This is a genomic window from Paenibacillus sp. yr247, from assembly GCF_900103825.1.
Classification (GTDB): Bacteria; Bacillota; Bacilli; order Paenibacillales; family NBRC-103111; genus Paenibacillus_E.
Map to the genome: position 1 here is coordinate 573,237 of NZ_FNIF01000002.1, position 57,671 is coordinate 630,907.

Annotated in this window: 52 protein-coding genes and 3 pseudogenes (2 of these 55 cut by a window edge); 10 read left to right on the top strand and 45 right to left on the bottom strand. The window is 41.7% G+C overall.

Annotation, left to right across the window (positions count from 1 at the left end; translation table 11 throughout):
- From BLT91_RS07425 to BLT91_RS31365, 13 genes are all read right to left on the bottom strand, one after another.
- Window positions 1-116: the 5' portion of a hypothetical protein gene (locus tag BLT91_RS07425; protein WP_090818832.1), read on the bottom strand. It extends 88 nt beyond the left edge of the window; only the first 116 of its 204 coding nucleotides appear in the window; its start codon is at window positions 114-116; its stop codon lies beyond the left edge, outside the window.
- A gap of 168 nt (window positions 117-284) precedes the next feature.
- Entirely contained in the window at window positions 285-410 is a 126-nt protein-coding gene (locus tag BLT91_RS33485) for a hypothetical protein (RefSeq protein ID WP_302847469.1), read from the bottom strand.
- 82 nt (window positions 411-492) lie between these two features.
- Window positions 493-1,419, bottom strand: coding sequence for an SDR family oxidoreductase (locus BLT91_RS07430; protein WP_090818835.1), 927 nt, complete (start codon window positions 1,417-1,419; stop codon window positions 493-495).
- A gap of 21 nt (window positions 1,420-1,440) precedes the next feature.
- Window positions 1,441-2,847, bottom strand: coding sequence for an undecaprenyl-phosphate glucose phosphotransferase (locus BLT91_RS07435; protein ID WP_090818838.1), 1,407 nt, complete (start codon window positions 2,845-2,847; stop codon window positions 1,441-1,443).
- Between the two features lie 6 nt (window positions 2,848-2,853).
- Window positions 2,854-3,720: a glycosyltransferase family 2 protein gene (locus tag BLT91_RS07440; protein WP_090818841.1), complete on the bottom strand. Its 867-nt coding sequence runs from the start codon at window positions 3,718-3,720 to the stop codon at window positions 2,854-2,856.
- 102 nt (window positions 3,721-3,822) lie between these two features.
- Complete coding sequence (locus BLT91_RS07445) at window positions 3,823-4,773, bottom strand: glycosyltransferase family 2 protein (protein WP_090818844.1); 951 nt, start codon at window positions 4,771-4,773, stop codon at window positions 3,823-3,825.
- Window positions 4,760-5,620: a dTDP-4-dehydrorhamnose reductase gene (gene rfbD / locus BLT91_RS07450; protein WP_090818846.1), complete on the bottom strand. Its 861-nt coding sequence runs from the start codon at window positions 5,618-5,620 to the stop codon at window positions 4,760-4,762. The genes BLT91_RS07445 and rfbD overlap by 14 nt, the downstream gene beginning before the upstream one ends.
- Window positions 5,620-6,639 carry a dTDP-glucose 4,6-dehydratase gene (gene rfbB, locus BLT91_RS07455; protein ID WP_090818849.1) on the bottom strand — a complete coding sequence of 340 codons (1,020 nt, stop codon included), beginning with the start codon at window positions 6,637-6,639 and terminating at the stop codon, window positions 5,620-5,622. Before rfbB ends, rfbD begins: the two co-directional genes overlap by 1 nt.
- Before the next feature lie 18 nt (window positions 6,640-6,657).
- A complete protein-coding gene (gene rfbC / locus BLT91_RS07460; protein WP_090818852.1) occupies window positions 6,658-7,203 on the bottom strand; it encodes a dTDP-4-dehydrorhamnose 3,5-epimerase in 546 nt (181 codons plus the stop codon).
- Window positions 7,204-7,705: 502 nt separating this feature from the next.
- Window positions 7,706-7,789, bottom strand: a complete 84-nt coding sequence (locus BLT91_RS33820; RefSeq protein WP_141224957.1) for an IS3 family transposase — start codon at window positions 7,787-7,789, stop codon at window positions 7,706-7,708.
- On the bottom strand, window positions 7,756-8,247 hold the full coding sequence (locus BLT91_RS07465; protein ID WP_090818855.1) for an IS3 family transposase: 492 nt from the start codon (window positions 8,245-8,247) through the stop codon (window positions 7,756-7,758). Before BLT91_RS07465 ends, BLT91_RS33820 begins: the two co-directional genes overlap by 34 nt.
- A gap of 58 nt (window positions 8,248-8,305) precedes the next feature.
- Entirely contained in the window at window positions 8,306-8,407 is a 102-nt protein-coding gene (locus tag BLT91_RS33825) for an IS3 family transposase (RefSeq protein WP_090819823.1), read from the bottom strand.
- Complete coding sequence (locus BLT91_RS31365) at window positions 8,408-8,584, bottom strand: hypothetical protein (protein WP_175532140.1); 177 nt, start codon at window positions 8,582-8,584, stop codon at window positions 8,408-8,410.
- Window positions 8,585-8,771: 187 nt separating this feature from the next.
- Here BLT91_RS31365 and istA point away from each other — a divergent pair, with 187 nt between their 5' ends.
- From istA to BLT91_RS07485, 3 genes are all read left to right on the top strand, one after another.
- A complete protein-coding gene (istA, locus tag BLT91_RS07475) occupies window positions 8,772-10,325 on the top strand; it encodes an IS21 family transposase (protein ID WP_090818859.1) in 1,554 nt (517 codons plus the stop codon).
- Window positions 10,326-10,327: 2 nt separating this feature from the next.
- On the top strand, window positions 10,328-11,071 hold the full coding sequence (gene istB / locus BLT91_RS07480) for an IS21-like element helper ATPase IstB (protein ID WP_090818862.1): 744 nt from the start codon (window positions 10,328-10,330) through the stop codon (window positions 11,069-11,071).
- Between the two features lie 253 nt (window positions 11,072-11,324).
- A complete protein-coding gene (locus BLT91_RS07485; RefSeq protein ID WP_090818865.1) occupies window positions 11,325-11,969 on the top strand; it encodes a flavin reductase family protein in 645 nt (214 codons plus the stop codon).
- A gap of 1,041 nt (window positions 11,970-13,010) precedes the next feature.
- Here BLT91_RS07485 and BLT91_RS07490 read toward each other — a convergent pair.
- The 11 genes from BLT91_RS07490 to BLT91_RS07540 form a co-directional block, all read right to left on the bottom strand.
- The gene (locus BLT91_RS07490) at window positions 13,011-14,228 is read right to left on the bottom strand and encodes an acyltransferase family protein (RefSeq protein WP_090818868.1); all 1,218 of its coding nucleotides are present in this window, start codon (window positions 14,226-14,228) and stop codon (window positions 13,011-13,013) included.
- Window positions 14,229-14,356: 128 nt separating this feature from the next.
- Window positions 14,357-15,100 (bottom strand): sugar phosphate nucleotidyltransferase, encoded by a 744-nt coding sequence (locus BLT91_RS07495; protein ID WP_090818872.1) that lies wholly within the window; start codon window positions 15,098-15,100, stop codon window positions 14,357-14,359.
- Window positions 15,101-15,132: 32 nt separating this feature from the next.
- On the bottom strand, window positions 15,133-15,486 hold the full coding sequence (locus BLT91_RS07500; RefSeq protein ID WP_090818875.1) for an EamA family transporter: 354 nt from the start codon (window positions 15,484-15,486) through the stop codon (window positions 15,133-15,135).
- Window positions 15,487-15,497: 11 nt separating this feature from the next.
- A complete protein-coding gene (locus tag BLT91_RS07505; RefSeq protein ID WP_090818881.1) occupies window positions 15,498-15,866 on the bottom strand; it encodes a DUF2304 domain-containing protein in 369 nt (122 codons plus the stop codon).
- A 16-nt stretch (window positions 15,867-15,882) separates the two neighbouring features.
- Window positions 15,883-16,605: a glycosyltransferase family 2 protein gene (locus BLT91_RS07510; RefSeq protein ID WP_175532141.1), complete on the bottom strand. Its 723-nt coding sequence runs from the start codon at window positions 16,603-16,605 to the stop codon at window positions 15,883-15,885.
- A 39-nt stretch (window positions 16,606-16,644) separates the two neighbouring features.
- Window positions 16,645-19,089, bottom strand: coding sequence for a DUF6020 family protein (locus BLT91_RS07515; RefSeq protein WP_090818886.1), 2,445 nt, complete (start codon window positions 19,087-19,089; stop codon window positions 16,645-16,647).
- Window positions 19,090-19,147: 58 nt separating this feature from the next.
- Window positions 19,148-20,728, bottom strand: a complete 1,581-nt coding sequence (locus BLT91_RS07520) for a glycosyltransferase family 2 protein (RefSeq protein WP_090818890.1) — start codon at window positions 20,726-20,728, stop codon at window positions 19,148-19,150.
- A 27-nt stretch (window positions 20,729-20,755) separates the two neighbouring features.
- On the bottom strand, window positions 20,756-22,798 hold the full coding sequence (locus BLT91_RS07525; protein WP_090818892.1) for a glycosyltransferase family 4 protein: 2,043 nt from the start codon (window positions 22,796-22,798) through the stop codon (window positions 20,756-20,758).
- A 1-nt stretch (window position 22,799) separates the two neighbouring features.
- Complete coding sequence (locus BLT91_RS07530; protein ID WP_090818895.1) at window positions 22,800-25,007, bottom strand: methyltransferase domain-containing protein; 2,208 nt, start codon at window positions 25,005-25,007, stop codon at window positions 22,800-22,802.
- A gap of 14 nt (window positions 25,008-25,021) precedes the next feature.
- Complete coding sequence (locus tag BLT91_RS07535) at window positions 25,022-26,290, bottom strand: ABC transporter ATP-binding protein (protein ID WP_090818897.1); 1,269 nt, start codon at window positions 26,288-26,290, stop codon at window positions 25,022-25,024.
- Window positions 26,280-27,107: an ABC transporter permease gene (locus BLT91_RS07540; RefSeq protein WP_090818900.1), complete on the bottom strand. Its 828-nt coding sequence runs from the start codon at window positions 27,105-27,107 to the stop codon at window positions 26,280-26,282. The genes BLT91_RS07535 and BLT91_RS07540 overlap by 11 nt, the downstream gene beginning before the upstream one ends.
- Window positions 27,108-27,355: 248 nt before the next feature.
- On the opposite strand from BLT91_RS07540, the gene BLT91_RS07545 reads away from it, so the two are divergent.
- Window positions 27,356-29,875, top strand: a complete 2,520-nt coding sequence (locus BLT91_RS07545) for an O-antigen ligase family protein (protein WP_090818903.1) — start codon at window positions 27,356-27,358, stop codon at window positions 29,873-29,875.
- A gap of 41 nt (window positions 29,876-29,916) precedes the next feature.
- Here the strand turns inward: BLT91_RS07545 and BLT91_RS07550 are convergent, their stop codons facing one another.
- The 4 genes from BLT91_RS07550 to BLT91_RS07565 form a co-directional block, all read right to left on the bottom strand.
- Entirely contained in the window at window positions 29,917-30,675 is a 759-nt protein-coding gene (locus tag BLT91_RS07550) for a C1 family peptidase (protein ID WP_090818906.1), read from the bottom strand.
- A gap of 137 nt (window positions 30,676-30,812) precedes the next feature.
- A complete protein-coding gene (locus tag BLT91_RS07555; protein WP_090818909.1) occupies window positions 30,813-31,034 on the bottom strand; it encodes a hypothetical protein in 222 nt (73 codons plus the stop codon).
- A gap of 42 nt (window positions 31,035-31,076) precedes the next feature.
- A complete protein-coding gene (locus BLT91_RS07560) occupies window positions 31,077-34,331 on the bottom strand; it encodes a DEAD/DEAH box helicase (protein ID WP_090818912.1) in 3,255 nt (1,084 codons plus the stop codon).
- Complete coding sequence (locus BLT91_RS07565) at window positions 34,328-35,902, bottom strand: SWIM zinc finger family protein (RefSeq protein WP_175532143.1); 1,575 nt, start codon at window positions 35,900-35,902, stop codon at window positions 34,328-34,330. The genes BLT91_RS07560 and BLT91_RS07565 overlap by 4 nt, the downstream gene beginning before the upstream one ends.
- A 175-nt stretch (window positions 35,903-36,077) precedes the next feature.
- Here BLT91_RS07565 and BLT91_RS07570 point away from each other — a divergent pair, with 175 nt between their 5' ends.
- The gene (locus tag BLT91_RS07570; RefSeq protein ID WP_090818918.1) at window positions 36,078-36,419 is read left to right on the top strand and encodes a hypothetical protein; all 342 of its coding nucleotides are present in this window, start codon (window positions 36,078-36,080) and stop codon (window positions 36,417-36,419) included.
- A gap of 57 nt (window positions 36,420-36,476) precedes the next feature.
- Here the strand turns inward: BLT91_RS07570 and BLT91_RS30580 are convergent, their stop codons facing one another.
- Complete coding sequence (locus BLT91_RS30580; RefSeq protein ID WP_141224947.1) at window positions 36,477-36,728, bottom strand: hypothetical protein; 252 nt, start codon at window positions 36,726-36,728, stop codon at window positions 36,477-36,479.
- Between the two features lie 29 nt (window positions 36,729-36,757).
- Window positions 36,758-36,898, bottom strand: a complete 141-nt coding sequence (locus BLT91_RS31370; RefSeq protein ID WP_175532144.1) for a hypothetical protein — start codon at window positions 36,896-36,898, stop codon at window positions 36,758-36,760.
- A gap of 109 nt (window positions 36,899-37,007) precedes the next feature.
- Between BLT91_RS31370 and BLT91_RS07575 the strand changes: the two genes are divergently transcribed.
- Complete coding sequence (locus BLT91_RS07575) at window positions 37,008-41,231, top strand: GGDEF domain-containing protein (protein WP_175532145.1); 4,224 nt, start codon at window positions 37,008-37,010, stop codon at window positions 41,229-41,231.
- A gap of 799 nt (window positions 41,232-42,030) precedes the next feature.
- Here the strand turns inward: BLT91_RS07575 and BLT91_RS07580 are convergent.
- From BLT91_RS07580 to BLT91_RS07590, 3 genes are all read right to left on the bottom strand, one after another.
- Window positions 42,031-42,570 (bottom strand): hypothetical protein, encoded by a 540-nt coding sequence (locus BLT91_RS07580; protein WP_090818924.1) that lies wholly within the window; start codon window positions 42,568-42,570, stop codon window positions 42,031-42,033.
- Window positions 42,570-42,941 (bottom strand): DUF6941 family protein, encoded by a 372-nt coding sequence (locus BLT91_RS07585; protein WP_217635188.1) that lies wholly within the window; start codon window positions 42,939-42,941, stop codon window positions 42,570-42,572. The genes BLT91_RS07580 and BLT91_RS07585 overlap by 1 nt, the downstream gene beginning before the upstream one ends.
- Window positions 42,942-43,020: 79 nt before the next feature.
- Entirely contained in the window at window positions 43,021-43,383 is a 363-nt protein-coding gene (locus BLT91_RS07590; protein WP_141224949.1) for a hypothetical protein, read from the bottom strand.
- 249 nt (window positions 43,384-43,632) lie between these two features.
- Here BLT91_RS07590 and BLT91_RS07595 point away from each other — a divergent pair.
- Window positions 43,633-43,815, top strand: a pseudogene (locus tag BLT91_RS07595) (site-specific integrase); the annotation flags it as partial.
- A 78-nt stretch (window positions 43,816-43,893) separates the two neighbouring features.
- Here the strand turns inward: BLT91_RS07595 and groL are convergent.
- The 3 genes from groL to tatC form a co-directional block, all read right to left on the bottom strand.
- Entirely contained in the window at window positions 43,894-45,522 is a 1,629-nt protein-coding gene (gene groL / locus BLT91_RS07600) for a chaperonin GroEL (protein ID WP_090818932.1), read from the bottom strand.
- 93 nt (window positions 45,523-45,615) lie between these two features.
- On the bottom strand, window positions 45,616-45,897 hold the full coding sequence (gene groES, locus BLT91_RS07605) for a co-chaperone GroES (RefSeq protein ID WP_028553854.1): 282 nt from the start codon (window positions 45,895-45,897) through the stop codon (window positions 45,616-45,618).
- Between the two features lie 228 nt (window positions 45,898-46,125).
- Window positions 46,126-46,884 (bottom strand): twin-arginine translocase subunit TatC, encoded by a 759-nt coding sequence (gene tatC, locus BLT91_RS07610; RefSeq protein WP_090818935.1) that lies wholly within the window; start codon window positions 46,882-46,884, stop codon window positions 46,126-46,128.
- A gap of 89 nt (window positions 46,885-46,973) precedes the next feature.
- On the opposite strand from tatC, the gene BLT91_RS32675 reads away from it, so the two are divergent.
- Window positions 46,974-47,189 carry a hypothetical protein gene (locus BLT91_RS32675; RefSeq protein ID WP_254776853.1) on the top strand — a complete coding sequence of 72 codons (216 nt, stop codon included), beginning with the start codon at window positions 46,974-46,976 and terminating at the stop codon, window positions 47,187-47,189.
- A 20-nt stretch (window positions 47,190-47,209) separates the two neighbouring features.
- On the opposite strand, the pseudogene BLT91_RS32680 reads toward BLT91_RS32675, so the two are convergent.
- The 5 genes and pseudogenes from BLT91_RS32680 to BLT91_RS07635 all read right to left on the bottom strand — a co-directional run.
- Window positions 47,210-47,338 (bottom strand): annotated as a pseudogene (locus BLT91_RS32680) (twin-arginine translocase TatA/TatE family subunit); the annotation flags it as partial.
- A gap of 402 nt (window positions 47,339-47,740) precedes the next feature.
- The gene (locus BLT91_RS07620) at window positions 47,741-48,736 is read right to left on the bottom strand and encodes a molybdopterin-binding protein (RefSeq protein ID WP_090819825.1); all 996 of its coding nucleotides are present in this window, start codon (window positions 48,734-48,736) and stop codon (window positions 47,741-47,743) included.
- 14 nt (window positions 48,737-48,750) lie between these two features.
- The gene (locus tag BLT91_RS07625; protein ID WP_029197035.1) at window positions 48,751-49,242 is read right to left on the bottom strand and encodes a MogA/MoaB family molybdenum cofactor biosynthesis protein; all 492 of its coding nucleotides are present in this window, start codon (window positions 49,240-49,242) and stop codon (window positions 48,751-48,753) included.
- Between the two features lie 113 nt (window positions 49,243-49,355).
- Window positions 49,356-49,838, bottom strand: coding sequence for a cyclic pyranopterin monophosphate synthase MoaC (gene moaC, locus BLT91_RS07630; RefSeq protein ID WP_302847470.1), 483 nt, complete (start codon window positions 49,836-49,838; stop codon window positions 49,356-49,358).
- Between the two features lie 16 nt (window positions 49,839-49,854).
- Window positions 49,855-50,535, bottom strand: a complete 681-nt coding sequence (locus tag BLT91_RS07635; protein WP_090818944.1) for a 5-formyltetrahydrofolate cyclo-ligase — start codon at window positions 50,533-50,535, stop codon at window positions 49,855-49,857.
- A 43-nt stretch (window positions 50,536-50,578) separates the two neighbouring features.
- Here BLT91_RS07635 and BLT91_RS30585 point away from each other — a divergent pair, with 43 nt between their 5' ends.
- Window positions 50,579-50,899 carry a hypothetical protein gene (locus BLT91_RS30585; RefSeq protein WP_141224951.1) on the top strand — a complete coding sequence of 107 codons (321 nt, stop codon included), beginning with the start codon at window positions 50,579-50,581 and terminating at the stop codon, window positions 50,897-50,899.
- Between the two features lie 4 nt (window positions 50,900-50,903).
- Here BLT91_RS30585 and BLT91_RS31375 read toward each other — a convergent pair whose 3' ends face one another.
- On the bottom strand, window positions 50,904-51,095 hold the full coding sequence (locus BLT91_RS31375) for a hypothetical protein (protein ID WP_090818950.1): 192 nt from the start codon (window positions 51,093-51,095) through the stop codon (window positions 50,904-50,906).
- Between the two features lie 302 nt (window positions 51,096-51,397).
- Between BLT91_RS31375 and BLT91_RS07650 the strand changes: the two genes are divergently transcribed.
- The gene (locus BLT91_RS07650; RefSeq protein WP_090818953.1) at window positions 51,398-53,344 is read left to right on the top strand and encodes an ABC-F family ATP-binding cassette domain-containing protein; all 1,947 of its coding nucleotides are present in this window, start codon (window positions 51,398-51,400) and stop codon (window positions 53,342-53,344) included.
- Between the two features lie 306 nt (window positions 53,345-53,650).
- Here the strand turns inward: BLT91_RS07650 and BLT91_RS07655 are convergent.
- The 3 genes and pseudogenes from BLT91_RS07655 to BLT91_RS07665 form a co-directional block, all read right to left on the bottom strand.
- A pseudogene (locus BLT91_RS07655) lies at window positions 53,651-54,563 on the bottom strand (fructose-bisphosphatase class II family protein).
- A gap of 65 nt (window positions 54,564-54,628) precedes the next feature.
- Window positions 54,629-55,768 carry a hypothetical protein gene (locus BLT91_RS07660; RefSeq protein WP_090818956.1) on the bottom strand — a complete coding sequence of 380 codons (1,140 nt, stop codon included), beginning with the start codon at window positions 55,766-55,768 and terminating at the stop codon, window positions 54,629-54,631.
- A gap of 366 nt (window positions 55,769-56,134) precedes the next feature.
- Window positions 56,135-57,671 carry the 3' portion of a 2-isopropylmalate synthase gene (locus BLT91_RS07665; protein ID WP_090818959.1) on the bottom strand. The gene runs 29 nt beyond the window's last position, so 1,537 of the gene's 1,566 nt are visible here — the last part of the coding sequence; its start codon lies beyond the right edge, outside the window; the stop codon is at window positions 56,135-56,137.

Genomic DNA, 57,671 nt, shown 5'->3' on the forward strand with positions numbered 1-57,671 from the left:
CCCAATCGCCTGTCTATACTGTCAACCCGATCTTTAATGGCCGTTACATCTGCGCCTATCTCATTCATTCTCCCAAGTATGGCACTTAAAAACTCACGATCTGTCATTTCACCCATCAAATTCAACCTCCTACTCATCAAAAGCTTACTTCCATTCATTATAACTCAGAATCAATTTAAAAAGAATCCTTCCTTTCACATCACCAAAACCATCCACCATCTCATCGACAAAAAGAGACTGCCAAGAGCTATAGCCTCAGCAGCCTCTTCATTTATTAGATACGTCTACCACATGTACATAATACCAGCAATAATGCCAGCCCAAATGAGGGAACCGAACACAACACCAACAATCAAACCTTTGCCAATCGACAAGTTATCATCCTGGTAAGCGTCTTCATGATCGATCATAATAATAACCTCCCCGCATACTAAGTATATGCATAGTATGGGGAAGATGTTGGCGAATCATGCGTTGATGAGAAAAAAATTTTTATGAATTAGTGTTTTGTTTTAAATAATAATTACAAGTCTCTTGCAATCCATCTCTTAGAGTATACTGAGGCTCCCATTTCAAGTCCTTCTTGGCAGCAGAATTATCAAGATAACTATGTAAAATATCCCCTACTCTTATCTCTCTGTAACTTGGATATGTCTCAATATTGCTTAGCCTTGAGATCATTCTTAATAAATCATTGACACTAGTTTGATGATTACAGCTTATGTTATAAATACCCTTACTACCAGAATTTAAAGCAGCAATATTAGCACGTGCTATATCTTTAACATAAATAAAATCTCTTGTTTGTTCACCATCACCATATATTACTGGTTTATGTTCACTTAATAATTTGTCAATAAAAATCGAAATTACTCCTCCTTCTCCTTTTGGGTCTTGCCTAATACCATAAACATTCGCATATCTAAGAATTGTGTAGTCTAGTTTATTTTGTTGCGAAAATACTTCTAAATAATGCTCCGGAGTATGCTTAGAAATACCGTAATACGACAACGGACGAATAGGATGAGTTTCATCAACTGGTAAATATTGCGGATTGCCGTATACGGCAGCTGATGAAGCATAAATAAACTTTCGAATCCCTGAAGATTTACATGCTTCTAACAATTTTATTGTACCAATAACGTTGGTAGAAGCATCAAAAGCTGGATCTTTTATAGAAGATTGAATATCGATTTGGGCAGCATGATGAATAACAATTTCAGGCTTGAATTTCAAAAAGACCTCTAGAGTACGGCTATCTAAAATATCCATTTTAAATACTTCGACTTTTGCATTTACATTCTCTTCACGACCGGTTGAAAAATTATCAAGAATTGCAACTTCATGCCCAAGATCAACAAGTAAATCAACAATATGTGAAGCAATAAAACCGGCCCCACCAGTAACTAATACTTTCATATATCCCCCTGAAACACATAATTAATAAGCATTTTTATTGATAAATCCGTTAATGACTGTTCTCCAAATAATTTTAATATCGAACAAAAAAGTCCAATTTTCAATGTAGAAAATATCGTGCTTGATACGTTCCTCGATCGAAGTATCTCCTCGCAAACCATTGCTTTGCGCCCAGCCCGTAATTCCAGGACGAATATGATGCTTCACCATATACTTCGGCACTTCTTCCTTGAATTGTTCCACGAAATAAGGACGCTCAGGTCGAGGACCGACTACGCTCATATGCCCGAAAAGCACATTAAAAAACTGCGGCAACTCATCTAGACTCGTTTTGCGGAGGAAGGTACCGACTTTCGTTCGCCGCGGATCATTTTCAACCGTCCACTCCGTATTTGAGGCACTCTCTGCCAACACATTCATACTGCGGAACTTATACATCATAAACCTTCTACGGTTAAGACCTACTCGCTCTTGTCTGAAGATGATCGGACCTGGCGATGTTAGCTTAATAGCAATAACGGATGCAATCATAACGGGTAACGTAATAAGAATGGCCACACTGGCGAAAACAATATCAAAAACTCGCTTGAAAAGACGGTTTCGGAACTCATCCAGAGGAATATCCCGCACATTAATCAGCGGCATATCCGCAAAATTGTCGAAATAAGGGCGGGACGGCAAGAAGTCATAAAAGTCCGGTATGATCAGTGTTTTGACGCCAATTTTCTCACAGACATTGATAATACTGCCGAACTTTTGGTGTGCATCTAACGGGAGAGCGATAATAACTTCATCTATGATGAGATCGTTCAAAATAGACTCTAGATCGTCGATCTTCCCTATGATTGGCTTATAGCTCTGATTAGCGAATTCATGTTTCTCCAGATAATCATCAAGGAAGCCGACTACCTCATAACCTAATTCCGGATGCTGTTTCAGCTTTGAATAAAATTGACGTCCCAGCGAGCCGGCACCGAGGATAAGAATGAATTGCTTGTTATAGCCCTTTTGTCTTACGCGTTTCAGCGAAGCTTTGATCATATATCGATAAAAACTGATGAAAAGAATATTATTTACAAGGAATAGTAAAAGATAAGAACGTGAAACATCGACTTCTTTTAAAATAAACAAAACGCTTAACAGCAGCAACAAGCTGATCGAATGGACTTGAATTATTTTCAGAACCTCGTACGAGAACTGCTTCCTTCTCTTAGGTGTATAAAAATTTACCATATAACTAAGTAAAATAGCGATTATCGCATAACTGACACTCCACATCAAGTAATGTTTGAATGGAAGAGGCGCACTGAATGGAATCCAACCGCTTCTAAATTTCAGCCACCATGAGAGTAAGAACACGAGCTGAATACAAATGAAGTCGGCCAGTGCATATAGTTGTGTTAAGAACCCTTGACTCTGTCGAATCAATGTAAATCACCTCGCTTGTCGGAGTTTATTTCTGGCTAAGGAGAGCACAAACTTTAAGCTTACACCTGCATAAACCATCGCATTCGTCAGCCATGAATACTTCTTACGATAATGTTTATTATGAAACAAAATCATAGCCCGGTGGAACTCATATATGATTTTAAAAGGCTTCCTTCTACTGCTTGCGCCTTTGTGATGTACAATTTGAGTGCGAGGGTAATAATAATTTTCCCAACCCGCTTCCTTAATTCTATAGCACCAATCGATATCTTCGCCATACATAAAAAATTCCTCATCAAGCATACCCACTTGCTCAATAGCCTCGCGGCGGATTAACATGAAAGCCCCAACTAGTGAATCAATCGGGTAGGCCTCATCCGGACTTAAATAACCCAATTGATATTGATTGAACCGAGGAATCTTAGGGAATATCTTAGAGAAACCAAACGCATAGTAAAAGGACGCTGAGGGCGTAGGGAAGCCCCTCTTACAGGCTTTGTCTAGTGAGCCGTCTGGAAGTACGATTTTACAACCGCTGGCTCCCACAGTGGGGTTCTCGTCCATGAAACGCAGCAGGACGTCTAAAGTGTCAGGTTGAACGATCGTATCGGAGTTCAAAAGTAGGACATAACGTCCTTTGGCAATGCGGATCCCTTGGTTGTTGGCTCTTGAGAAGCCTACGTTATTCGTGTTTGCGATGCAGATGACTTGCGGGAATTGCTCGTTGACTGTAGGGATTATGCCGTCATTTGAAGCATTGTCGATTAATATGACCTCATAATCGTAATATGTAGCTGACGAAAAAACAGATTCTAAACAAGCTAACGTCAGGTCGCGTGTTTTATAATTTAGTACAATAATACTTAGATCCACTTGAAAACCTCATTTATCATGATTTCATTACACTTATTATAACATGGGTTTATAAATTTTAGATTAAAAAAAGACTAGCATTAGCTAATCCTACTTGGGATATTATTTTATAAACCATCTGTTGATTTCAGAAGGTTTTACTTTTTTCTTACTTCGAATGATGTTTCTCTTTTGGCGAAGATCCGAATAACTATGAAAAAAACTGGACCAAGCTCCTAGCAGCTTTGGTTCTCGCACAAGAGCGTAACCAAGACTAAGAAACTCATACACAAAAAGAGGAATGATATGCTTCAGCACCATTGAGAATTGATCGTTTTTCACCATCATTTTATATCGATTAATGTACGATAATCTCCTTACAAAAAGCGGCTTACTGCTCCTAAGGCCTTCCTTCCAGCCTCGTTCGTGATATGCAATAGCAGACGGCTCATAGTAAGCCTTCCAACCTAGTAACTGCGCTCGCCAAGCAACATCTACATCTTCTTTATAGGCAAAAAAATCCTCATCAAAAAATTCGCCATTTAGGCTAATGTCATTAATCATTTCGCGAGCATACATGGCAGCGGCACCCGACACACCAAAGACCTCTTCAGCATGATTGAACTGATCGCTCGTCTGATGCGCGCCGCGGTCAAAGGCTCTTCGAGCTTTGTTAATGACAAGCCCCGTACTATCAATGTGAGTAGGGTCTGATTTGAATAGCAATTTACCTGTCGCACTGCCCGCTTGAGTATGATTATTTAAGGACTTTACAGTGTTAAGAACATAATCAGGCTCAAGAATCACATCAGGATTCAAGATAAGACAATAATCCGTGTCTGTCATCCGTATAGCCTGATTGTGTCCACCAGCGAACCCGTTGTTTACTTTGTTTTGAATAATTGTACATTGCTCTGACCATTTCGCTAACTTGGTTAACGTATCGTCCTTAGAAGCATTATCAATAACTATTATCCGTTCAATTGAATGGGATTGTTTAAGAACCGCTTCCAAACAGTCATCGATATGTCCAGAACTATTATAAGTAACAATGTGAACACTAACGGTTTTCATCCTTACTCTCTCCTAGCTCCTTCAAAAATGCTCTAAGCCCCTCACGCCAAGGCCGTAAATCCTCAAACCCATTAGCACGGATCGCTTCATGTTCCATAGCTGAATTCCTTGGTCTTGGAGCAGGTCGAGGGAATTCTTCCGTCGTGCAAGGATCTACCTTAATCTTCACGCCACTCTCTTCAAAGATGGCACAGGCAAAATCATACCACGAACATACTCCCGAATTAGATACATGATAAATACCATAAAGCTCCGTTTGTATGAGTTTTTCAAGGAATAAGGCAAGATCAACTGTATAAGTTGGTGATCCGAATTGATCACTTACAACCTTTAAGGAATCTCGGGTTTGAGCTAAATTCAACATCGTTTTGACGAAGTTGGCGCCATAAATACCGTAGACCCAAGAAGTTCTCACGATAAAATGTTTAGATGAAAGCAATTCCACATGCTGTTCTCCAGCTCTTTTGGACTTCCCATAAACACTTTGAGGATTGGTATCATCATCTTCTCTGTAAGCATTCGTAGCGGTACCATCAAATACATAATCCGTGCTAATATAGCAAAATTTCGCCCCAATACTCTCTGCAGCGACTGCAAGATTTCTTGTTCCATCAGCATTAATACGATAAGCCATTTCTATTTCCGTCTCAGCAAGATCAACAGCTGTGTACGCAGCACTATGAATGATAACATCTGGCTTCAAGGCTACCAGAACCTCTAGACATTGACTTTCATTTGTAATATCCAGTTGCTCTCTCCCAAGACCGTAAACCTCATGCTTAGCTCCCAGTAGTTTTACAACATCTTGTCCTAGTTGGCCATTAGCCCCAGTAACTACTATTCTCATTATCTGGCACCAAGCCGTGAGCCGTATTGCTCGGCAAAATATCTTTGATACTCACCAGTCTGAATTCGTTTCCACCAGTCTTGATTGTCCAAGTACCAACGAATTGTTTCATGAATACCCGTCTCAAAATTATGCTTCGGTTGCCATCCAAGGTCCTTCGTAATCTTAGTTGCATCAATACCATAGCGACGGTCATGCCCTGGACGATCTTTTACAAATTGAATCAATGATTCCGGTTTACCCAATTCACGAAGAATCGTTTGTATGATTTGAATATTCGTTCTCTCGTTATTACCGCCGATATTGTAAACTTCACCGTTAATCCCTTTATGTAAAACGAGATCAATTGCGCTGCAGTGATCCTCGACATACAGCCAATCTCTAATATTAAGACCGTCACCATAAACAGGAAGAGATTTATCGTTCAAAGCGTTCGCAATCATTAATGGGATTAACTTTTCAGGGAACTGATAAGGACCATAGTTATTTGAACAACGAGTGATATTAATAGGAAGTCCAAAAGTCTCGTGATAAGCCCGTACCAGAAGATCTGACCCGGCTTTACTAGCGGAATAAGGGCTGTTCGGGGCTAATGGCGTTTCTTCTGTAAAAAGCCCAGTCTCACTAAGAGTTCCGTAAACTTCATCCGTAGAGACATGAACAAATTTCTTAACAGCATATCTCCTAGCAGCTTCAAGTAAAACCTGCGTGCCAAGTACATTTGTCTTTACGAATACATCCGGTTCCAAGATGCTTCGATCCACATGCGATTCTGCGGCGAAATGTACAACCGTATCGATACCCTGATCGAACAGACTATACACTAGCTCCGTGTTTATGATGTCACCCTTAACGAATGTATATTGGCTATTTTCTTGAATCGATAAAAGGTTCTCTAGATTCCCAGCATACGTCAACGAATCAAGATTAATAATTTCATAGCTAGGATAGCGATCCAGCATATAATGAACGAAGTTGCTGCCGATAAACCCGGCTCCGCCTGTAATAAGTATTTTCATATGCGTATGACTCCCATTTTAAAAGTTTATTTCCGCATCTTTAAGCAGCGGATGCTTTTGATCTTTATCAGAAAGAATGGGTTTAGATGTTGGCCAATCAATACCAATAGCCGGGTCGCTCCAAAGTAAACCTCTCTCGTGTTCAGGGGAGTAGTACTCGTCCACTTTGTAAAGCACCTGCGTATTAGGAACAATCGTACAAAAACCATGGGCAAAGCCTTGTGGAACCAGTAGTTGACGCTTATTAGCCTCGCTTAGAATAACCCCTACCCACTGGCCAAACGTAGAAGAATCCTTGCGTATGTCTACCGCGACATCATAAATCGCACCGGAAGCAACGCGCACAAGTTTTGTTTGTGCTTTGGGATTCAGCTGATAGTGAAGCCCACGCAATACGCCTTCTTCCACTGATAAAGAATGATTATCTTGAACATATGGAAAGTCAATACCGTGCTCAGCAAACTTCGAACTATTGTAACTTTCCATAAAAAAGCCCCGACTGTCACCTAAGACATCGGGCACTACAATATATAAACCATCTAGCCTCGTGGATAAAATATTCATCGCTTAGGCACCCTCTTTCAATAAACTTCCCAAAATACTTCTCCAAAACAAAACTTTGGCCAATACGTTGGCTATAGTTAAAGAGATATGAGTTACCTGCATCTGTCACCAACAATCTAACTTGGTATACGTTGTTAAATCAGTGATTTCAAGCTCACCGTGCCTGATGTTTCGAGTGTCTTAATTATACCAAAGAAAGAACTATAAAACATATAAATTCCTATAACCTTGAAATTACTCTTTGGATTTTTAGGATTTTCCTCATTAATTGAGATTTATCTCCTCGAGGAATTTCCATTATTCTACTATTCCTGTTTGAAGAACCAACTCGATGACTTATCTCGAGAGGAAGGCAAAAATTTAGTAATAGAAAGTCTGAAAAGAATTCTTTATTTATCCCTTTACATTTATATCTATAAGTACAGTAGTCTCATATCAAATGTTCTAAGCCCTCTTACCTGAAATGGTCAACCTCCAATTTTGTAAACATTGAAAAAAGCTCCTATGCTGAAACCTGGCGCCTGAACTCTAACGGTGTCAGCTTGTTTAACTTTAACTGGATTCGTTCTTCGTTATAGAATCGGATAAATTCTCGATTCGTTGTTGAGCTTCTTCGATCGAACGGATATCATAAGGATAGAGCGCTTCCGCTTTGAGATGCGAGAAGAAGCTTTCCATAGCGGCCTTGTCTAGACAATTACCGCGACGCGACATGCTTATTTGGGCTCCAACCGTAGGCAGCATGTTTTGGTATTCATGAGACGTGTACTGGAATCCTGGATCGCTATGAACGATCAATCCGGTAACGTCTTTGTGCTGTTTAAAGGCTTTGTTGAACGTGTTCAGTACCAACTCGTTGTCGTTACGAAGACTTTTATGGTACGCGATTATGTCGTTGCCGCATAGGTCCTTTATGGCTGACAAATAGATTCGCTGATCTCCTACACGAAACTGTGTAACGTTGGTAACCCACTTTTCGTTTGACTTTGCTGCTGTAAAATCTCGATTTAACAAGTTAGGAGCCATTCTGCCGTCTGATTTCATAGCCTGATGTACGCTAAAATATGGGCTTTGGTTCGAATGATAGAGCGGATCTAAGCTCCTACATAATACGTTGTAACTTCTTGTGATTCACCGTGACATCATACTGCCGTTTCAATTCAGCTGTTATTCTTCGGTAGCCGTACTTGCGTTCTCGTTGAATTTAGATGGCTTGAATGCGTTGAGTAACCTCTCCATCCGGTTCTTGCTTCTTTCGCTTAAGATAGCGATAGTAAGCACTTCTCCAAACGCCCAGCAGATTACAAAGCTGTACTACAGGATAGATCTTTGGAGCCTCTTCGATGATTGAATACTTCCCTTTTACACCTCCTGTTTTCAAATGTCCAAACACTTTTTTAGCATTGTATTTTCTCTTTTGATCTGATGATATTCTCGATCCTTGTCAATATACTCCGTCCTACGCCCACGTTGATGTTAATCGTGAGAGCCACCGCTGGTTTCCTTCGTTAGAATGGAGGAATGCGTGTCCGAATACGGAACGCAAATTTACAGCGGGAGGTTCCTGAATGACAAAGTATCGAGACATTTTGCGGCTGAGCAGCATGGGGCTCAGCCAGCGGAGCATTGCGTCAAGTTGCCAATGCTCGCGAAACACCATCTCCGAGGTGTTGGATCGTGCAAATGAGAATGGATTGGCATGGCCGTTGCCAGAAGATGTGACGGACGCCGATCTGCAGTACCTGCTTTTTCCCGAGAAAGCGCAAGCTTCCTCACGCAAAATTCCGGATTGCGAATACATCCACCGGGAATTGGCGAAGAGCGGCGTGACCTTGAGCCTGCTTTGGAGCGAATACTGCGAAATGTGCAGGTTAAGTCGCGAAATCCCCCTGAAGTACACGCAATACTGCAACTATTACCGTAAGTACGCCTCGACCACGAAAGCGACGATGCACATCCAGCGCAAGCCCGGCGAGCAAATGGAAGTAGACTGGGCCGGTCAGACTGCGACCGTGGTGGATGCCGAGATTGGCGAACTGCTACCAGTGTACATCTTCGTCGCCGCATTATCCTGCAGCCAATTTGCTTACGTAGAGGACTTCCTGTCCCAGAATCAAGAAAGCTGGATCACAGCCCATATTCATGCGTTTGCCCATTTCGGCGGCGTCACCAAAATCCTCGTGCCGGATAACCTCAAGACCGGCGTAGAAAAATCCTCTTGGTATTCCCCCGTAATCAACAAGACATACCAAGAAATGGCGGAGCATTATGGCACGACTGTCATCCCCGCCCGCGTTCGCAAACCCAAGGACAAGCCCGGCGTCGAAGGTACGGTCGGCATCATCTCCACCTGGATTCTGGCTGCTTTACGCCAGCAAACGTTCTTTACACTGACGGAGCTAAACGAAGCCATTGCCGATAAGTTGACGGTGTTCAATAAACGGCCGTTTCAAAAAAAGCCGGGTAGCAGGCTGAGCGCGTTCCTTGACGAGGAGAAACACGCGCTCCTGCCGCTACCTTCTTCCGCGTACGAATGCGCTATTTGGAAAGTCGCCACCGTACAGTTTAATTATCACATAGCCGTCGACAAGATGCATTACAGCGTGCCCTATGAATATATCAAGCACAAAGTGGATGTTCGCGTCACCCGAGGCGTTATAGAGGTGTTCTACAACCATCACCGCATCTGCTCGCATCCAAAGCTCTACGGCCGCCCCGGACAATATCACACGCTTGCCGATCACATGCCCGACAAACATAAGCAGTATGTTCAGTGGAATGCCGAGCGTTTTATCAAGTGGGCAGAGCAAGTCGGCCCCTCCACCGCTACCGTCATTCGAGCGATTTTAACTGGACATCGGGTTGAGCAACAAGGCTACAAAGCTTGTATGGGCGTGCTGAAGCTCGCGGATCTGTACTCGCTCGTTCGTGTAGAGGCGGCCTGTGCCAAAGCGCTCAGCTATACGCCAAGCCCCGGTTTCAAGCATATCAGCACCATTCTAAAGTCCGGCCAAGACATGGTGATCCTGGAACAAGCGGCGGCGGCAGAAACCGACTCCGACACTCGTCCGCCGAGCCTGCATGGCTTCACACGCGGCGCAAGTTATTACGGGAGGAACTAATCATGGTCAATGAGACGACAACCAGCAAACTCATCAGCATGAAGCTTGGTGTGATGGCGGAAAACTTCCGTGAGCAGATGAAGACGCCGTCATTCCATTCCCTTTCTTTTGAAGATCGGCTCGGGCTCCTCGTCGATGCGGAGTGGATAAGGCGGAAGAACAACCATCTGGATAAACTGATCAAGAAGGCTACACTCCGCTATCCGAACGCCTGCGTTGAAGATATCGAATATCATGCAGACCGTAGACTAGACCAGGCGCAAATCCTGCGGCTATCCACCGGCAACTTCGTTCATGAGATGCATAATGTTATTCTCATGGGCGCTTCCGGCGCCGGAAAAACTTATATCGGCTGCGCTTTGGGAATTTCCGCTTGTCGGCGGTTTCTGGCCACCAAGTACATCCGTCTGCCGGAGCTATTGACCGATTTGGCTGCCGCTCGCGGGGAAGGCACATACAAAAAGGTGATCGCCCAGTACAAGAAAATCAGCCTGCTCATTATTGACGAATGGCTGCTCGTCTCGCTCACGGCAATCGAATCCCGCGACCTGCTTGAAATCATCGAGGCGCGATACCAAAACGCCTCCACGATTTTTATCTCGCAATTCGCACCGGAAGGTTGGCACGAAAAAATCAGCGAACAGACTATGGCTGACGCAATCCTCGATCGCATCGTGCATAATTCGTATCACATGCTCATTGACGGTGAAGATTCTATGCGCAAGAGAAAAGGAATGCCGACGTAATATCAGAAGAAAATAAAGTAGCCTGCTCCAATTGAGGTTGCCTTCGGGTAGCCTCATTTTACTTTGCATTGAGTGTTCATCATGACAAACGAAAATGCGAGATTTCATGTGTCAGGCTTTCGAAAAATTGCTATCTTATTCCCGAAAGCTATTTATGCACGAACACGAGTGTTATACTTTTGAGGACATAATTGATAGCTAATAACACGACAAAACATGAGATATAACATAGTGAAGGAGGAGTGTTTTTGAAATGCATAAAGTTATCGAGCCTAAAATTCTCTATTTCGGAACCCCTGTCGTCCTCATAAGTACATTAAACGAAGATGGTTCAGCTAATTTAGCCCCTATGTCTTCAGCATGGTGGTTAAACCAATCTTGTATGCTCGGTATGAGCCGCAGATCCAAAACCGTGCAGAATCTCATTCGCGAAAAAGAGTGCGTACTGAATCTTCCCTCAGCAGACCTTGTTAGTGCAGTTGACAGACTGGCTTTGCTTACCGGCGTGAATCCTGTGCCCGAGTCCAAAATGCAGATGGGATACTCCTACGAATCCGATAAGTTTGGAACGGCCAAACTCACCCCGGAGCCTTCCGATTTGGTTAAGGCACCCCGTGTTGCGGAATGTCCGATTCAATTAGAGGCAACTCTCACCCAAGTACATAACTTCAGCGAACCTAGCTTGCTAGCATCAATCGAGGTTGCCATCACTAGAGTGCATATTGATGAAAAGCTTATAATGATGGGGGAGAACAACTATATTGATCCAGATAAATGGAACCCACTGATTATGAACTTCTGTGAATTTTACGGACTCAGTGGTAAATTGCATCCATCCAGATTGGCCCCGGTATTCGGTCCGGCATCCCGTAATAAAGGCTCACGAGCATTAAGTTAACTTGGAACGATAGTTGAATCATAGCTGCGGCATTCTATGACTTTATTTATGAATCTTAGAACTGCCGCTGCCTCTCTGTCCAGTTCAGTCTAACACTTATTTCTCAAAAGCTAGCGTTTTTCATCTCTAAAAATGCATCAAATCAACAATTTCAGTCTATTACTTTATTTTATTCGAACACGTAACCTGCACGCCGAAGCCACTTCATTTCGGGGTGGCTCTCTTCATTAACATGGCGGCTCTAATTTATTAACATCGTGGCTCTCACTCATTAACCGAGCGGCTCTACCGCGCTGAAATATTCACCCTGTTGACGATATTTCCGCATCCATCTCTTCAACACGATCTTTATCCTGGATATCTAAATGTTCCGTGATTTTCGATATGTCCATTTCTCCACCAGATGCAGCCGAATAGACTCGCGCTTCGTCTACTCTGAATAAGTTTTATATTTTTGTCCTGTTGTCCCCATAAAAATACACCCATTAGAATTCATCGGATTAACCAGGGGGCTTTTCCAATGTCTGTACTAAGGGGTGCACTTCAAAATAGGATTGAGGGCTTTTTTTGTTTACTTCTAACACTCCGTTATAGCTGATCCCATATTTCTCCACTCAGGTACCTCCCCCTGCGTTCGATAAGAGCAGATAAAACTTTAATTGGCCCTCCTCGTACACAATAGCGTATTACTTAGCCATGATATCCAATCCAAGTTCGCTATACTTGTTCAGCATAATCTGCGGTGCAATCATATCCCTCATGTCCACTTTGCCCCATGGGTTACGCTCATAGGGGAGCAAGCCGCCGATATCGTGAACTTACATTCTTTGGTTGGAGAACACCAGAACTCGTATAGGCGGTTTATTTGTATAAGTGGAAAAATGGACTAGATTACTTTATTGATATTTACCACGATAGTCATGTTGTTGTAATACAGAGAGGTACGGTTTGAGTAAGGATTTTTAAATACAAAAATGCCTTGCGGGATGCTTTCCCAACTGGCTTATTTTGTGTGACCATTTAATTTATTTGTTGTCCAGACTAAATATTTTTCACTTTACCTATTTCATTTTTATTACTAATCAATCTAAGGATGAATCTTCTCAACTTGTCTGTACGAGCCTCAGTTAAGAGTGATATTATCCATGAGTAAATAATAACGATTAAAGCAACCACAGGAAACCAGTGATAAAAGTTTAGTTCTCGTGGGAAGTGCCACCATTTGGACCGTTTTAATTCATAGAAAAAATCCATAGTTGGGTAATGCAAAAGATAAAGTGAGTAAGAAAATCCAGCTAATTTTCGATAGGGGTTCCAACTTGAAACTTGTAATGATTTGTTGTTAAAAAAACATAATACGAGGTATATGGTAATAGAAAATGATATACCTACCACCATGTTTGGAAGAAGTGCAGGAATAAGCGAAAGCGGATTAGACACTATGGGTATGTGTGATCCCAATAGATAGTTATAAATTGTACTATTTACCGACAGAACGTCTAATGCTAAAGATACTAATATTAACATTGTGGCAATTAATACAGAATTAATGCGAATTGTTCTTACCATGACAAGTAGCGATCCAAGCAACCAAACCGGAAACATACCGATAACTCCAATACCAACAAACCATGCGATAACTGCAGTTGCTACTGTGTATATCAGCCTTGTAATCCATTTAGGTGATTTAATAGCCAGAACTATACAAGGAAATAATATATAGTACCAGAACTCAAATGAGAGACTCCATAGAGGACCATTATGACCAAATAAATGAACACCGCGTATTCCTTGCAAGAAAAATACATTGCCAAGGAAAGTGGTCCATCGTAAGTCTGTTGTTATCAGACTCTCATCACCCATGCCAAATAAATGATACTGTATATACTTCCACGCGACAGTCAGCAACAATGCGGGTATCAGAACAATCCATAAACGTGTTAATCGATTTGTTAGATATATACGCCACGACCAACGATCATTATCAATCATCTTGAGTACGCTCGAAGATACAAAGAAACCACTTAACACGAAAAACACCATTACGAACTTAAATCCACTTTGTGACCATTCATAGATTGATAGTTTGATAAAATCTTTTAACCAAACCCCTGTGCCTGGGGGCGCACCTGCTACGCCAAAAGTGGGACTTAAATGTTGAACTAAAACAGTTAAAGCCGCAAAAAACCGCAGAAAATCCAAGTATTTAGACGCTCTACTATCATCCTCAATAGGTATACCAACTAGTTTTCTCGACATTATCGTCCTCCATGATTACATATATCAACATATATACCTTTATGTTAAATACAAATAAATATAGTTCAATTAGCACGTAATATTTACATCGTACTTGACGTTCCATAAAATAGCCACGTCTGTTACTCTTATAATTTTAGTTTTCCAAACTCTTCACCGAAAAATAAATCCTTTGCTAATTCATTGGCTTTAGCTAACGAAGCATGGGTACCAGCATCTGTCCACCATCCGTGAAGAATATCGAAGGTGAGTTCATTTCTTTCGATGAAAGAGTTATTTACATCCGTAATTTCCAATTCCTTTCGGGCTGATGGTTTGAGTGTTTTTACAATATCAAATACTGAGTTATGATACATATAAATCCCAGTTACTACGTAATTGCTTTTAGGTTCTAGAGGTTTCTCCTCAATAGAAAGGATCTTATCTCCTTGCAAATCAGCAACTCCATATCTTTGAGGGTCTTGAACTTCTTGGATAAGAATTTTAGCCCCAGTTTTTTGGGATCTGAAGTTATTTACGAATGGAACGATGCTTTCCTCAAAAACATTATCACCCAGAATTACGACCATTTTGTCATTTCCCACAAAATGCTCCGCCAGATCTAAGGCCTGCGCAATACCCCCGGCTTCATCTTGTACTTTATAAGTGAAGGTTACTCCTATATCTCGGCCACTTCCAAGAAGATTCACCACATCACCCATATGTTCTTTACCTGTCACAATAAGAATATTGCTTATATCTGCTTGCTTTAACTTAGCCACAGAGTGGAAGATCATTGGATATTTTCCTACAGGAAGTAAGTGTTTATTTGTTACTTTCGTCAATGGAGATAATCTAGAACCAGTACCACCTGCCAGAATTATTCCTTTCATATCAAACCCCCCTAATATTTTATAAAAGCCTATTATGAGTTCTTATCAGCTGCAATAAATGCAACTCCAAGAATAATAATAGCTACCCCAATCCATTTTGTAATTGATACTGGTTCCTTGAATATATAAAATGCAATTATCAAACCAAATACGTAAGACAGACTTTGAAAGGGATATGCTATACTTAGTGGCATTCTTGATAAAATTACAAACCATAAAAGCGTTGTCATGACATATAGTGTAAGACCAGTGAAAATAAATGGTGTAAAAATTGCTTTCCAAGCATTTGAAAAAGTAACTCCACCATTTTTAGCAAGTCCTAATTTAAACAAAACTTGACCGGTTACAAGCATTAGAACATTTAATAATAAATAAATGTAGTTCATTTTTCAAACTCCTAATTTGCATTATTTAATCTCTCTGAAATCTCTCTTACCTTTTGATCTAAGATAGCATTCTTTTGTACTAGTTCTTTAAATCTATCATTTATTAATGTAATTTGTTGACTCTGTCTAAAAAGTAAAAACAAAGTAAATATCATTGTAATTAAAAACAGTAAAGATGGAGGGTAACTAATTCCTAAGATGTTAGAAAAAAAATCTATAATTTTGGGAAATACTGATAATACAAAAACCATTACTGCACCTAACATCCAAAAAATACTTTCTTTTTCAGAGAAAAGATTTTTCTTAACTCTGTTGTAGACATATACAATTAAAAACAATCCTAATATTGCAAAAAATAAATTGGTAATCACTAAAGCCATCTCCTGACCTCTACCTTTAAATTTCTCTTATAAACTTTCTACCACGTACTAACACTAAAAGAATAGCATACATCATTTTAATCATATATTTAATTGGATTTAATATCCCACTATGCATACTCACGCCAAATTCTCTACTTCTCATTTCTACTTGATATTCAATAATTTTATAATTTGATAAGAGCATTTCAATTATTAAATTTGCATCGGGAAATTCAGGATAGTTATTCATCATCGCATACTTCATGAATACTCTTCGTTTTAGAACTTGAAAACCGGAAGTTGGATCAGTAATATCCGTTTTACAAATATACTTGATAATTTTCCTGAAAATTGTTGTACCTATTTTCCTGAATATACTATGATTATAGCTCGATTTCATTTTAAATCTCGAACCAATTACAATATCAGCATCGTTTTCTTCCATTATATCTACTAACTTTTTGGCCTCTGAGGCTATATGTTGTCCGTCACCATCAAATTGTATAACGATCTGATAATTCTTATCTACTGCATACTTGAAACCTGTTTGTAAGGCGCCCGAATATCCAAGATTAACTGGAAGAGATAAATAGCTTATACCATTAGTCTGTTTTAAAATATCAAGAGTATTGTCTATTGAACAATCATTTACCACCAGAATATCTACAAAGTCCAAATCTTGTTTAATCTCCTGTACAACTTTGAGTATATTCTTTTCTTCGTTATAAGCTGGAATAATCAATAATATATCATTCAAAATTATATCCTCCTTATTAATTTTTCTTTCATTATTTGTCTAAAGTTTTAATTCAAAACTTCCATCTAAAGCAGTAGACTTTACTTTTGGTACTTTATAAAGGGAAAGTAAAATAATAATTGGTAATACAAGTGAACAAAAATAAAAATATCTTGAATCCTGAGCAGGAATTACCAGCATAATTCCAGCTATTTGCGCCAAAATAGGAACAAAAATTATTATTGCTTTATATGTATTTCTCCTAACGAAAAGGAACCCAAAAAAGATCATTAAATATATAGATATTGCTGGTCTCCAAAACATCCAGTTGTGTTCACTAGAAGATGTGAACCCTACAATTTTCATTAAAATATCACGAGTATTCGGTAGCAAGCTTGTTTGCTTAAGTCCGAGTTCATTTGGGTAGATATCTAGTATGGCAGTTGAAGTGTAACCATCGTTTGGTTGTTTAATTTGCCATATAAGAGAAGTCATACTTGTCCAATCATTAAATGCTATTTTTGGGTTTCTTAATACTAATTCTATCCATGTTTTGAGGAATTCATTTTTATTTTCTTTGAAAGTATGGTCGTTGAATATATTGTTAAACAACACATAACCAACATCATACTTAGCATAATTATCACCACCAGCCCAATACTTTAAAGGCATAATTTTTTCCAAAACATTTTTTTCTTTATTTGTTAAGACCACATCACTATGAACCATTGTTCCAACTTGATGTAATTGAAAAGCCATCGATCCATAAGTTGGTCCTGGCGTAGCATTAAAAATGAAAGATATTATTAATTTCACAGAAACTATAATTACAACAATAAATAAACTAATTTTCAATAGTTCTCGCCAATATTTTTTATAAAGTAAAAATAAAATAATTATACTACCTAGAACTGATATAACTCCATTATGTCTAAATAAATAAATTAATGCTAATGTTATTATTAGATATGATTGGTGCTTTACGGATTTCAGCCATAAACCATCTGAAATATACAGCTTCAACAAAAGTATTGTTATTAATAATAAACAGAGAGAGAACGGTATATCCTTCCACAAGGCAATTGACATAATATTATTAACAGGATTAATACTATAAATTAGATTAATTAATAAAACAACCCTCCTTTTTATGCCGATCTTCTCCAAATAATAAGAAATATATCCAATCATTAAAGAACAGATAATTATCTGAACTAATGCCACTGAAGCTGGTGATCCCCATATTTTTTTAATAATCCAAATGTAAAAAGTATGAAATATTGGATGAGAACCAGTGAAATTCCCTGTAATTGTTTGATTCCATTGATCAATTGAGTCAGGACTCATGGTAGCAGGATAAAAACTTAACCAATAAATTTGACTAATTATGAAGAATGGTAAAGCATACATTAAAACTTTCATTTTAGATGTATCTGATGCATAAGTAATTTCCATTATTTTGTTATTAGTTATACTGAATATAACTATTTCAATTGGAGTTATTAATAAATTAAGTAGAACAAAAATAGATATATTTTTAATTGATAATTCAAAAGACAAAATATTACTTATTAGAGAAGATGAAATTAAGAATGATAGAAATATCATAAATAATAATGTTCTTTTTTCTGGAAATTGAATTTGCATTTTTTTGTTATATATAAATTTAATATAGGTAATTCCTAATGATATTTCAAAGATACATATTGTTATACTTGAATATTTATCGATTTTGATATAATTATTCAAACAATACATTATCAATATATGTAAAATCGAATAAAAAATTGAATTATTAATTGATAACATTAATAACAAGAAAATTATACTTGCTAATAAGATAATTGATAGAGAATAATTTATTAATAAATTTCCTGAAGATACAGCAACTTTGTTACCGGTTACATTATACTTGTAATCTGATGATGGGCTCTTAGAAAATAAATCTACTATTTCTTGATTAAATCCATCCTTTATTAATACTTCACCTGACCAATCATGCTTTAGAAATTGTAGTGAAACTTTTTTTCCTTGAGGTAAGCTCAACTTTATTGTCGAAGGCTGATCTTTATAACTCAATAGCGCTCCTTCTTTAAATTCCCAACCTTCCGGATGCTGCAATGAAGAGAGCACTAGGCTATTTCCATCTATATTGATAGCTGTTAACCAAACCTCTGCTCCGTTTGAATTATTATTTTTGTTTCCTGTAGCAGTAACTTCGACAGTAGATGTTGTTTTTCCAAAAATAATAAATGATTCATTTCCCGCTATTACAAGTAAAAGTGCGATAATTATTGAAATATACAGATTTTTCTTTGTTAAGTTATAGCTAATTTTTCTATTTGAAAAATATTTAAAAGTGAAATGAAAAATAATAGAAAAAATAGCTATAAAATAAAAAAACACAAAAGTATACTGTATTTTCGAATTTATTAAATGCTTAACCACTTGTGTTAAATACATAGAATTACAAATAATTATTAAAAAAATTATTAACTTCTTCATATTGATAGTTTCCTTTTTATAACGCTTTTATTTATATTTCCTTTATTTAGTTCTAGAGTTACTTAAACAATTTGTTAATTTTCAATTTAAGCATCAATTCAATTAAAAATGTTCCTATTTTTGAATTGGCAATTCTCATAAGTTCGTATTTTATATTATTTTCAATCTTGTCATCATCTTCATTTAGAACAAAGCCGATATTGGGATACAAAATAGTTGGATTATTCCACAAATAACCAGGACCATTAGCATTCATCAAATTAAACAACTCAAAACCATATTTTTCATATAAATCACAATGATATTGGCTTAATTTAAAATATAACTCATTTACGATTTTACGATTAAATTGTCGAGACATGGATTTATTTCTTATACGGTAATTTACTAATGGCTCAGGGATACTTACTCCTGCACAGCCGTTTCGATACATTGATATCCATGACTCATAATCCTCCATGCCTTTATTCATCCCAATTTTGTTCATCCCATATTGCAAAAAATCTTCTTTTCGGATAACTGCAAATGCGCTAAGCATATTGGATAATAAAAAGTATGGGAGCTCTGTGTTGAATGTTATCCATACATCCTCTTTCAAACCGAAATATTTCACCCATGAATATACAAAAGAAACATTCTGATATTTATTTAATATTTGAATACATCTTTCAAAATAAATAGGTTCTATCTTGTCATCTGCATCAAGAAAAGATATATACTGTCCTTTCGCCATCTGCGCTCCTACATTACGCGCATTCGCTAAACCTTGATTTCTTATGGTTACAACTTGTAATAATTTATATTTTACTTTAACTTCTTCTAATATAGAAATACTTTCAGGATCATTACTACCATCATTGACTAAAATTATTTCAAGATTTAAATATGTACTACTAATAATACTTTCGATTGTTTCTATTAAAAAGTATCCTAAATTGTAATAGGGTATAATTACTGATAAGAGGATTTTTTCATGATGTTTGATTGAATTTATTTTTGTAGGAATACTTGCATTAAGTGGGTAACTTTCCATATCTTCATTTTGATCTGTGCACCATTTTATTAATTGCTTATTCCAATCGTTATCTAAAGGTTTTTCTGGTTCCAAATACTTAACTTTTGTAAAACCTTTTAAATGCATTGTATTAAATATATTAACATCCCACGTTAATGCATAATGTGAGGAGGCTATACATTGCTTTTCCATCTGTCTGATCCAATATTCTGGAAATTGAAATTGTAATTCATTTAATTTTGTTTTTTCATGTAATGTTATAAAGTAAACGTTGGAAAGCTGAGGATTTAATCCCCAGCTGTGCTGCAATATGAAATATGGAAGTACCTCATCTTGCATTATAATAATGATTGTAGGCGAATTAACCGAGGCACTGTTAGAAAGACATTCATTCAATATACTATCTGCTAAAGCATAGGAACGAGCGAATGCTTTACCTAACTGAACTCCTACTGGGACCTGCTCCTCAGAGAACATATGAATTTCCTTAGCACTAAACCAATCTTCTCGATTGGCTACTAATGGGTGAAGAAAAACTTTGCTTACATGTTTATTTAGCCAATTATCCAGTGGTATTGGTAAACGTTCATTATTATTTACTGAGTGTACATACCAGATATTCATCTTATCACCACCACCATATATCAAATACTATTGCAAAAAAATGCTCCATTTTTTTACCACACTGCTAATTTTTCGTAACATTACAACGGCTAATTTCCCTTTAAATCCACTCATTCCATCTACTTTGTGTTTTAGTTTGTAATAGTAGGTTCTCATTTTACTTCGCTTTGTTTTTTTTATCTCATTCCTACTTTTATCCATTGAAAGTTGATATGCAAAAGGATATAAAATATAAGGATTCCATTCACCACTAGCAGTAGAACGATGTAAGTTATAAATATAATACTCATTTTTTATTTCTAATACTGATTTGCCCAAGTTGATAAACTCTTCTGGTATGGTATAGCCATAACTATTATTAAGTAATCCCCACTCACCAAGAGCCCCTAAACTTGTTTTATAAACATTTCTTAGATTGCTAGATTTTTCATCAATTCGAATAATTGACCTTGTTAATTTATTACATGCAAAATACATGTTTTCCTCATATAAGTCAAATTCTGGAGAATTTTGATCATTTTTGTATCGACATCCCACAAAATAAAGCTCTGGTTGTATAGAAAATATATGTTTTACTCGATCAATATAGGAAGATTCTATTATATCATCGGAATAACAAGTCAATACAAATGATTCTAGTACTAATTCATGATCTACGCTTCCATCAAACCGTTTTGCGTACCGCGTTTTCCCTAGGAATAATATTGGAGTCCCTGGGGGTTCCAATGTTAATAGATAACTTTTCTCATATTCAATTTCTGAATGCTCAAGCAATAACATTAAATTCTTATTAATCGACTGTTCTTCTTGTAGAACCACTAAAGAACATTTCCATGGTTTATTATGAGAAATATCCTCTTTTTTTGTTTTCAGCATATTTTTATAAGATATTTCAAAAAGATTATTTTGAAAAAAAGCATAAGGCGAGCTAATTTGTTTTCGCAGATTTGAATTAGTGAACAATTTCTCCATTTGGGAAATAAGCTCTATTGATGTTCCATTATACGTTAATGCGTTTTCTTCATTTCGAAAATAATCATTAAATGCTGGAATTTGATTAGCAATGATTGGAACACCCAAAGAGTACAATTCATGAATACTATAACAAAAAGATTCTACTAAATTAGGGAAAATTGCAAAACGGATAGATTGCAACAATTTTTGCAATTCTGTTCGATTAATTTGTCCTGTAAAAATAAATCGATTTCTTAAATGTTCAGGTATACGTGTTAATAACTGACTACTGTAAGGTTGACCTAACGAGTCTAATCCATCATAGCCAACTAGATAAAATATAGATTTGTTATTCGGATATTTGGACATAAAAGAGACAGCGGAATCAACATATACGTCGACTCCTTTTAATTGGAATATACGTCCATAAAACAACACATCTTGTTGAGTTTCGTTGAGAATATATTTAACTTCTTCCCACTTTTTTACCGGCGGAGGAGAAACAATAACCTTGTCTTGGTCTACACCATAGCGTTGTACATACAAATTCCCCCATTCAGAAGAAGGTACTAACACATAATCAGCAGATTGAATGGATTTTTTCTCCATTTGATACATCTCAAGTTTATTTATACTAAATTCATTAGGTACTTGCTCCATATCCATTAGATCTATTGTACAGTGGGCCCGAACAGATAATATGGTATTTAAAAATTCACCTTCAAATTTTTTCGCACGAAAAGAAAAATAACCGATTCCAACATAATCAAAAAATTCAGCATAATCGATCGTCTTTAGATAAGTTAACTTACGAAGCCCTATATAAAAACGATAACTTTTTTGCAAGAAAATATTATTATATTGTTCTCCGCAATTAGGATCATCATGTAATAACTCCGAAAGGCAATAAAGAGAAAGATTTTTAGAATTCGGGAGACTCGGCTGATGAAGCTTTTCGTATTTCTCACATTCGTGCTTAGGCATATCTAGAATCAGCATAATTCGGTTATTATCATCTTCCAACAACTCTTGTAATGCATTTTGAATAAAAACACCGCACCCACCTGCATTTACTGGCGCTAGTTCATAAGAAAGAAAAACATATGTTCTAGTCATTTTAATGGGCTCCCTCAAGAAATTCCATTATACTTTGCTTAGACTTTTCATTGTTTTGCTTTTTCCAAACTTGATACAAATCCATAATCAAGTCACGGTTTTTGATTACATTTTCTATTTTTCTAGCAATTTCGACAGGATTATCTGGTTCATTGACAATTAGAAAGCTTTCAAGTTCACTACCTTTATAATAATGATGATTTGGCCCTGTTAAACAAGGAACACCCATCTCCATGCTTTCCAATGGCAACAATGGTGCACACTCTGAAAAAGTAACATATAAATTTATATCGTTATCTCCCATAATACTAAGCAACTCATCACGAGAAACCGCTGATTCTCTCCCTTGAAAATCAATGTTTAATTGCTCAGCGAATGCTTTCATTCTAGATGTATATGGAATTGCGTTTACTTGAGAATTATCTATCAACCCTACAGCAGCCAACTGAGTGAATGCATTTTTATTCCATGTATTCCCTGAAGCGTAAACACCAATTCTAATTCTTTCATTTTGTATTTTTTTGTATTTTTTTACTCTCTCTAAATCAATATTAACGGTATTATTTATAAAGAAACTAGGGTAGCCTTTATGGGCATACAAAGCAGCCATACTTTCTTTTGCAAATCCCCATCCGTCTAAAATACCCTCATTGCAAAGCTGAATTATTTCTTGATATCTACCCCAAGAATAATCTTCATACATATGTGTTGTATTGCCGTGCCACAATACTTTCAAAGAAATATTTGGATTGAGTTTTTTCAAAGATTTAGCGAGTTGGAAATAACCAATAGCAAACCCACTATAAGTAATACTAAGGGGTTCTCTTTCATAAATCAATTTTGTTAAATAAGAAACTTCCTCAATATCATGCAGTTCCTTTATGGGCAAAGTAAATGGAAATAACTCTTTAGTAGAGTGTGAGACTCCTAACCATTCTGGGTGATAAATTGAAATGTGAGATTTAAGTGGGATTTCACTTAATATATCTCGTAAATCATTATTCTTCTTTTCAGCAATGATATTTTCCTGATGACTTGAAAACGGTGCAATCACTACACTTTTCCCACTATCCCGGGAACTTTTTCTTCTAACCGCATGAATTATTTTTCTTAGTGGCTTCGACATACGGTAAAAACTATCCATTCCCCTTAATTTAGTAATCAGTCTCCAAGCAAGAGAGTTCTCAATTTCATGAAGTCGTGATTCTAAATAAATACCTTGAGATCTTAATTTATCGAACTCGATTTTGAGCTGTTCATTTAAGAGACGTTCATTATCAATTTGATATCGAAATTCAGTTAGTTTCTCGTTACTGGACTTTACTTCATCATTTAATTGAAAGACAGTTATTTGGAGATCTTTTGAATACTTTTCAAGTATTTCCTTTGCCTTATGTTCTTCTTCATAGTTTTTTTTCAATGAGTCAATCTCAATCTGCGTTTGAAATTCTTTTTCAATACGTACTTTTAATTCTTCAGTTCGCCAACCTATTTCACCTTCAAAAGATAAAATACTTGGGCGAATTCGTTGGTCCATATTATGTAATCTTGAAAACATAACATTACTTTCAAGTTTCGCTTTATCCCATTCTCCTGAAAGGTGCGTGTAATATATATCTTGCTCATCAGCTGCTTTTGTCATTAGATCGCAAGCTAAACCCAATTTTTCATATTCCTGAACAATTGAATGCTGCCAACACCCATTGTGATCAGGAAATTTCAATTCCGAATTTGAAGTAAAGTTATTTTCAAAATGAATAATTCCATTTTTAGATACACGAGTTAATTCACTTAAAATACCCCCGAGATGGTCTGGACGAATATGGATTAGAACTGATACAGTGAACACAAAATCAAAAAAACCGTCAGGAAAAGGCAACTTCGTTCTGGGCTCAATTAAGGATATACGATTAAGTAGATCGGATTTATGCTGTAGACGTAATTTTAAACTTTCTAGCATAGTTGGGCTCTGATCGACTCCATAGAATTCGATGTTAGAAATCTCATCTAAGTATTCGGCATGCCTGCCAAAACCAACTCCGAACTCTAACACTTTAGTATGTTTCTGCATTTTCGAGAAAAAGCTGGACAATACTACTTCTTGAATACCATAAAGCGGTTGTAGAGATCTTCTTTTTTCAACCTCATCAGCCCAACCTAATCCATTTTGTTGCCACCATGATTCATTTTCATATATTTGAGAAGTCATTAAACTTAACACCCCTAAACTTTAATTTCTATGGGATAATGTACTTTGTAATGCACTGGTCTATCCAGCTTTCGAAATACCTCAAATGCAGTTGCCCCATCAATTTGCTCGTACAAATAAACATCTGAATAATCTGCACTTGTCACCCTATTAACCGCAACCGATATTGAATAGCTACCTTGCCTAAGCTGAATAGGAAAAGAAAAGAAAACTTTTTTCTTCTCTTTAGGCTTAAGAGAGACAAGTGGTGCTTTTTCATCAAACATAGTTGTACCGAATAAGTCAATGCCAGTGATATCTCTTATTAGAAAAGATAAATTAATATTATCTATCGAAATATCTGAACAAACTTCACACATTAAAGTAGCTTGCTCACCGAATTCATATACTCTGCTTTGTTCATTATTATTATTAATCATGCAAATATCTGTAAATCTGACCTCACCTGTACCGTATTTAAAGCCGTCCAATTCAACAGCAGATTGATTTTCAACCTCTTCTTCATATTCATTATTTTTTTTTTCGTCAAAACTCTCATTCATTTCCTCTCGAACCATAGCCAAATATCGATTCGTAATTTTCTCAGCAGTTCCTTCTTCTATTAGCTTACCATTTTTTAGTAAAATAGCAGAGTTGCACATTGATTTAATTGAATCTACAGAATGACTGACAAACAACAACGTTATACCTTGATCTTTTAGCTGTCTCATTTTAGATACGCATTTCGCTTGAAATGAAACATCTCCGACTGCTAATATTTCGTCAACAATTAATATATCTGGCTCCATATTTATTGCCACAGAGAACGCAAGTCTGGCAAACATTCCGCTGGAATAAGTTTTAACAGGTTGATCAATATGCTCCCCAATATCGGCAAACATTTCGATCTCTTCAAATTTTTTTTCTATAGTTTCCCTACTTATTCCATACATAGCTGCATTTAAATAAACATTTTCTCTTCCAGTGAAATCAGGATTAAAACCTGATCCTAATTCAAGAAGTGCAACCACTTTCCCAAAAGTTTCTATGGTACCTGAAGTAGGAGTTACAGTACCAGCAATAATTTGTAAAAGAGTTGATTTTCCAGAGCCATTCTTACCAACAATTCCTACTGTATCGCCTTTTTTCACACTAAAGGTAACAGATTGCAGAGCATGAAAAGTTTCGAATCTTTTATTTCCTGACTTATTGAAAAAGTCAATTAATCTATCAGACGGCGAATGATACATTTTATAGACCTTATTTATTTGATCTACTCTTATTGCAAAATGATTAGATGACATCGGCGAATCCCTTCCTTAAAAAATGAAAAACTGATAATCCAATTAATAAAACAATCATAGATATCAGACATGATGCCATAAAACTTGTTAATGAAAATAACTGCCCCTTAATAAAAACATCTCTGTACAAAGTAATAATCGGGCTTATTGGGTTTAATTCAAGTAGAAATCTAAATTTATTAGGGATTAAATCTGTAGAATAAAAAATAGGCGACATATAAAATAAAATATTTATTAATAAACTAACAATGTAAACTAAGTCCCTTAGATAGATCCCTAGAGCGGAAACGAGTAATGCTGTTCCCAAAGACAACAACACAATTGGTAATAGAACCAATGGGGCAAAAATTAATGACCAATTAGGAGTATTTAAAAAAACAATCTTACCTAATACTAAAAGTAGTATCGAAAATAAACTATTAAATAATGATGAAAGAACTATACTTGCTGGTAGAATTTCCAATTTAATAACTACTTTTTTTACATAGTTAGCACTTTGGCTCAATAAATTAACAGAACGATTAACAGATTCAGCAAATATATTGAATGGTATTAATCCTGCGAAAATCATAAGTGTATAGAACATATCACTACTTCCAGTATCATTCCCCCATTTCGATTTAAATACAATAACGAAAATAAAACTATACACAGTAAGCATGAGCAATGGTGAAACAAATGCCCATACCATTCCCAGTAATGACCCTTTATATCTCTGTTGAAAGTCTCTTTTGGTAAACTCATACAAGAGATTTCTTGAATCATATAATGAAAGAAAATATTTCACTACCCTATTAAATAACTTGGTGGTTTCCATTAGTTACCTCTTTAATCTAAATGAGTTATTTGGTTACGATTATAATATTTTAACAATGAGTATTGCGATACTTGGACACTTATTGAATTGGTGGACTATTGCCATTCTCTAAAAACCAAAATATTGTAAATACAACTTAGGTTCAGAATACACTTTATTAGTCTTTATTCATTACAATTACATTTGGAAACCCCCTTCCAGTATGCTAAAATAAAGTCGAACTTTAGCGAAGAAGGAGACTGTTTGTCATGAGTGCAAGTAAGAATGCCTACGCGGCTTCGCGTGCAAAAGCGAATGGGACGATAACGACAGAGAAGAGCTCTGTTATTTTTTGGTTTTTAGTAATGTTTACGGGCTTGTTTATGTTCTGGGCGCCGTTTCAACGGGCGTTGTTTAATGGTGGGACTTACGATTTTGAGAGAACAATCTACTCGGCCTCGGTGTGGTCCTCCATCATTTTACTGCTAATTGCAATCCTTGCTTTCTTTGTATTCAAGCTTAAGGAACAAAAAGATGTTCTTACGATTCTTGTCTTAATGATGCCATTAACTTATGTCATTTCTTTGTCGAATGCAGCATCACATTATTTGGCAACAAATATGATCTATATACAAATGCTGTATGCAACTTTCTTCATTTTAGGTGTATTTCTGACAAAAAACAAGCTTGGCACGTCGATTCTTGCCAGCTTGTTAATCATTTCCGGTTATTTCATAGTCCTCTTTGGACTATTGTACTGGTTAGGCAACGGAATCTTCGCTGGGCACCTGGTTGGATGGTTTGCTCTCATGGATGGAAGCAACCCTTATTTATACCGTGATGCGATTATGACGGACTCCAACGGTCTCCGACTCACATCTGTTTTCCAATATGCAAATACGTATGCCGCCTTCTTAATTACGTTATCGCTCGGTGCACTGTTCTTCATTGTTAAGTCTCGCAAATGGTACGTAGTTCTACCACATACGGTCATGTTGGTGCCTATCATTGTTTCGTTCTGGTTGACGCTCTCTCGCGGTGCGATTGTGGTCATTCCGGTTGTTTTCTTGATCATGCTTCTCTTCTTTTCGATTAGTAGACAGATTCTAGCACTTATACAATTTGGTTTAGCTTTCGCAGCATCATTAGCCATTCTACAAAAAGTGACAGATATCGGGATTGGATTACAAAAACAGCCTAGTGCATCAGAATCTTGGCACGGCTGGTGGATCTTACTTCTAACTTCGATAGTTTTCACTGCACTTGCAATAGTTATTCAACGCTTCGGAGCTCCTTGGATAGAGCGAGTAACAGCTCGTTTCGATGCTAAGAAGTATGCTACTTTCATTCTCCCTGTAGCTGCTATTATCGTGGGTGTAATTGGAGCTGTTCTTCTCTTCGGAGATACAGGTTTGAAAAATATCCTTCCCAACAATGTCAAAATACGTCTAGAGAACATTAACTTCCAACAGCACAGCGTTCTGGAGCGCGGTACTTTTTATAAAGATGCTGTGAAGCTTTGGTCGGATTATCCGATTATCGGAGCAGGCGGTGGCGCTTGGTCTTCTTTATATGAAAAGTATCAAAACAACCCATACACGAGTCGTCAGGCCCACAACTTCGCTCTTCAATACTTGGTTGAGTCTGGGGCACTTGGATTCCTCGCCTTCATTGGTTTCGTAATTGCTGTCATGGTGTTCTATATACGAAGCTACATCCGAAGTTCACAGGAGAAACGAGATCTGCACTTCCTATTTTTTATCGTAACGATTTCACTCTTGGTTCACAGTATGATTGACTTTGATTTGAGTTATGTGTATTTGGGTGCTATTTTGTTCCTTGCACTAGGCGGGATGTTGAGTAACAGTTCTTCGGCTCCGCTGCATCTTAAGTCTGATTCGGTTGCGCTCCACAAAATGTTCCCAGCTCTTCTGGCTGTTGTATCGATTGTGATGTTTTATATCTCGGCTCAGCTAGTCTCGGCGAATAGTTCTTATAAGCAAACGCTTGAAGTCGTCAAAAAGAGTCTGGATTACAACCAGATCGTAACTCCGCTGGACAAAGCGATATCTCTTCATCCTGCTCATCCAGACTATTTGTTAACAGGACAGGTCAACAGAATCGGAATTCTTCTTCAAGTATCTAATCAGATGCAGAAGGAAGACCCGAAGAAGGGTGAAGCTTTTTTCAATCAAGCCCAAGATCTTCTTAATCAGTTATTGAAAAAAGAGCCGCATAACCGCTTGGTGGCGATGCAGCAGCTCAATATGCTTCTCATCAAAGGGAAGCAGCAAGAAGCGTTAGACTGGTCCAACGCTCAGATTCCTAACTATCCTTGGTATATTGATCTCTATGAGAAAAGCATGTCTCTAGATATCGAGCTCGCAAACCAAGACATTCAAAAGAAAAATGTACAAGATGCTAATAAAAAGCTCGATAATGTACTCGCCACTTACAATGAAGTTCTGGCTCGCATTGATTCCTTAAAGAATCTGCCTAAGGAACAAGCACAAGGACGCGAATTTGCTGTAACGCCTAGTATGGCGCTTAACGTTGGTCAAGTGCACTACATGCGCAGTGATTATGCGGGTGCAGCTAATACGCTTAAACCGTATGTGAATGATAAATTCGATGATCAGACGAACCGGGTCGTCACCAGATGGTATCTGGCTGCGCTTCAGAAGCAAGGAACTAACGACAATGATTTGTTGAACAAGCTTATTGCCAAGGATCCAGCGGAGAAACAGAATATTGATGCAATCATAGCTACTAATTTTCAGTTGAAATAGGAAAAAGGCGCCACAGTGATGTGGTGCCTTTTCCATTTCATTTACCGTCCCGTCCACATATCCATCACAGAGTCCGGATCCTGAAACATTTTATAAGGAATATAGCAGTAACCTTGATCTCCCCAGGCCTCGCCCCAGCTGTTGCGCACGATGACATAACCTGATTGGCCACGGTCCACATAACCAACTGCAAGCAAGGCATGTCCGCCCAACATACGTTCACTCTTCTTCTTCGGAATCGGGATTTTGCCGGTTTGGGCTGCTTCAGGGGACTGGAAGCTCTCGTACACCATCATGCCAATAACAACGGGCGATTTCTCGGCTAGAGCTGCCTTGAGTGCATATAAGTCCGTAATCCGATGGTATTCGCTGATTTTGTAATTGGCTGCATCCTGTTCTGCTTTTCGATCTGGCGTGTTTCTGAAATCAGCAACGTTGTAGGGATAATCTGCCTCCGGACAAACACCGATCTTCTGCAGCACTTTCATGCCATCGCGGATATAAGCTCCTGAATCTTCATCCACATGGCCTTCGAGCTCGCGCTCGTGCCAATACAGGAAAAGCCGAGAAAGGGCTGTCCACTTCTCCTGACTGCTTACGAGCAAATACTCTCGAAGCCCGCTTGCTATAGCATTGGCCGTGCAGCTTCCGAGTGCACCTTGATCGACAATGGGGGACATGTTCGAGCGCAAGTCAACTTTCTTGGGCAGCTCGCTCGGGGACTTAAACGCTGTGCTCATAAAATGATAATCACGTAAATCACGCTTTTCTCGTTTTAAAGGGAACACACGATTCGACATAACCACACACCCTTTCCAACATGATACATAATTATACATTTTATACTAATATATGTATATAGTTCGCTAGAATCATAGAAAAAAGCCACCAACCGTTATCCCATAGTGGATATCAGTCGATGGCTTCCCATTTCATTCTATTCTACCAGAGACTTACTCACAGCAGCATAGAGCTGCTGCCATGCAGGCGACATCTGTTCCGTGCCTGGAAAAGGTAACGACTCTTGTGCTTGCCTAGCAGCCTTGCTGCGGCGTGCACGGACGTCGCCAACCTGACGGCTAGGCTTTGTCTTCTCCATAGAGCCAGCAGCTTCAGGTGCACTTGCTTCGTTGCTTGTATGCATCATCTCATGTATCATCTCGTAGTGTTCCTTTCAAAGAACTGATCAAGCTCATTGCCATCACTTCTCCACCCACTCGCGCCGCAAAGCGAAAAGCTCGCGCAGCTCGCCTGTGGACATCTCGGTGACCCAGTTCTCGCCGGTGCCGACGATTTGGTCGCTGAGGCCTTTTTTTCGCTCGATCATCTCATCGATGCGCTCTTCCAGCGTGCCAAGCGTGACAAACTTGTGCACTTGCACGTCGCGGGTTTGGCCGATGCGGAAGGCGCGGTCCGTGGCTTGGTTTTCCACGGCGGGATTCCACCAGCGGTCGAAGTGGAAAACATGGTTCGCCGCTGTGAGGTTTAGACCGGTTCCTCCTGCTTTCAGCGAGAGGATGAAGATCCTGCAGCGCTCCGCATCCGGGAGCGCATCATCTTGGAAGCGCGCGATCATTTCATCGCGCTTCACTTTACTAAGCCCCCCGTGCAAGAACTGCACGGGTTCACCCCGCTCCTGCGAAATCACAGCCTGCAGGAGGTGGCCCATCTCGACGAACTGGGTGAAGATGAGGCAGCTGCCTCCTTCAGACCTAAGTTCGTCGATCATTTCAAGCAGACGTTCCAGCTTGGCTGAGCGTACTACTCTCTCCGGAGCGGCTGCACCAGCATTTGCATTTGCACTTGCATTTGCTCTTTCACTCGCCCTCGCACTTGCACTTGTACTTGTACCTGTACTTGTACTTGTACTTGTACTTGTACTTGTACTTATACTTGTACTTGCACTTGTACTTGCACTTGCACTTGCACTTGCACTTGCACTTGCACTTGCACTCGCACTCGCACCTGCACCCGCTCCAACCCCCACATCCTTCAGAAACAGACTAGGATGGTCACAGATCTGCTTCAGCTTCATAAGCGAAGCCAGAATAAGTCCCTTTTTCTCCATACCAGAAAGGCTATCGATCTTCTCCATCAAGCTTTGTACAACGTTCTCGTACAGAGCCCCCTGCTCAGGGGTCAAAGCAACATAAGCCTTAGACTCATACTTATCTGGCAAGTCAAGCTGAATAGCCGGATCTTTCTTGACCCGTCTCAACAGGAACGGACGAATCAACCGCTGTACGCGGGAGGTCAGCTCAGGGGCGCCATCGCCACTTTTCTCAATAGGTCCTACATATTGATGGTTGAAATGGCTCAGGGTACCCAGATAACCCGGATTAATAAAGTCAAAAATCGACCACAGCTCGGTCAATCTATTCTCAATCGGCGTCCCTGTCAAAGCGATGCGTTGGTGAGCGTTTAAGCCCCGAATAGCTTGAGCCTGTTTCGTATAAGCGTTTTTGATATTTTGTGCCTCGTCCAAACAAAGTGCGTTCCAGGTCACGCCTGACAACTCTTCTTCATCCAGCTGAGCGATGTTGTAGGAGGTCATCACCAGGTCTGCGTCTAGAATAGAGGCCTCGAATTCTTCACCTTTTGCTCGCTGCGCCCCGTAATGAAGATGAACCTTAAGAGATGGCGAGAAGCGCGCAAGCTCTTTTTGCCAGTTGCCAAGTACGGAGGTTGGACAAACCAGCAAGGAGGGTACCGAATTCTCTAATCTGGTCGCAAAGTTTGAGACTTTGCTCGCTTGGTTCGACGTTTCGGCTTTCGAACTCTGCTCTTCAGCCCTTGTCTTCGATGCCAACAAATAAGCAATAAACTGAATCGTCTTCCCAAGCCCCATATCATCCGCCAGACAACCACCCAGACCAATCTCACGCAGAAATAGGAGCCAAGACACACCCTCAACCTGATAATGCCTTAGATCAGCTTCCAGACCGTCAATCCGCTCAACAAGCGGAATGGATTTCGTCTGATTCAGCTGCTTCATCAAGGTCCGCAAGCTGCTATTCAGCTCAAGACGGATCTTCAATGTCTCTCGCTTCTCATCCTCAGCTCTCGTCTTTTCATCCTCAGCTGTCATTTCTTGATCCGTCTCTCCGTCTCCCTCCAACAGATGCATCTCTAATACATCTCGGAAGGAGAGTCCTTTCTTCTTCTCCACCTGCCGCATCGCAGCCCTGATCTGCTCCAGATAGGCGGGATCAAGCTGCACCCATTTGCCGCGAATATAGATCAGCCGTTTCTTTTGTTCAGCGATCTGGAGAAACTCCTCCTCCGACAAATCCACCCCGCCCAAGGCGACCCGCCAGTCGAATTGAATGATTTGATCCATGCCAAACATGGATTTTCGCGAAGCACCAACCGAGCTTCGCAGCTTGGCCCGAAGCTGAGGACGCAAACGTTGAAGCTCCTCCCACCAGGAAGGCAAGAACACAGAAATGCCAGCCGCCACGAGCTGCAAACTCGATTCAGTGAGGAACACCCACGCCTGATCATCGGACAGCTGCTCCACAATCTTGCTCTTCTGGAATTCACTTTCTAGGTGAGGCAAAATACGTAGAATGCGATCCGTTTGCTCTTGGATTTTAACCCCAATTTCATCCTGCCAAGCTGCAGGAATTTGTCCTGTTAAACAGTTTCCCGTCGTACTAAACTCTACGATCCGGTTCGCATTCTTATGATCCTGCGCAATGAACCTTAGCCGCCAGTCTGCCCCGTCATCTTTGGCCGTTGTCGTTCCATCCACATACGTTTCTGCATAGGGCTCCACTAGCTGCACACATATTCGGTAAGGCGCATCATCCTGCTTCCAACCAATCGCCAGAAGCCAATCCTCTTCCTGCATCCAGCTTAAATCTGCCCTAGCGGACACAGACGCCTGGTCATCCACGCGAAGAAGAATATTTTCTACAAGCAAACGGCTCCAGGCTGAACTAATCTCCGATGAAGGATCAAGGCTCAGCATCTCCCCCACTGCCGCATTGAACCAGTCCTGCCAAAAGGCTTCGCCCAGCCGATTACCCTGAGCAAGCTGCTCAAACTCCTCCTGCTTCTCTTCAGGAAGCTGCAGCTTCCACCCCATCTTCCCTTCACGCCATTGCTCATAAGAAGGCTTATACCAGCCTGCGGCCAGAGCCTCTCTATACAGAGCGGCCCCTCTCTTCATCAAGAGTACATTCTCATCCCACGATAATTTCCCATGCAATAAAATACCTGGTGCAGCCAAATAGTCCATCGCCATATAAGGAGTTAGAACCAAGCCTTCGCCGTATTCGGACTGCATGCTTTCGATCTGCGTCCCATAATAGGACCGCTCGTGCCAAGCAAAAAGCAGCTTTCTCAGCTTATAGCCAGGAACCTCGTTAGCCTGCTCCGTTTCTCCGTAACAGACAAAGCTCCCCGAAGGGAGTCTTTGCATTCTGATATGTATCTGTGACAAGCTGATCATGTAATAAGCTTCCCTTTCCGCAATTCCTCTTGAAACGCGCGGTAGCGCGAATATTGTTTGCTTAACTGCTGAACGTAGATCTCGAAACGAGGAGATTGCTTCAGCTTTTTATAGGCAGCCGCCAGCTTCTTAAGCAGCTTGACAGCTTGTTTATAGGCGTCGCGATTTTTACCCTGAATACATTCCTCAGCCGCATAGTGATAGATGGGAAGCAGCACGCGGACATCGGCTTTTTCGACCATTTTCAAATCGGCGGATTCGATATGAATCGGTGATAAATTTAACATCAGACATAAGTCAGCCCAAGCTTGGTACTCCTCTTTATCGAGCAGGAAACGAGAATAATGCCGATAACTAGCAGGCAATAGGGTCACCATAGCTTCCCTATGCTCTTTTTCAACCTCTACATGCTCTGATGCCTCTTTCCAAAAGTTAAGATAGTCACTCGCATAATGCGCCGCATCCTTCCGGACCGCGGGCCTAAGCCAGCGCAGCCATTTCAAGAGCCGATCCCACTGCTGCTCCTTAACAAATGTCTGTAAATAGCCAAACCAATCCTCAGGCTGGATCACATCAACCCCTGTTGTAACACGCTCCCAAGCGTTTTCATCATCTTCATTCATAATATCAAAATGCGCTAACCCGATGACCGCTGCTTCACGAGCATCATTGTCCCTGTCTTTATCCGCAGCAATCTGCCGCAATCTAGCAAGCTCGTCCGCTACCAGACTCTTCTCATACAGCAAACCCGACCACAGCAGCTTGCTTACCTCGGACCATTTCATATGTGAATTGGATGACGCCTTAGTAACATGCTTAGCTGCATAAGCTGCAAGCTCCTTCAAATGTCCTAGGTACTTCATCTGTGCTTTCTCCACATCAAGTTCCTTAAGAGCGGAAGTGAGATGTTCACGACTGTGTTTCGCTATTCTCGAGAAAAAGTAAGCTGCATTATAAAAGAAATCATACATGCCCGACTTCGCCTCAGCCAAAGCATCACAAAGCTGCATGAGATACAGCACGACTTGTATATCGTAAATGCCCCTAATGGTCGGTTCCCAGTCATCCGCCAGCTTATTCAGCTGCCCCCAGGCGCGAGTGTATAATTCCTCCACACTAAAAGCGTTATAAACCTTGGAATTCGCATATTGCTTTTCAAAATAGGCCAGCCACTCTTCACAGGTATCTGTCGCTTTGGGCAGCTTAACCGCCTGTTTGGGCGTGAGATCGAACTGTGGTTGTGTTACCGCATTGCTCCGGCTGCCAGTCAAAAACTCCTTCGGATCAAAGCCCATTTGCTCTGCAACCTCAAAAAGAACAGCAGCCATATGCTTACAATAAGAGCCATAAGGGCAGCTGCAGCTGCTTCGCATGAATAAGCTCAGATCAATATGAACCTTATAAGTGCTGGATCCGGATACTTTAGCTTTAATGATGCTTGTTCCCTCTGTTGAGATTTCCCCAACGTGACCGTCTCCGTAATACTCCCAACCCCGCATTAGAATCGTCTTATCAAAATAGGATCGGATCCAATTCGTCCAATGCTCCCAATCCATCTCTAACATAAACATGTATGTGATCCTCCGTATATCGACAATATTCACATTTCCAATTATACTAAATACCTCAGCTAACGAACACAACATTAAATTATAATAAAGCTCATTTCACATAACTAAAACTGTGATAAAATATTACTATAGCAAATACGTATTTTTACTTTTGGATACAGAAAGGAAGATCTCCTTGAGCGCACAAATTCTAGAACTTATTCTAAGCGAACTGAAAACGATCAATGTGAGATTAGGTCATGTAGATGACAGAATAGGGACAATTGAAAACAGAATCGGTTCCCTTGAAGACAGATTCGATAAGCTTGAAATACGTTTTGACTCCCTTGAAGACAGATTCGACAAGCTTGAAGAAAATCAATTATTCATGAAGCAAGCGATTATTGATCTTTCAGAAACGGTGAATCGACTTGAAGAAAAAGTAGACCGACACTACGCCGAGTTAAGTGCTGATAACCGTTTCCTAAATCGTCGAATTGCCGATGTAGAGCTAGAAATAGAGCATTTAAAACAATAACTAAAATAACCCCCGAAACGAATCATCGACGATTCATTTCGGGGGTTTCTTTGAGGACTACTCGCGCAGCATACCTTGATGCGGATGCGGGTGAGTACCGCAATACTCATCAGTCTCTGAACAAGTGTACACATGCTCATAGACAGGAACACAGTGGTGTCTGTTAACAATTTGAATAGGATGAATGACTTGAACCCTTTGTGGGTGGTAGAAGTCTCTGACGACTCTTTCTGGACTTGTCATTATCGGGTCAGTTGGCGGACACTGATATGGTCTGCCTGGTCCAGGTTGGTTAGGTAGGTAAGCCATGGATGGGTCAACTCCTCTTTAGGTTTGTGTTAGTATACGTTTAGCCCTAGTCCAAGGAATGTACCAATGCCTAACTTACCAATAATTAGGCAGATTTCTGTGGGCCAAGCAGGTAACTGTCCAAGCATGCCCGAAATAGCCAGGCTGCCCGGCTTCGTATGCGTTCCCATTTCATCTTTATATCTAAGAAAGCGAACAACCCCTCCCATTTGTCACATATATTTGTTACAATTGAGAAATAGGTCGAATTTCCTATACATAGAAGGAGGTGGGAGTAAGATGAATCATACAAGTCAAAGTACTTATTCGGATACTCGTCATCTACTATACTCTCATACCTTTGAATTTTCTGAAATGCATTTCAATCATAAACTATGGCATTTTTTTCACTATAAGCAAATCGAGAATCGCTTGTTGTCTTGGGCCAAGGCCGCTAAAGGAGACTACTTCCGTCAGCCAAAGGATTGGCATCTGGTTGAAGGAAATCTAATTGTCCAGCTTCCTCCATTACCGGACGGCTATTTACCCTTTTCACAAATTACAAAAGAACATCTAAGTGATGAGGACAAAGGGAAATTACTTATCTCCCTATGTAAAGCACTTTCCATCTTGCATGAAGAGCAATTTTACATGGGTTTTTTGCTGCCTGACATGCTTTTCTTCCATCCACAGACATTAGCCATTAAACTCGATATCCAGCCATTTCCTTCTGGTATCGAGTTTATTAATCATTTATTGACGGATTACCCATTCACTTCATTTCCCCGTTATGCGCGGCGATTTCTGTTATCACGTGTAGCTGACTTTGAATCCATCAATCTGCTGATCCAATCGATATATAGCTCCGTTCCTACAGCTTTGCGGCAATTATCGGAGCGTCTGCTTACTAAACCAGAGACATTCTTATTTGCTGATGAGATTGCAAATAGCATTCGAGCGGGCATGCATCTCCCTGAAGATCCGCCTCATATTTCTTATGTGAGTCCAAACTGGCTGCACCCTGCTGCAGCGCCAATAACACATGAACAGCGAGAGCATTTTCGCACCTTTTTACAATCAAATGAGAAACGTTTATTTGGGCTCATCTGTGAGGATGAAGCGATTCGATTCGACGTATATACCCAACATGTTAATGAGATGCTTGAAAAAGGCTTTTTCTTCAAAATCGTCACTCAAGAGCTTCCTTATTCAACCTTGCGTGACGTCGTCTCCCGAACCTTGCAAATGGCTTATGACATACTGCCTGAATCAGTCACGATGCTGCGTAATCTTTCTCGGAAATTTGACCAACTTCTGAAGAAGCACTATGAAGGGGACGATATCCTCTATTTGCTGACCGAGTGGTTGTATCAATTTTTCGCTTCCATTATCCCGATGTTCCCTGTTCAAAACTTTTTCTTTATCTTTGAAAATTGTGAACACTTTGATGAAGATTCTCAGCTTATTCTCCAGAACTTTTGGAGAGAGCATGGTCATGAGATGAAGGGCTTGCATCTTATTTTCAGCGGCAGCCGATTACCAACTCATTTCATAGGATTATCCTTTCAAATACTTGAAATCCATCATTCGGATCAAGCGATCTATGAGCAGCTGCTGTCCTCACAATTCGGACGAGCTGATTCCGCTTTACTATACGAGTTGAGGAATTGGTTTTATGAGTACAAGATCAACATTAGTCACTGCCGTATCATTCTGGAGGAGCTTATTCAATCCGGATGCATTCATCTAACTAATCAGGGATGGCAAAAAACGGCTAAATTTCATCTAGATAATGAAAAGCTGCACACTCCTCGTTTGTTTTCTAAGCGCATCGCCCTTTTAGACAAAGAGGAATTGGAACTCTTAAGGCTCCTATGTTGTTTGCCTATGCCAATAAGCGTGTTTTCCCTATTTACAGCAAATCAGATGGATTTAGGAACGATCTTCACTTCGGTGACCAAGCTGGCAGAGATTGGACTTGTTCATGTCAGTCACAATGATAGTTTATTTATTTCAAATGAAATTGCCCAATTGGTCCTGCAGCAGCTTCCATCGGTTCAATTAACGTCTTATTACCAAACAGCTTTACATTACCAGCATCAATTCCGCCCATTAGCTTTACCTCAACTCATTACACTATCCAGCCAAGCGAGCGAGTATAAAGTCGAATATTATTTGCTGTTAAAATATTATAAACAGATCCGTTCCCTTCTCTCTTATGGGCAAAAGATCGAATTATTAGAACGCATCAAATATTTATACGAAAAGCTAGAAAGACCTTATCTCATTTTCCTAGATCGCCTACTAAGTAGAATATATCATCTGCTTAACCAATTTGCTCTTTCCGAACAATTAGCCTTAACCGTCTACGAACGAACGGGAAAAATGACCGATCGCTTCGGGTGGATGTTTATCCGCATCATTCAAAATGATTTAGATGTGTACGTTTTGCGCGAAGAGTTATTCCCCTTTATTTTTGACGAAAGCCAAGCACTAGAGGATCGGGTACGAGCTGCATTTTTGTTAAATACGAGCAATCTCTGTTTTCCTTTGCAGGATGAAGAGATGCGTAAGCTGCACATTTTCTATATGGAGGTCGTTTATCCAAAGAGGAATTTGCTTTCACTTCGCCACTTTGCAGAGATTACATACTATTATACGATCAATATGCTGATTCATTTTCCTGAAACCGAGGAATGGGCGCTTTCCATTGCGGCTAAGCTGGAACCGCTTCTGGATACATCGCCTCATACGGATCTGATGCTGCGTCTCTACGATGTTTATTCCTACCAAAGCAACAATAAGCTGATCAATACATATGTATACCGTGGAATTGAGGGTGCTAAGCGTTCCGGCTACACAATCAAAGAACAAGTAGGCCATCTGAACGCCATGGAATTCTCCTTAAATCAAGGAGATATGGCCAGCTACCTCTATCATAAAGAGCGTGTACTGCAGGTTGACCAGCTGCGGCGTAAGGATCTTGCGGAGAGTTATTTGACGAATCAGCTCTTATTCGCACTTGAATGGGAGCAATGGGCACTGTTTGACGAGTTGGAGACGAACCTGTTCGAGCAGCAAATTTCCGAATGGAGCATGGGTCTATTGTCCGTTTTTCAAGGCTATGCCGCCTTCCGTCAAAACCAGTCTGTCAAAGTTCCTGTCTCCCTGGAAAATGAGAACAATGCTATCTTTTTAGAGGCGCTATTCCAAACAAGAGAGGGAAATCAGGAGCTAGCCTGCCAGCTTTTTGAGCAATTTATTTCTAAAAACAACTCAGGCATGTATACGGGGTGGGCGTATCGAGAATTGCTCACACTGCTGTTAGAGCTTCGCTCAGAGAATATGAATCTATGGTTTGAACATTTTGAAGCCTATCTTAAACGATATTCCTACGACGTCTTTTGGCCTGATTACTACAGGCTTTCAGCTGAAAGGTCGATGCATGAGGGCGATATCCAACATGCGATGCTGTATTTGCGGCGGGCATTAAACGGGTATCAGATTATTCAAAAGGAATCCTGGCAGCCCTATTTGGCCGCCTGCATGGAACGGGTTATTGGGCCGGCCTTTACACCAGCCTCACCTGCCATTATGCAGGATGATTTTGTTCAAAAAATGATTGCGGATCGCGAGCAATGGTTGTTGCTTTCCTTGGATTTACAAATTATCATCGAGCTCAGTGAGCAGGTTACCGAAACCTTGGACCTGACCACAACGATGCAAAGGCTGACCAAGGCACTGTTTGACTACTTTCCAGTCATTCAACTTGCCATCACCTATAAACTGCTGCACTATAAGCAAAAAGTTTTTGTTACCGCCTCTGGATTAAGGGATCACGATGAATTGATTGCCTATCAAACCCGAAGTGATAGCTCAATCCTCTCCTTCACTCTCTTTCAGCGAGGCGATCAAGCCATTACCCTACAGGTTTATGTCGACGGTATGACGAAAACAAAGCTTCAACATATGGAACATTTTCTTTCTTTCATTAAACCGCACATCATCAACGTTCTCCTGCATCGGGAGATGGTGATTGATAACCTGACTGGTTTTTATTTACGCGGTTATTTTATGGAGAAGCTGAGGGAAGAGTTCGATCTAGCCAGACGTTATCAACTGGACTTGTCCGTTATCATGATCGATGTGGATAATTTCCGGAGAGTCAATGAGTTCGGACACCCTGAAGGGGACCGCGTTTTACGGGAAATCGCTGACATTTTCAGGTTCAATTTGCGCAAGAGCGACATCCCGGGTCGATATGGCGGTGAAGAGCTTATTCTTATTTTACCTAAGACCGATGGGAAAGAAGCCCTCAAGATTGCCCATCAGCTGCGAGGCGAGATTGAGAAAGAATTCGCCTACGGCCGCCCCTACCAGATCACTGTCAGTGTGGGCGTATCGTCCCTAGCGCTCTGTAGTCCAGACTCCATCGAGCAATTAATTGAACAAGCCGATACGGCGGAAATTACGGCGAAGCAGACCGGGAAGAATAAGGTCATTGCGGCTTGGGATTTAGATTAAAATTATTTAAAAAACTTTTATCAACTATTTTATTTAATAGAACTTGAATTTTGGGGAAGTAAGGAATAAGATGAGTATACAGTAAATGTTACATTAAGCTAATGAGCGAGTAATCAGCTCAAAGCAATTCCTTTTCGTACGATTGGTCATCGTACTCGGAAGCCCTAAAATTAGGGCCTTTTGTTTCTTGTAACAATAATTCCAAAAAGCATCACAAAGACAAAGAAACAAGAGGCCTCTCAGAATTGACTGAGAGGTCTCTTGCCTATATTCCGGGAAAGCCTTGATGAATAATCCCTTATTACATCATGCCGCCCATTTATCATGCACTTTCGTACACATTCGTATATATTCAAAAACACAGTAATATCAATATTTATTCTGATAAAATAGAATGATCTATTCACAATTATTCGCACATGACTGGAGTTTTTGTGATTTTTATGTGATTATTATCCCAGTAGGAACTTACAGGAACATAAAAAGGTTCCGCTTGCTTGATAAGCTAGCGGAAACCTTTTTCTTTTAAGTATTATCGGTTATGGGCGTAGGCGATCCAATTCTTGCCTTTTCTTGTAAATAACGTACCCTTGCAAAGGTGCATATAATTATTAGGTTTACTAATACAAACACACCGATTCCCGACAACGTATAAACCTTAAGACTATCATTTACTGAACTTTGTGATTTATATAAATTAACTAGTTCAGGTAGGATTTGCCAATCAACTACTAAAATAAATATAAGGGATGCTGGTAATCCCGAAACCAAACCAATCCAATCAAACCCAGATCCTCTATTACTCGCTTCGGACACTGTATTTCCTTTTCCAATCATCAATTACAAAACCTGATGCACCAGCGAAACAGGTCCAAAATAAAGCTTTGTCAATTGGTGAGGGTATAATATCCAAGAAGAATAATGACAAACCAGATATTATTGCACCTAAAGACAACAGTGATATCACATAGCGGTATGTAACAGATACTGGATCCAAGAAAGCTTTATTAGGCATAAAAAATGCACCAACCTTTCTTAAGCTAGTACCTAGTATATTGCCAGAAATAGGCATTTTATAACTTAGGGGATGGAAAATAATTTTCCCATTTTCTTTTACGAGGTAAATACCTCTAATCTCGAAACTTCTCCATCTTCGCTTTACATCAAAATTAATTTTAATGTAGCCTTTCTCTTGTAACCAGTTATCCTTTGGAACAACCAATTCAGAAAGATGCTGACAAAATTCCTTTTCTTCCTCTGTATGTCCAGTTGATGGAGCCAATGGGTAATCTTTTCGACTTTTCATGCCAAAATCAATTGTGAAATTAGATTGAATCATCAATGGTCACCAACTTTCTTTATAGTCAAAGGATATTTGCCAATAAGTTTCTTTCTAAAAGATACTTCGAAAAAGATAGTTTCTGTCTCAGATATAGGTAATTTAGCTATTTTGACAGTTACATTTTTGATAATCCCATCTCTACCATGTTGATAAGGAAAATCTACATCATTTTTCTTTAGATTCTTACTTCTGATCTTAAGGGTGAGGGTTTCCCCTTCATCCTCTTCTTCACCTAATAACCCCATGCATAGATGGAACTCTGGAAGTAATGTTGGGAGTTCACTGACTTCAACTTCATCAAAAATATTTGTGGCAGTCAGTTTCCCTTCTTTCATTTTAACTTCGTCAACTAATAGTAGAAATGGCATCGAGATCATTGTATACTCCTCAAAATCAGCTTTCAAGAGACAACTAAACCCCAGATGTTATTTCCTGGGGTCGGTTATTCTACCTAAAATTTACCACATGATTTCTATATTCGTCAATAAATCTTTTAATCTCCTTGCCATTAGCTGTATTTTGAATCCTTTCCTTTACGTGGTCAGGTACTACCATTGCTGCCATTGCCGGTTCATTCATACCCTGTGCTGAAGCGAAGGACCCGAATGACGTTAAACTTGTTGCCAACAGTCCGAAAGGGATAATGTGACCTAGAACAGACTTAAGACCTTTTTGCGACTCGGTTATACCCTTACCTTGCTCGATCACCATGACTTTTTCCGTTTGAAAAAGAGACTTCCTTTGATCTCCATCCCAACATCTTGACCGATTGTTACTTGCATACTCAATCGCCTCCTTAGCGAATTTCATCCCATATATGAACAACCATATTGATCCCATCGCACCATTCGAGCAGCTGTTTCTTTCTTGTTTCCGTCATTGTTACCCACACAAGAGTAGGGAAGTACTTGAGTCTTTCTTGGAATCTTCCAGTACTCTTTTTAACTTCCTATATTTCTCGATCTTCTCTTTGTTTTTAGTCATTTGCTGTAGATGGTCCACCTCAAGGAAGTGACGTCGCATTTGATGACGGAAGTAGGCGTCGGGGATCAGGCTTTCAGCATGCTCGCAGAGGCAGAGGTTGACCTCAAAACGATCATGCGCCGCGTTGGTCACGATGATCCAGAAACCACGATGAAGATCGATACACACGTCACCGAGAAGATGAAAAAAGAAGCCGACCAAAAGATAAAAATTCACTTTGGAGACATTCTTGGAGCCCGCACTTTGCAAGAAATGTGATTTTTTTGTGATTAAAAATGAAAAAGGCTCCCGAAGGAGCCCATAATTAAAGCGTTTATAAGGGTTCTGGCGAACGGCTTACATCATGCCGCCCATTCCACCCATGCCGCCCATGTCAGGCATGCCTGGTTTGTCTTTTTCTGGCTTGTCAGCAATAACAGCTTCAGTTGTCAAGAACATAGCTGCAACGGATGCTGCGTTTTGCAGTGCGGAACGAGTTACTTTCGCAGGGTCAACGATACCTGCTTCGAACATGTTCACCCATTGGCCAGTTGCTGCGTTGTAGCCGATGCCTACTTTTTCGTTCTTGAGGCGCTCAACGATGACGGAGCCTTCTTGACCAGCGTTAGCTGCGATTGTGCGAACTGGCTCTTCTAGGGAGCGCAGGATGATGTTAACGCCTGTTTGCTCGTCGCCAACAGCCGCAACTTTAGCTACAGCGTTGTATACGTTCACTAGGGCTGTACCACCACCGGAAACGATACCTTCTTCAACAGCTGCACGTGTTGCATTCAGAGCATCTTCGATACGAAGTTTGCGCTCTTTCAGCTCAGTTTCAGTTGCTGCGCCAACTTTGATAACAGCTACGCCGCCAGAAAGTTTAGCCAAACGCTCTTGAAGTTTTTCTTTATCGAAATCGGAAGTTGTTTCTTCCAGTTGGGAACGAATTTGTGTAACGCGTGCAGCGATATCTTTCTTGTCGCCAGCGCCATCAACGATGATTGTGTTCTCTTTGGTTACGCGGATTTGACGCGCGCTACCCAATTGCTCAGGACGCGTGGATTTCAGATCCAAACCAAGCTCTTCCGTAATTACTTGACCACCAGTTAGAGCAGCGATATCGCCAAGCATAGCTTTACGACGGTCACCGAAACCAGGAGCTTTAACAGCTACGCAAGTGAATGTTCCACGAAGTCTGTTCACAACAAGCGTTGCTTGTGCTTCACCTTCAACATCTTCAGCAATGATCAGAAGTTGTTTACCGGATTGAACCACTTTTTCAAGAACAGGCAAGATTTCTTGGATGTTCGAGATTTTTTTGTCAGTGATCAGGATGTATGGGTTGTCAAGGACAGCTTCCATTTTATCCGTGTCAGTGATCATGTATGGAGAAGTGTAACCACGGTCGAATTGCATACCTTCTACAACTTCAAGTTCAGTAAGGAATCCTTTGGATTCTTCAACTGTGATAACTCCGTCTTTACCTACTTTTTCCATAGCTTCAGCGATCAATTCGCCTACTTCTTCGTCAGCAGCAGAGATTGCCGCTACTTGTGCGATGGATTGTTTGCCTTCGATTGGTTTCGCGATTGCTTGAAGCTCTTCTACAGCTGCTTTAACAGCTTTCTCGATACCTTTGCGGATAACCATTGGGTTAGCGCCTGCTGTTACGTTTTTCAAACCTTCGCGGATCATAGCTTGAGCTAGAACCGTTGCAGTTGTTGTACCGTCACCAGCAACATCGTTTGTTTTGGTAGCAACTTCTTTAACAAGTTGTGCTCCCATGTTTTCGAAAGCATCTTCAAGCTCGATTTCTTTCGCGATAGTAACACCGTCATTAGTGATCAACGGGCTGCCAAATTTTTTCTCAAGAACAACGTTACGGCCTTTAGGACCGAGGGTTACTTTTACAGCATTAGCCAAAGCATCTACCCCACGAAGCATCGCGCGGCGTGCGTCTTCACTGAACTTAATTTCTTTTGCCATGATAGGAAACCTCCTCTAATTTAGAACCTGTACATAGTAAGTAGTAAAACGGAAAAACTAAGTATACGTATTGCCGATCTATATCCTGCTAAATTAGGCTAATACAGCGAGAATGTCGCTTTCGCGCAAGATCAACAGTTCGCGGCCTTCGTATTTCACTTCAGTTCCAGCGTATTTGGAGAAAATGATGCGGTCGCCTTCGCTTACTTCAAGCGGAACACGAACGCCATCTTTCAACGCGCCTGCGCCTACGGCTACAACTTTACCTTCTTGTGGTTTTTCTTTCGCTGTATCTGGCAGCACGATACCACTTGCTGTAGTCTCCTCTTTCGCAACGGCTTCAATGATTACTCGATCACCTAACGGTCTGATCATGGAAAAATAGCCTCCTTTAGAAAATTGGTAATGGGTGTATTCGGTTATTAGCACTCGAATGTGTTTAGTGCTAACAACAATTCTTATGATACTCATTCTGGGAGTAATTTGCAAGTCCTTTTACACATTTTTCATTCTTTTGGGCACCCCACTCATTCTACCCAAATGAAATACAAATATTCGCCGAGACAAAGAAAAACAGTCTGCGCCTTAGGGCAGACTGTTTTCTCATTTTGCACCAAATTCCTGCTCCCACTGCGCATCCTTCACGAGCTGCTTGCGATAGATGAATCCCGACATAAATACGCTAAATTCATACAAAACAATGAGCGGCAAAGAGACTAAGATTGCCGAAATTGCATCCGGCGGCGTGATGACTGTAGCTAAAATAACAAGCAGCATGTACGCATATCTTCTGAACTTATGCAGACGTTTTGGATTTAAAAGGCGAATTTTCGTGAGGAACATCACGACAATCGGCATCTCAAACACAATCGCAAGCGGAAGAATGATATTGAACATGAACGTAAAATATTGCGCTGCCCCATACATCTCCGTAATTTCGAGACTCTTACTAATCGAGGAAGTAAAATAAAAAGCCATCGGAAAAACAACCCAATACCCGAATGAAAGACCCAGCAAGAAAAGCAAAAAAGCTGCAGGGATATAAATTATCGAAGCCTTCTGCTCAACCTCGCGCAGACCCGGCTTAACAAAAGCCCATATATGATACAGAATAACCGGCAAGGTAATTAAAACACCAACGGCCAAACCAAAATTCATATACAAGCGTAAAGCATCCCATGGGGAAAAAACGTTCCAACCGATTCCGTTCGCCGGCGGAATATTTTTGAGGTATCGAATGAGCGGTTTGGCGCAAAGAAGTCCACCAACCATTCCTATGACCAGGACGGCCAATACCCACATGATTCGTTTGCGCAGCTCACCAAGGTGCTCTACGAGTGACATTTCTTCGTTCGTTGACATATTTCACCAACCTGATCCAGTGAATCGAGCCTAGTAAGGCTGAAGCACTTGTTATGCTGAAAAGAAACGGCTAGTCTGGTAGACGCCGCGTGTTGCTGGGCGGCGCGATAGGCGCTGCCGCGGGTGGTGCTGCCGTTGGTGGTGCGGGCGTTGGTAGTGCGGGCGTTGGGACGGGTACTGCTGGTTCTGCCGAGGAGACCTGTGATACGTCCATTGGAGGAACAGATTGTTCCGCTGATGGTGTGACTGGTGCTGCAGGCTTTGACTCTGCCGGCGCTTGCGGCTCATCGTTCAGCAGAGCGTGAGCACCTTTCTTGAAATCCCTAATCGTGCGCCCCAGCACACGGCCAATCTCGGGCAGCTTCTGCGGCCCGAACAGGACAAGAGCAACGATTGCTATCAATATTAGCTCGGTGAAACCGATATTTTGGAACATGGACTTCATCTCCATCATTTGTTGCGAAATTAACAAAAACCGTATAAACTACGTGGCACATAGCAGCATGACTGCAGCGAAATCTCCTCGAGGGAGCTTCAGTGCGGCCAACGCGATCTAAAAGGTCACTGCACTTTTGCATGACCTGCAAAAAGTGCAGGTATTTTAGCTGCTTTTCACCTGTATGACCACTTTACCTGCATTTTGTACATCAATATCTGCTAAAATCGGCCAAATTTCTACCAAACCGCCAAAAATGATGTACATATTACAGCAAATTGCTAGATACGAAACAAATTCATCAAATTACCTGCACAAAATGCAGGTAACAGTCATCGCATCGAAACTTGGCATGAAAAGTAACTCAACTCGATAATTCAAACAGGCCTAATATGACGGACTTCATCGTCTAGCACTGATCTAGCACTGATAAAACCCACCGTACCCCATCTCCGTAATGTCGCTGCGGACGATTGTCTCGCCTGCGCAAATACGCGGCAGCAGCACATCAAAGGACGTGTACGGGTCATGCATTACGCAACCCGGCAAGCCCATGATCGGCACATCGCCCAGATAGGCGATCATCAGCATCGAGCCTGGCAGCATCGGCGTGCCGTAGCTGACCACGCGGGCGCCGGCCTGCTTGATCGCGCCCGGCGTGCGGTCGTCCGGGTCCACGGACATGCCGCCCGTGACCAAGATCAGATCCACGCCCAGCGCTTGCAGCGCGTGGATCTCGCCCACTATCGCTTCGCTGTCATCCGACACGAAGCGCTGGTCTACTACTTCGGAGCCGAGCTGCGCGACCTTCTCCTTCACAACCGGGCCGAATTTATCCTTAATCCGGCCCTTAAAGACCTCACTGCCCGTCGTAATAACGCCGACGCTCAGCTTGCGAAACGGCTTCACCTCAAGCAAGGTGAAGCCCTCTTCGCGGCGAGCGGCAGCCAGGCGCTCGACCTCCACCACCTTCGCTTCGTCCACAATCAGCGGGATCACCCGCGTGCCGACCAGCGAAGCGCCTGCCTCCACGACCGTGTTGCTGTGAATCGTCGACAACACAACCTCATCGATGGCGTTCACGCGATCAACGAACGTCTTATCGATCTTAACCAAGCCGTGAATCGTCGATTTCACGTTCACTTTGCCCTCATGCGGCTCGGTGAGCTTGAGTTCATCTCCCGCTATTGCCTTTGCCATGCGCAGCGCAGCTTCATCCTCATGCAGATAGCCAGGCTGCAGCTCCATCACGTAAATATGCTCTTTTCCGATACTGAGCAGCGCAGGAATGTCGGCCTCGGTAACCTGATGGCCTTTGCGAAAAAGACGACCTTTGAACTCACCGGGCAAAATCTGAGTAAGATCATGGGGCAAAATCATGCCGATCGCATCTTCGACTTTGACCTCGCGCAGCATGGAATCAGGTTTACTCACCCATGGTCACCTTCTTTGCCTGTCAGAATACCCAGCGCATGCGGAAGCTGATCGATAATCGCCATCAGGTTCTCCTGCACGCCCTTCGGACTGCCCGGCAAATTAATGATGAGCGTGCGTCCGCGAATGCCGGATACAGCTCGGGAAAGCATCGCTTTCCGTGTTTTTTGCATCGAGATCATCCGCATGGCTTCTGCAAAACCTGGCGCAACCCGATCAATCACATTGAGCGTAGCTTCCGGTGTCACATCACGGGGGGCAAGTCCTGTGCCGCCAGTCGTTAAGATCAAATCTGCCTGATAATAATCGGTCATTTCGATTAATGAAGCCATGATTTCATCCATCTCATCCGGAACGACCCGGTACTCGATGATCTCACCTTGAATTTCCTCTTCAATCAGCTCGCGGATTACCTGAGCGCTAGTGTCTTCTCGTTCTCCTCGGTAACCGCGGTCACTGGCTGTCAAAATCGCAACTTTCCAGTGCATCCTTCGTCACCTCTCCCTTGTTAACTGAATGAGATAACCCCACTAACCTGAGTGATCGTCGACTTTCTTTTTTATGCAAAATCCTACTTTGTGTTTAGTCGGATCACTGTCAACTATTGTCTGTGAAAATCCCCGTTTTTACCGCCTGTTTTCAGAACAAGCAGCGTGGAGCTGATAATCATATCCTTCTCTACGGCTTTACACATGTCGTAGACGGTCAGCGCTGCTGCGGATACGGCCGTTAAAGCCTCCATCTCAACGCCTGTCGGACCCGTCGTCCGCACGGTTGCTTCTATGTATAGTTCATTGTTGCCGTTATCAGTAAACTGAATGTCTATGCCCGTTAGCGCAATCGGATGGCACATGGGGATCCAGTCTGACGTTTTTTTGGCCGCCATGATCCCAGCCACCTGCGCTACGGCGAGGACGTCGCCTTTTTTCATTTTACCCAGCTTAATTAAATCTAGCGTCTCGCTCTTCATGATTAAAGTGGAACGCGCTGTGGCCGTACGCTTCGTCTCTATTTTATCCGAAATGTCGACCATTCGTGCTCGTCCTTGTTCATTAAAATGAGTTAATGGGGAGGAATCGGGCAAGTCACTCACCTCTGTTTTATGATTCTGATTTGAAGACCATTTTGCTCTCGGTGATGATGCCGTCAACGCGGAAATCATGCCAGGATGAGGGGACGCCAGGAATCAATTGCTTATCAAAAGCGGCCGCAACCGCAAAAGGTCTCTTCAGTCCGCGCGCAGCAAATAACTGCATGAATCGATCGTAAAAACCGCCGCCGTAGCCCAGTCTTCCGAAATCCATGTCAAAGGCAAGCCCAGGGACTATGATCATAGAGATGGTGGCCAAGTCGTGCTCAATAGGCACCTCGCAGCGAGGTTCTCTGATGCCCCAAGCCCCGCTCTCCAGATCTTCATAGGAGCTTATGATATGCAAATTCATCGTTTTCGTTTCCGCTACAACCTTCGGCACAAGCACGCGGATTCCCTGCTGCCAACACCATTCCATCAGCGGGGCAACGTCCGGCTCAGACCGAAATGGCATATACGTCATAATCGTTGGCAGGCTGGACGTTTCGTTCTGTCCATGCCCAAGAAGCCTTTCTGAACAAAGCTTCGTTATTCTCTCATGAATGCGCTGCTGCTTCTCTTCGCGTTCTTCAGATATGATGGAAGAGCGTAGTTCTTCCATTTCCTTGCGTAATTCAATTTTCCGCTCTCGGATGTTCATACTAGCTTTCAGCCCTTCCCTAACGAGGAGTGGTTTCCCCCATTTTAACATAAACAAGGAAAAAAACTATACTCCCACCCAAGACCCCAGAGGAATGAACGTTATTACGGGAAAATGGTCCGAAGAAATCGTCGGAATCGTCCATGCTGAACCGACATTCTTCCTATTCATGAAGAGGCAATCGATCCTTTTTCCATCTAAAAATGTAGCTTTCCTATCGGGTCGTAATGGAATGTTAGTGAGCTGTAGGGTGTCCATTTTCAACGGAAATGAGTCTAATTCCATATTAAAATCGCCTGCGACGACGATTGGATCTTCATTCTTTGATAAACCAACATTTATTTTAACCGTAAGCAGGCTTCTAGGTTCATTGGTCCCTGGAAGGAGCTCACTGCTGCTGTCCTCGATCGGATAACGGCTCAGATTGCAATGCAATATTGCCCAAGCATATAGGTTAAACTAGGAGCAAAACGCATATCCATGCCAAGCTGCTCAGCCAATGCCTTCGCTTGATCCACAAATCCGCTGCGCAAGCGGTAGCGATCCACTTCTTGTAAGGCGATGACGTCGGCTTTTTCTAAACCTTCGCCGTGATGTATATTAAATGTCATGATCGTGAAGCCTGCTTGTGTAGTTATTGAGAGGGATACAGGAATCGTATTTGCGGATTGCAGCCTTTATCGAGGGAGCTAGCTAGTGCTTGAAACAGAAAGAGGAGCAGAAAGAAACAACCTGCATATCTAGCATATCGCAAAAGTCCCATTTCCCTATCTCCCCCTACTGATTCTATGCAAAATTAAGCATACGACGCCCTCGCGCATGGTGTATACTAGTGAATTGATAGGATTTATTAGCCACCAAGAGCGTGGCCTCGGGATAGGTTCTTTCATTAATAGGCAGGAGGCAGCAGCAGATGCTATTACAGGTTTCTAACATTTCCAAAAGCTATGGGGTACGTTCCGTACTCTCCAATATAACGCTTCAAATCGAAGACAGGGAACGGATTGGTTTAGTTGGCGTGAATGGTGCCGGTAAATCGACTCTGCTCCAAATCATTGCTGGTGAAATGTCCTATGACAGCGGCGATTTATTCAAGGCGAAAGAAACGAAAATTGGCTATTTGAAGCAAAATAGCGGATTGAACACGGACAAATCTATCTGGAACGAGCTGCTGAGCGTGTTTAGTTCATTGCTGGAGACGGAGAGAGAACTGCGTGAGCTCGAAGCGCTGATGGCAGACCCGGATCTGATCTCGGACGAAAAAAAGTATGAAACCACGATGAATCGGTACGCTCAGCGTTCCGAATGGTTCCGCGAACATGGCGGCTACGAAATTGAAGCGAAAATTCGCGGCATTCTGCACGGGATGGGCTTCAGTCAGTTTTCTCCGGATACTCTGGTCCAAACGCTTAGCGGCGGTCAGAAAACAAGGCTTGCCCTTGCCAAAATGCTGCTCGAAGAACCCGATCTGCTCATGCTCGATGAGCCGACGAACCATTTGGACATTCCGACGCTTACTTGGCTGGAAGGGTATTTGCGAGGTTATCCGGGTGCTATTCTGGTCGTCTCTCATGACCGGTTTTTCCTAGATGCGTTGGTGACTTCCATTTATGAAATTGAGCGAAATGCGTCCAAACGGTATACCGGGAACTATTCCAGATTCATCGAGATTAAAGAAGCTAATTATGAGATTGAAATGAAGCAGTTCGAGAAGCAGCAGGATGAAATTGCGAAGCTGGAGGATTTTGTGCAGCGCAACATAGTGCGTGCTTCTACGACGAAGAGAGCACAGAGCCGCCGCAAGCAGCTGGAGAAAATGGATCGACTCGATAAGCCGATGGGGGATTTGAAACGGGCCTCGTTTTCTTTTGAAATCGAGCAAACTTCCGGGAAGGAAGTACTGCAGGTCGATCGTTTGGCACTTTCCTATGATGGGAAGAACAGGCTATTGGATGGCGTCTCCTTCCAGCTGCGTCGTTCGGAAACCGCTGCACTCATTGGACCCAACGGTGTGGGTAAATCTACTTTGCTGAAAACATTAATTGGGCAGCACAAACAAGATGCAGGCACCTTCAAATGGGGCACCGGCGTCACGATTGGCTATTACGATCAGGAGCAAACGGGGCTGATCCCTTCCAACAGTGTGTTGGAGGAAGTGTGGAACACATATCCGCATCTGGAAGAGGCCCGAATTCGGACCGTGCTGGGGAGCTTTCTTTTTAGCGGCGAAGATGTGTTCAAGAAAGTAGCTGCCTTAAGCGGCGGAGAAAAAGCGCGCGTAGCTTTAGCCAAGCTGATGCTGCAAAAAGCCAATGTGTTGATCCTTGATGAGCCTACCAACCATCTGGATTTATACAGTAAAGAGGTTTTGGAATCGGCATTGATGGATTACGAGGGCACCCTCCTCTTCATCTCCCATGACCGTTATTTCCTCAACAAAATGGCGGAAAGCATGCTGGATCTGCAGAAGAGCGGTCTCACAAGCTATCTCGGCAACTACGATGATTACCTCGAGAAAAAGGCCGAGCTTGCCGAGATGGAGACGAAACGTCTGACCAAAGAAGCCGAGAAAAAAGCTGCCAGTGGCAGCAATGCTGGCAAAATTGAACCCGCGAGCGGCGGCGGGTATGAAGCGGACAAGCTGGCAAAACGCGAAGAACGCAGCCGCCAGCGCAAGCTAGAGCAGCTCGAGCTTGACATTGCTCGGCTGGAAGAAGAAGTATCCGTCTTGGAGGCGGAGCTTGCTGATCCGGCTGTGTACAACAACTATGTGCTCGTTCAAGAAAAGACAGCTGCGGTTGATCAGCGGAAGAGTTCGCTCGCTGCTTGTTATGAGGAGTGGGAGACGCTCCTAGCATAGCTTCGAACAAACTTTCATTGTAGAATGTGCAATAGAAATGATCATTATCCCTACAATTAAGACTTTACATTGCAGAAGATACAATCAAATTGTCTTTGAACAGCCTTAGAGTCTGGCTATTGCAAGTAACATTGTACGAAATACATTAGAACGACAAAACAAAGACGACAAATTAAAAACTATTGTACAATCTGCAATAGAAATAGCAACTCACCTGCAGTCGGCATTCGCAATATAGGCATTGACATGGGTCCGTACAAGCAGCAAAAAAGTTTGGTTGAAAATTCAACCAAACTTTTTTGGCATCTACAGCACTCCAGTCAGACATAGTTTAGAAACGGTTTTATTGGGCAAGAAGTGACTTGTCCGGATATGGCGAATCGTTTTTGTTTTTGCCCGCATGACGATAGATTGCGTTTCGGCACGATTTACTGGTAAAAAAAGCACCCCGCCTAAAAAATCACCAGGTGTTATGCCCGTTGCCGCAAAAATGACATCACCGTCCCCTACCATGTCTTCCATCGTTAAGATCTTAAACGGATCCTGCAGTCCCATTTGCCGGCAGCGCTGCTCTTCTTCCGGGGAAGATGGCATTAATCGGCCTTGTATTTCACCGCCTAGACATGATAATGCTGCTGCGGCAAGCACTCCCTCCGGGGCCCCCCGAAGCCCATATATAGATCAACACCTGACTCTTGAAAGGCCGCTGCCATAGCTCCGGCAACGTCACCGTCACTGAGATGTTTAATACGCACCCCGACGGTACGAAGCGTTTCTATATGTGTGGCATGTCTTTCCCGATCCAAAATGGAAACCGTTAAATCCGATATTGATTTATTTAAAAAAAGGCCAGTTTCTCCATATAGATATCCGGAGCATGCAGCAAATTCCCCTTGCTCGCAACCGCAACAACAGCCAGTGCGTTGTTGTTTCCCTTCGCTACTAGCTCCGTTCCTTCCAAGGGATCGACTGCGATGTCAACCTCCGGGCCACCCTGATTACCTACCTGCTCCCCAATATATAACATAGGAGCATCGTCCATCTCTCCTTCTCCGATGACAACTGTGCCTTTGATAGACACGGAGTCGAACATAGCCCTCATTGCCGATGTAGCCGCCTCGTCCGCATGATGCTTATCGCCTCGTCCCATCCACCTGGAAGCTGCCAATGCGGCAAGTTCCGTAACCCTCACGATTTCTAATGCCAGTTCTCTTTCGATGTAGAAACCCTCCTAAAATAATTAAACTGAGATGCAAAATAACCCAAAAGACATAAAAGATTCATTTAAGTAGTTTCGAGCCCTGCAGCCGCAGTAGCAGCATCGGTACAGCGACGAAGATGATCATCGTTGCTGCTGCCACAATTTAGCAGCGTACTTGTAAAATCTTGCGCCGTGACCATGCCCTGCCTGAGAGTAGATTCCGAAACCAATATTTCTCCTCTACTGTCAGTTGTATAATGAAGGATTGGTGATAAGTAGGCTTTGGCACTAGCTGCTTCACCATTCACTTCAGGAGAAAAGATCCATAAGCTTTCCACTTCCGTCATTCCTGACATAAGCTGTCCCAGCCACTGATCCATGTCCCTCAAAACTTGCCTCTTCAACGCACTGAACCGCTCTGTACTGTAATGCTCTTTATCGTTGTAAAGTCTGTATAAATCACCTAATTCGAATAGTGTAATGCCCGGCAGCATCTTTTTATCCGATAAGGAACGCAATTGTGCATAATTGGTGCGCATACCGTAGGGTCTATCCACAGCTGCAGTTATTACTTCATCTCCGAGAGCCCCCTTATCCACAAAGCCGCCTGAATCCATCAGCATGAGCGGACTGTAGCGACGTAATTTCTTTTCGTCTAGGCCCGTTCCCATCCCCAAATCACTGCTCCCAAACACAGAGCGAAGAACGCCGTGTTCCTTCAACAAATCCCCTAAGACCCCTGTACCATAAGCTTGCTCTTCATTAGCCCGCTCTAGCATCTCAATGCCGGGCACAAGCAGTGAATCCGCCTCAACCGTTTCTCCCGGGCTGCGGCCTGTATAACGATTCATAAGTTCTGACATGCGAATGCCCTGCCAAGTATCCTTTGCTGCAAAAGCCTGCACTTCTGCGATTCCAATGGAAGGTGCACCTGAGCCCAAAGAGACATAAACATCTCGCATCGAGCGATTCAATGTGCGAATATTCATAGCGCCAACCGCACCCAACTCAGTAAGCCGCCGAAAATGGGGAAGCTCTGCCAATTGCTCTGATCGCAGCTCTAAAAACGAGAGAGCCGGTATCGAAACTACCGTTACCAGCTTGGGTTTTACTGCGTAGTTGATGATTTGATCATTTTGAACTTCCATCCCCCCCGCGCTTGTGGACAACTCCAACAATAAAGTAAAGATACCCACAATACAGGCTGCTTTTCTTAGCTTCATGGGTATTCCCCCACTGTTTTTGCTGTTAGCATTTTCATCATATTAATAAAACTATCCACTGCCGGATTGTTCCGATAATTTAAACTGCGTTGTTTGTTATCTATATTTCTTATCCACAACGTTATCCACAAAAAAAGAGAGGCAAAACCCGCCTCTCTTTGCGCTTTTTATTCTTTTTCCACAAATTTATCCACAGTATCCACAAAAACTTTTAAAAAAGTTATTCTTTCCTTTGACCATTTGAAACCGCTGATTCCATTGGGCTTTCTCTAGTTATGCACATTGTACACAGGGTATGTGTATAACTTTGCTCACAAGCTGTGTATATATCTAAGTTTTCTCACAATTTGTTTTGTTTTGAGCTGTTTATGAAGCTGTTGTGGCTTCAGTTGCAGCCGGTGAATGGCTTTGCATCCGAATGGCTTGGTTACAGGCCGAGATAAAAGCCTTCGCCACCGCAACAAGCACGTCTTGGTCTATCCCTGTATTTTTGTATGTTTGGCCGCCGACGGAGATAGTGACTTCAGCTTCTCCTGTTGCTTTTTCACCTGTGGATAACGAATGCAGCTCCAGGTCGGAGAAATCCACAGCCATCGGAATCGCTTGTCTGAGGCTCTGCACAATCGCTTCGATAGGTCCTTCACCTGTGCCCGAGTATACATTTTCGACACCTGTCTGATTGTTCCTAACCGATACGGAGGCGACCCGATTACGGTCACTGCTGGAAACGACTTGCATATGTGTCAGTGTGAATGGCTCCATCTGGCCGTCTACAGTAGAACCTACAAGTGCCATAAGCTGGTCGTCGGTCACCATTTTTTGCTCATCCGCTTTTTCTTTGAATCTCGTATACAGGGTGTCCAGTTCTTCTCCCGTAAGCTCAATGCCAAACTGCCCTACTCGGTGCTTTAGCGCATGACGTCCCGAATGTTTGCCCAGAATGATCATGGACCGTGGAATACCCAGCTTTTCCGGATCCATAATTTCGTAGGTGCTGCGGTTTTTGAGCAGACCGTCTTGATGAATACCCGCTTCGTGCTGGAAAGCATTTCGTCCGACAATCGGCTTGTTGTAGGCGATTGGGAAGCCCATGATACGGCTGACCATTTTGGATGTATTGAAAATCTCGCTGGACACGATCCCTGTTTCCACACCCATGGTTTGTTTGCGCGTCTCAATCGCCATCACGAGTTCCTCGAGTGAACAGTTACCTGCGCGTTCCCCTACCCCGTTAACGGTAACCTCTACGTGTGTCACTCCAGCCGCAATGGCCGCTAGGCTGTTCGCAACGGCAAGACCCAAATCATTGTGGCAATGAGCGCTGTACTCCACGGTATCGCCGCCTCTCACACTTTGGCGTACTCTGCGGAACATAGCCCCGTATTCTTCCGGCAGCGCATAGCCTACTGTGTCTGGGATATTCAATATGGTGGCACCCTCTGCAATGACCGCTTCCAGCACTTCAAACAGGAATTCGTCCCCTGTCCGGGTTGCATCCATCGGTGAGAATTCAATGCGATCAACGAATTGTTTCGCATAGGCGACCATGGAGCGAGCCATCTCGACAACTTGCTGACGGGATTTGCGAAGTTGAAAATCCAGATGGATGTCCGACGAGGACAGGAACATGTGAATGCGGCGCGAAGCGGCATCCTGTGTGGCTTTCACCGCCGAGTCAATATCCGCCTTCATGGCGCGGGCAAAACCGCAAATCTCTACACCCTGCAGTTCACGTGAAATTTGCTGCACCGCATGGAAATCACCTGGGCTAGATATCGGGAAGCCCGGTTCGATCGTATCCACGCCCATTTTCGCCAGCTGTCTTGCGATTCGAATCTTCTCCTCCGGATAGAGCGATGCTCCCGGTGCCTGTTCACCATCTCTTAGTGTTGTATCAAAAATA

What these genes read in the sequence shown, in the direction of transcription:
- BLT91_RS07495 (WP_090818872.1), bottom strand. Translation starts at nt 15,100, where the DNA reads ATGAAAGGAATAATTCTGGCAGGTGGTACTGGTTCTAGATTATCTCCA.
- BLT91_RS07635 (WP_090818944.1), bottom strand. Translation starts at nt 50,535, where the DNA reads ATGTTAAAATGGGGGAAACCACTCCTCGTTAGGGAAGGGCTGAAAGCT.
- BLT91_RS07575 (WP_175532145.1), top strand. Translation starts at nt 37,008, where the DNA reads ATGAATCATACAAGTCAAAGTACTTATTCGGATACTCGTCATCTACTA.
- BLT91_RS07660 (WP_090818956.1), bottom strand. Translation starts at nt 55,768, where the DNA reads ATGAAGCTAAGAAAAGCAGCCTGTATTGTGGGTATCTTTACTTTATTG.
- BLT91_RS07490 (WP_090818868.1), bottom strand. Translation starts at nt 14,228, where the DNA reads ATGTCGAGAAAACTAGTTGGTATACCTATTGAGGATGATAGTAGAGCG.
- BLT91_RS07590 (WP_141224949.1), bottom strand. Translation starts at nt 43,383, where the DNA reads ATGAAATTCGCTAAGGAGGCGATTGAGTATGCAAGTAACAATCGGTCA.
- rfbB (WP_090818849.1), bottom strand. Translation starts at nt 6,639, where the DNA reads ATGAAAATACTTATTACAGGCGGAGCCGGGTTTATCGGCAGCAACTTC.
- BLT91_RS07445 (WP_090818844.1), bottom strand. Translation starts at nt 4,773, where the DNA reads ATGAAAACCGTTAGTGTTCACATTGTTACTTATAATAGTTCTGGACAT.
- BLT91_RS07520 (WP_090818890.1), bottom strand. Translation starts at nt 20,728, where the DNA reads ATGAATATCTGGTATGTACACTCAGTAAATAATAATGAACGTTTACCA.
- rfbC (WP_090818852.1), bottom strand. Translation starts at nt 7,203, where the DNA reads ATGAATATTTTATCCACGAGGCTAGATGGTTTATATATTGTAGTGCCC.
- tatC (WP_090818935.1), bottom strand. Translation starts at nt 46,884, where the DNA reads ATGTCAACGAACGAAGAAATGTCACTCGTAGAGCACCTTGGTGAGCTG.
- BLT91_RS07540 (WP_090818900.1), bottom strand. Translation starts at nt 27,107, where the DNA reads ATGGAAACCACCAAGTTATTTAATAGGGTAGTGAAATATTTTCTTTCA.
- BLT91_RS07625 (WP_029197035.1), bottom strand. Translation starts at nt 49,242, where the DNA reads ATGCACTGGAAAGTTGCGATTTTGACAGCCAGTGACCGCGGTTACCGA.
- BLT91_RS07555 (WP_090818909.1), bottom strand. Translation starts at nt 31,034, where the DNA reads ATGATACATGAGATGATGCATACAAGCAACGAAGCAAGTGCACCTGAA.
- BLT91_RS30585 (WP_141224951.1), top strand. Translation starts at nt 50,579, where the DNA reads ATGAACGTTATTACGGGAAAATGGTCCGAAGAAATCGTCGGAATCGTC.
- BLT91_RS07515 (WP_090818886.1), bottom strand. Translation starts at nt 19,089, where the DNA reads ATGAAGAAGTTAATAATTTTTTTAATAATTATTTGTAATTCTATGTAT.
- BLT91_RS31375 (WP_090818950.1), bottom strand. Translation starts at nt 51,095, where the DNA reads ATGACATTTAATATACATCACGGCGAAGGTTTAGAAAAAGCCGACGTC.
- BLT91_RS07565 (WP_175532143.1), bottom strand. Translation starts at nt 35,902, where the DNA reads ATGTTTATGTTAGAGATGGATTGGGAGCATTGGACGAATTGGATCCGA.
- BLT91_RS07620 (WP_090819825.1), bottom strand. Translation starts at nt 48,736, where the DNA reads ATGCTGCGCGAGGTCAAAGTCGAAGATGCGATCGGCATGATTTTGCCC.
- BLT91_RS07485 (WP_090818865.1), top strand. Translation starts at nt 11,325, where the DNA reads ATGCATAAAGTTATCGAGCCTAAAATTCTCTATTTCGGAACCCCTGTC.
- BLT91_RS07505 (WP_090818881.1), bottom strand. Translation starts at nt 15,866, where the DNA reads ATGGCTTTAGTGATTACCAATTTATTTTTTGCAATATTAGGATTGTTT.
- BLT91_RS07580 (WP_090818924.1), bottom strand. Translation starts at nt 42,570, where the DNA reads ATGATTCAATCTAATTTCACAATTGATTTTGGCATGAAAAGTCGAAAA.
- BLT91_RS33485 (WP_302847469.1), bottom strand. Translation starts at nt 410, where the DNA reads ATGATCGATCATGAAGACGCTTACCAGGATGATAACTTGTCGATTGGC.
- rfbD (WP_090818846.1), bottom strand. Translation starts at nt 5,620, where the DNA reads ATGAGAATAGTAGTTACTGGGGCTAATGGCCAACTAGGACAAGATGTT.
- BLT91_RS07535 (WP_090818897.1), bottom strand. Translation starts at nt 26,290, where the DNA reads ATGTCATCTAATCATTTTGCAATAAGAGTAGATCAAATAAATAAGGTC.
- BLT91_RS07585 (WP_217635188.1), bottom strand. Translation starts at nt 42,941, where the DNA reads ATGCCATTTCTACTATTAGTTGACGAAGTTAAAATGAAAGAAGGGAAA.
- BLT91_RS07650 (WP_090818953.1), top strand. Translation starts at nt 51,398, where the DNA reads ATGCTATTACAGGTTTCTAACATTTCCAAAAGCTATGGGGTACGTTCC.
- BLT91_RS31370 (WP_175532144.1), bottom strand. Translation starts at nt 36,898, where the DNA reads ATGGGAACGCATACGAAGCCGGGCAGCCTGGCTATTTCGGGCATGCTT.
- BLT91_RS07545 (WP_090818903.1), top strand. Translation starts at nt 27,356, where the DNA reads ATGAGTGCAAGTAAGAATGCCTACGCGGCTTCGCGTGCAAAAGCGAAT.
- BLT91_RS07500 (WP_090818875.1), bottom strand. Translation starts at nt 15,486, where the DNA reads ATGAACTACATTTATTTATTATTAAATGTTCTAATGCTTGTAACCGGT.
- BLT91_RS07530 (WP_090818895.1), bottom strand. Translation starts at nt 25,007, where the DNA reads ATGACTTCTCAAATATATGAAAATGAATCATGGTGGCAACAAAATGGA.
- BLT91_RS07430 (WP_090818835.1), bottom strand. Translation starts at nt 1,419, where the DNA reads ATGAAAGTATTAGTTACTGGTGGGGCCGGTTTTATTGCTTCACATATT.
- BLT91_RS30580 (WP_141224947.1), bottom strand. Translation starts at nt 36,728, where the DNA reads ATGGCTTACCTACCTAACCAACCTGGACCAGGCAGACCATATCAGTGT.
- istA (WP_090818859.1), top strand. Translation starts at nt 8,772, where the DNA reads ATGACAAAGTATCGAGACATTTTGCGGCTGAGCAGCATGGGGCTCAGC.
- BLT91_RS07560 (WP_090818912.1), bottom strand. Translation starts at nt 34,331, where the DNA reads ATGATCAGCTTGTCACAGATACATATCAGAATGCAAAGACTCCCTTCG.
- BLT91_RS07525 (WP_090818892.1), bottom strand. Translation starts at nt 22,798, where the DNA reads ATGACTAGAACATATGTTTTTCTTTCTTATGAACTAGCGCCAGTAAAT.
- BLT91_RS07550 (WP_090818906.1), bottom strand. Translation starts at nt 30,675, where the DNA reads ATGTCGAATCGTGTGTTCCCTTTAAAACGAGAAAAGCGTGATTTACGT.
- groES (WP_028553854.1), bottom strand. Translation starts at nt 45,897, where the DNA reads ATGATCAGACCGTTAGGTGATCGAGTAATCATTGAAGCCGTTGCGAAA.
- istB (WP_090818862.1), top strand. Translation starts at nt 10,328, where the DNA reads ATGGTCAATGAGACGACAACCAGCAAACTCATCAGCATGAAGCTTGGT.
- groL (WP_090818932.1), bottom strand. Translation starts at nt 45,522, where the DNA reads ATGGCAAAAGAAATTAAGTTCAGTGAAGACGCACGCCGCGCGATGCTT.
- BLT91_RS07465 (WP_090818855.1), bottom strand. Translation starts at nt 8,247, where the DNA reads ATGAAATCAGACGGCAGAATGGCTCCTAACTTGTTAAATCGAGATTTT.